This window comes from Pseudomonas sp. RA_35y_Pfl2_P32 (assembly GCF_963970735.1).
GTDB lineage: Bacteria > Pseudomonadota > Gammaproteobacteria > Pseudomonadales > Pseudomonadaceae > Aquipseudomonas.
This window is the reverse complement of the sequence record NZ_CAXAQF010000010.1, coordinates 1-57054: the sequence shown is the minus strand read 5'-3', so window position 1 is coordinate 57054 and position 57054 is coordinate 1. Positions and strand designations below refer to the sequence as shown.

50 protein-coding genes and 1 pseudogene (1 of these 51 only partly in view) are annotated in these 57054 nt (G+C 61.4%); 27 read left to right on the top strand and 24 right to left on the bottom strand.

The genetic code is table 11. The features are described from left to right. The 9 genes from AACY45_RS11895 to yaaA all read right to left on the bottom strand — a co-directional run. On the bottom strand, positions 1–535 hold the 5' portion of the coding sequence (locus AACY45_RS11895) for a mannuronate-specific alginate lyase (RefSeq protein ID WP_339545645.1). It extends 587 nt beyond the left edge of the window; 535 of the gene's 1122 nt are visible here — the first part of the coding sequence; the start codon lies at positions 533–535; its stop codon lies off the left edge, out of view. A gap of 8 nt (positions 536–543) precedes the next feature. After that, entirely contained in the window at positions 544–1992 is a 1449-nt protein-coding gene (locus tag AACY45_RS11890; RefSeq protein ID WP_339545644.1) for an alginate O-acetyltransferase, read from the bottom strand. 11 nt (positions 1993–2003) lie between these two features. Then, on the bottom strand, positions 2004–3584 hold the full coding sequence (gene algG / locus AACY45_RS11885) for a mannuronan 5-epimerase AlgG (protein ID WP_339545643.1): 1581 nt from the start codon (positions 3582–3584) through the stop codon (positions 2004–2006). A gap of 26 nt (positions 3585–3610) precedes the next feature. Further along, complete coding sequence (locus AACY45_RS11880) at positions 3611–5098, bottom strand: alginate export family protein (protein ID WP_339545642.1); 1488 nt, start codon at positions 5096–5098, stop codon at positions 3611–3613. Further along, complete coding sequence (gene algK, locus AACY45_RS11875) at positions 5095–6636, bottom strand: alginate biosynthesis TPR repeat lipoprotein AlgK (RefSeq protein ID WP_339545641.1); 1542 nt, start codon at positions 6634–6636, stop codon at positions 5095–5097. Before algK ends, AACY45_RS11880 begins: the two co-directional genes overlap by 4 nt. 9 nt (positions 6637–6645) lie before the next feature. After that, positions 6646–7815, bottom strand: coding sequence for an alginate biosynthesis protein Alg44 (locus tag AACY45_RS11870; RefSeq protein WP_339545640.1), 1170 nt, complete (start codon positions 7813–7815; stop codon positions 6646–6648). Positions 7816–7850: 35 nt separating this feature from the next. Then, complete coding sequence (alg8, locus tag AACY45_RS11865) at positions 7851–9332, bottom strand: mannuronan synthase (protein ID WP_445261180.1); 1482 nt, start codon at positions 9330–9332, stop codon at positions 7851–7853. A gap of 77 nt (positions 9333–9409) precedes the next feature. After that, positions 9410–10726, bottom strand: coding sequence for a nucleotide sugar dehydrogenase (locus tag AACY45_RS11860; RefSeq protein ID WP_339545638.1), 1317 nt, complete (start codon positions 10724–10726; stop codon positions 9410–9412). Between the two features lie 810 nt (positions 10727–11536). Next, positions 11537–12316 (bottom strand): peroxide stress protein YaaA, encoded by a 780-nt coding sequence (gene yaaA / locus AACY45_RS11855; RefSeq protein ID WP_339545637.1) that lies wholly within the window; start codon positions 12314–12316, stop codon positions 11537–11539. A 156-nt stretch (positions 12317–12472) separates the two neighbouring features. Between yaaA and AACY45_RS11850 the strand changes: the two genes are divergently transcribed. From AACY45_RS11850 to AACY45_RS11825, 6 genes are all read left to right on the top strand, one after another. Beyond that, positions 12473–13597 carry a polysaccharide deacetylase family protein gene (locus tag AACY45_RS11850; RefSeq protein WP_339545636.1) on the top strand — a complete coding sequence of 375 codons (1125 nt, stop codon included), beginning with the start codon at positions 12473–12475 and terminating at the stop codon, positions 13595–13597. A 346-nt stretch (positions 13598–13943) separates the two neighbouring features. Further along, positions 13944–15338 carry a PhoH family protein gene (locus tag AACY45_RS11845; protein WP_166588673.1) on the top strand — a complete coding sequence of 465 codons (1395 nt, stop codon included), beginning with the start codon at positions 13944–13946 and terminating at the stop codon, positions 15336–15338. Between the two features lie 138 nt (positions 15339–15476). Continuing rightward, positions 15477–15950: a cyclic pyranopterin monophosphate synthase MoaC gene (gene moaC, locus AACY45_RS11840; protein WP_339545635.1), complete on the top strand. Its 474-nt coding sequence runs from the start codon at positions 15477–15479 to the stop codon at positions 15948–15950. Continuing rightward, complete coding sequence (locus tag AACY45_RS11835; RefSeq protein ID WP_339545633.1) at positions 15947–16189, top strand: MoaD/ThiS family protein; 243 nt, start codon at positions 15947–15949, stop codon at positions 16187–16189. Before moaC ends, AACY45_RS11835 begins: the two co-directional genes overlap by 4 nt. Positions 16190–16192: 3 nt before the next feature. Next, a complete protein-coding gene (gene moaE, locus AACY45_RS11830) occupies positions 16193–16645 on the top strand; it encodes a molybdopterin synthase catalytic subunit MoaE (RefSeq protein WP_339545632.1) in 453 nt (150 codons plus the stop codon). A 221-nt stretch (positions 16646–16866) separates the two neighbouring features. Then, entirely contained in the window at positions 16867–17643 is a 777-nt protein-coding gene (locus AACY45_RS11825; RefSeq protein ID WP_339545631.1) for an ABC transporter substrate-binding protein, read from the top strand. 70 nt (positions 17644–17713) lie between these two features. Here AACY45_RS11825 and AACY45_RS11820 read toward each other — a convergent pair whose 3' ends face one another. The 5 genes from AACY45_RS11820 to AACY45_RS11800 all read right to left on the bottom strand — a co-directional run bounded on the left by AACY45_RS11820 (position 17714) and on the right by AACY45_RS11800 (position 22921). Continuing rightward, positions 17714–18340: a helix-turn-helix transcriptional regulator gene (locus AACY45_RS11820; protein WP_339545630.1), complete on the bottom strand. Its 627-nt coding sequence runs from the start codon at positions 18338–18340 to the stop codon at positions 17714–17716. Positions 18341–18427: 87 nt separating this feature from the next. Next, a complete protein-coding gene (locus AACY45_RS11815) occupies positions 18428–19555 on the bottom strand; it encodes an NAD(P)/FAD-dependent oxidoreductase (protein WP_339545629.1) in 1128 nt (375 codons plus the stop codon). A 66-nt stretch (positions 19556–19621) separates the two neighbouring features. Next, positions 19622–20572, bottom strand: coding sequence for an ornithine cyclodeaminase family protein (locus tag AACY45_RS11810; protein WP_339545628.1), 951 nt, complete (start codon positions 20570–20572; stop codon positions 19622–19624). 128 nt (positions 20573–20700) lie between these two features. Next, entirely contained in the window at positions 20701–22167 is a 1467-nt protein-coding gene (gene rhlB, locus AACY45_RS11805; RefSeq protein WP_339545627.1) for an ATP-dependent RNA helicase RhlB, read from the bottom strand. Between the two features lie 97 nt (positions 22168–22264). After that, entirely contained in the window at positions 22265–22921 is a 657-nt protein-coding gene (locus AACY45_RS11800; protein WP_339545626.1) for an alpha/beta hydrolase, read from the bottom strand. 468 nt (positions 22922–23389) lie between these two features. Between AACY45_RS11800 and AACY45_RS11795 the strand changes: the two genes are divergently transcribed. From AACY45_RS11795 to AACY45_RS11755, 9 genes are all read left to right on the top strand, one after another. Next, on the top strand, positions 23390–24421 hold the full coding sequence (locus tag AACY45_RS11795; RefSeq protein ID WP_339545625.1) for an amino acid ABC transporter substrate-binding protein: 1032 nt from the start codon (positions 23390–23392) through the stop codon (positions 24419–24421). A 65-nt stretch (positions 24422–24486) separates the two neighbouring features. After that, on the top strand, positions 24487–25668 hold the full coding sequence (locus AACY45_RS11790) for an amino acid ABC transporter permease (RefSeq protein ID WP_339545624.1): 1182 nt from the start codon (positions 24487–24489) through the stop codon (positions 25666–25668). Positions 25669–25678: 10 nt separating this feature from the next. Continuing rightward, positions 25679–26776 carry an amino acid ABC transporter permease gene (locus AACY45_RS11785; RefSeq protein ID WP_339545623.1) on the top strand — a complete coding sequence of 366 codons (1098 nt, stop codon included), beginning with the start codon at positions 25679–25681 and terminating at the stop codon, positions 26774–26776. A gap of 10 nt (positions 26777–26786) precedes the next feature. Continuing rightward, on the top strand, positions 26787–27551 hold the full coding sequence (locus tag AACY45_RS11780; RefSeq protein ID WP_339545622.1) for an amino acid ABC transporter ATP-binding protein: 765 nt from the start codon (positions 26787–26789) through the stop codon (positions 27549–27551). A 339-nt stretch (positions 27552–27890) separates the two neighbouring features. Beyond that, positions 27891–28550, top strand: coding sequence for a FadR/GntR family transcriptional regulator (locus tag AACY45_RS11775; protein ID WP_339545621.1), 660 nt, complete (start codon positions 27891–27893; stop codon positions 28548–28550). Then, positions 28540–29856, top strand: coding sequence for a CynX/NimT family MFS transporter (locus AACY45_RS11770; protein WP_339545620.1), 1317 nt, complete (start codon positions 28540–28542; stop codon positions 29854–29856). The genes AACY45_RS11775 and AACY45_RS11770 overlap by 11 nt, the downstream gene beginning before the upstream one ends. A 111-nt stretch (positions 29857–29967) precedes the next feature. Continuing rightward, positions 29968–30438, top strand: coding sequence for a nuclear transport factor 2 family protein (locus tag AACY45_RS11765; RefSeq protein WP_339545619.1), 471 nt, complete (start codon positions 29968–29970; stop codon positions 30436–30438). 76 nt (positions 30439–30514) lie between these two features. Beyond that, positions 30515–30781 (top strand): GIY-YIG nuclease family protein, encoded by a 267-nt coding sequence (locus AACY45_RS11760; RefSeq protein ID WP_339545774.1) that lies wholly within the window; start codon positions 30515–30517, stop codon positions 30779–30781. An 83-nt stretch (positions 30782–30864) separates the two neighbouring features. Next, entirely contained in the window at positions 30865–31797 is a 933-nt protein-coding gene (locus AACY45_RS11755; RefSeq protein ID WP_339545618.1) for a glutathione S-transferase family protein, read from the top strand. Positions 31798–31846: 49 nt separating this feature from the next. On the opposite strand, the gene AACY45_RS11750 is transcribed toward AACY45_RS11755, so the two are convergent. Then, the gene (locus AACY45_RS11750) at positions 31847–32197 is read right to left on the bottom strand and encodes a glutaredoxin family protein (protein WP_339545617.1); all 351 of its coding nucleotides are present in this window, start codon (positions 32195–32197) and stop codon (positions 31847–31849) included. After that, positions 32197–33201, bottom strand: a complete 1005-nt coding sequence (yejK, locus tag AACY45_RS11745) for a nucleoid-associated protein YejK (RefSeq protein WP_339545616.1) — start codon at positions 33199–33201, stop codon at positions 32197–32199. Before yejK ends, AACY45_RS11750 begins: the two co-directional genes overlap by 1 nt. A 396-nt stretch (positions 33202–33597) precedes the next feature. Here yejK and AACY45_RS11740 point away from each other — a divergent pair, with 396 nt between their 5' ends. Then, on the top strand, positions 33598–33879 hold the full coding sequence (locus AACY45_RS11740; protein ID WP_007905514.1) for an HU family DNA-binding protein: 282 nt from the start codon (positions 33598–33600) through the stop codon (positions 33877–33879). A gap of 78 nt (positions 33880–33957) precedes the next feature. On the opposite strand, the gene rlmF is transcribed toward AACY45_RS11740, so the two are convergent. Beyond that, positions 33958–34980 (bottom strand): 23S rRNA (adenine(1618)-N(6))-methyltransferase RlmF, encoded by a 1023-nt coding sequence (gene rlmF / locus AACY45_RS11735; protein ID WP_339545614.1) that lies wholly within the window; start codon positions 34978–34980, stop codon positions 33958–33960. Between the two features lie 263 nt (positions 34981–35243). After that, positions 35244–38090, bottom strand: a complete 2847-nt coding sequence (locus AACY45_RS11730; protein WP_339545613.1) for a valine--tRNA ligase — start codon at positions 38088–38090, stop codon at positions 35244–35246. Between the two features lie 356 nt (positions 38091–38446). Here AACY45_RS11730 and AACY45_RS11725 point away from each other — a divergent pair, with 356 nt between their 5' ends. Next, positions 38447–38887, top strand: coding sequence for a DUF3757 domain-containing protein (locus AACY45_RS11725; protein WP_339545612.1), 441 nt, complete (start codon positions 38447–38449; stop codon positions 38885–38887). A 136-nt stretch (positions 38888–39023) separates the two neighbouring features. Here AACY45_RS11725 and AACY45_RS11720 read toward each other — a convergent pair whose 3' ends face one another. Genes AACY45_RS11720 through AACY45_RS11710 form a run of 3 tightly spaced genes read right to left on the bottom strand, consistent with a single transcriptional unit; the run spans position 39024 to position 41450 of the window. Further along, positions 39024–39464 (bottom strand): DNA polymerase III subunit chi, encoded by a 441-nt coding sequence (locus AACY45_RS11720; RefSeq protein WP_339545611.1) that lies wholly within the window; start codon positions 39462–39464, stop codon positions 39024–39026. A gap of 7 nt (positions 39465–39471) precedes the next feature. After that, positions 39472–39900, bottom strand: coding sequence for a DNA polymerase III subunit chi (locus AACY45_RS11715; RefSeq protein WP_339545610.1), 429 nt, complete (start codon positions 39898–39900; stop codon positions 39472–39474). 59 nt (positions 39901–39959) lie between these two features. Continuing rightward, complete coding sequence (locus AACY45_RS11710; protein WP_339545609.1) at positions 39960–41450, bottom strand: leucyl aminopeptidase; 1491 nt, start codon at positions 41448–41450, stop codon at positions 39960–39962. Positions 41451–41759: 309 nt separating this feature from the next. On the opposite strand from AACY45_RS11710, the gene lptF reads away from it, so the two are divergent. From lptF to pdxJ, 8 genes are all read left to right on the top strand, one after another. After that, positions 41760–42878, top strand: coding sequence for an LPS export ABC transporter permease LptF (gene lptF, locus AACY45_RS11705; RefSeq protein ID WP_339545608.1), 1119 nt, complete (start codon positions 41760–41762; stop codon positions 42876–42878). Next, a complete protein-coding gene (gene lptG, locus AACY45_RS11700) occupies positions 42871–43932 on the top strand; it encodes an LPS export ABC transporter permease LptG (protein ID WP_339545607.1) in 1062 nt (353 codons plus the stop codon). The genes lptF and lptG overlap by 8 nt, the downstream gene beginning before the upstream one ends. Positions 43933–44102: 170 nt before the next feature. Beyond that, the gene (lepA, locus tag AACY45_RS11695; protein WP_339545606.1) at positions 44103–45902 is read left to right on the top strand and encodes a translation elongation factor 4; all 1800 of its coding nucleotides are present in this window, start codon (positions 44103–44105) and stop codon (positions 45900–45902) included. 5 nt (positions 45903–45907) lie between these two features. Then, positions 45908–46762 (top strand): signal peptidase I, encoded by an 855-nt coding sequence (lepB, locus tag AACY45_RS11690; protein WP_339545605.1) that lies wholly within the window; start codon positions 45908–45910, stop codon positions 46760–46762. A gap of 179 nt (positions 46763–46941) precedes the next feature. Then, positions 46942–47631 carry a ribonuclease III gene (rnc, locus tag AACY45_RS11685; RefSeq protein WP_095171185.1) on the top strand — a complete coding sequence of 230 codons (690 nt, stop codon included), beginning with the start codon at positions 46942–46944 and terminating at the stop codon, positions 47629–47631. Next, on the top strand, positions 47624–48526 hold the full coding sequence (era, locus tag AACY45_RS11680) for a GTPase Era (protein WP_339545604.1): 903 nt from the start codon (positions 47624–47626) through the stop codon (positions 48524–48526). Before rnc ends, era begins: the two co-directional genes overlap by 8 nt. A gap of 165 nt (positions 48527–48691) precedes the next feature. After that, positions 48692–49378, top strand: coding sequence for a DNA repair protein RecO (gene recO, locus AACY45_RS11675; protein ID WP_339545603.1), 687 nt, complete (start codon positions 48692–48694; stop codon positions 49376–49378). A 50-nt stretch (positions 49379–49428) separates the two neighbouring features. Further along, complete coding sequence (pdxJ, locus tag AACY45_RS11670; protein WP_339545602.1) at positions 49429–50175, top strand: pyridoxine 5'-phosphate synthase; 747 nt, start codon at positions 49429–49431, stop codon at positions 50173–50175. A gap of 69 nt (positions 50176–50244) precedes the next feature. Here the strand turns inward: pdxJ and mltF are convergent, their stop codons facing one another. After that, positions 50245–51705 carry a membrane-bound lytic murein transglycosylase MltF gene (mltF, locus tag AACY45_RS11665; RefSeq protein WP_339545601.1) on the bottom strand — a complete coding sequence of 487 codons (1461 nt, stop codon included), beginning with the start codon at positions 51703–51705 and terminating at the stop codon, positions 50245–50247. A 287-nt stretch (positions 51706–51992) separates the two neighbouring features. Here mltF and purL point away from each other — a divergent pair, with 287 nt between their 5' ends. Together purL and AACY45_RS11655 are read left to right on the top strand one after the other, a co-directional pair. Further along, positions 51993–55889, top strand: a complete 3897-nt coding sequence (gene purL, locus AACY45_RS11660) for a phosphoribosylformylglycinamidine synthase (RefSeq protein WP_339545600.1) — start codon at positions 51993–51995, stop codon at positions 55887–55889. 5 nt (positions 55890–55894) lie between these two features. Next, positions 55895–56206 carry a YqfO family protein gene (locus tag AACY45_RS11655; protein WP_339545599.1) on the top strand — a complete coding sequence of 104 codons (312 nt, stop codon included), beginning with the start codon at positions 55895–55897 and terminating at the stop codon, positions 56204–56206. Between the two features lie 91 nt (positions 56207–56297). Here AACY45_RS11655 and AACY45_RS11650 read toward each other — a convergent pair whose 3' ends face one another. Then, entirely contained in the window at positions 56298–56684 is a 387-nt protein-coding gene (locus tag AACY45_RS11650; RefSeq protein ID WP_339545598.1) for a hypothetical protein, read from the bottom strand. Between the two features lie 2 nt (positions 56685–56686). Beyond that, positions 56687–57054 (bottom strand): annotated as a pseudogene (locus AACY45_RS11645) (hypothetical protein); the annotation flags it as partial.

Here is a 57054-nt window from a genome sequence, read left to right as displayed (position 1 = left end):
CGATCTGCTGCGCTTGCTGTTGGTGAGTCGCCAGCGGCTGGGAGCTGGAGAACTTCAGGCGGATGTAGGCCGAGGCCATGCTGCCCAGCGCCCATTTGCGCATCGACTTGCCGGTGTGGTTGAAGTCCTTGGACATCAAGGCGTCGGCGGTGGCCCAGGCGGTCAACTGGTTGAGCGTGCATTCGAGCTGCTGCGGGCGACCGTCGCGCATGAACTGCATCACCCGTTTGCTGGTGTCCCGTTCGATGCGGGTGATGTCGGCGGTGGCGTCGCGAAAGGCTTTTTCCGATTGCGCGTTGAGGGTCGAGCGGGCCTTGTCGGAGCCTTCATATTTGCTGCGAAATTGCAGGGCGCCGGTATACGGCGTCGGCGTGGCGCCACAGTCGCTGTTGCTGTCGCCGGTCTTGAATTTCTCCACCGGGGCCAGATAGCCCTGGGGCGGACGCAGCGGCGCGGCGGCCTGTGTGACGCCGGCGAACAGCGCCAGGCTGAGCAGGGCGGGCGCCAAACGGCGGGGCAGTTTTCGATTGTGCATGGCAGACCTCATTGCCCGGCCTGGGCGGTACGTTGCCCAGCGCTCGGGAATACGTTGCGTTTGCAGATTGTTGCTTCGACTTTCTGTGGCGCAGCACCCGCTTGCGGGCCCTGGACTTCAACGGCCAGCAGGTTCTGCGTGGCCCAGTCTTCGTCGGTGCGCAGTTCAAAGGCGAAACGACCATCGGTGTCGGAGGTTTCCGGCTTGTCGATCTTGATGTCCTCGTGGCGACCGTTCATGTACCAGAGGGTGGCTTGCAGGGTTTTCACCGAGGGGTCGGCGAAGCGGATATCGATCTGATGGTTGCCGTTGCGCAGGTCCATGTTCTGGCTGTTGACCATCAACTCGTTCTTGCCCGGCTTGAGGGTCGAGTGGCTGCCGAGCAGCGCCTCTTTGCCTTCGCAGCCGTTATCGAGCAGGGCCATCATCTGGCGGTAGATGGTTTCCTGGTCCAGGCGATACAGCGGCGAGAACTCCCAGATGAGGATTTTCGGCGGGGTCTTCTGGAACTCCTCGCTGCCCAGGTACTGCAGCATCGAACCTTCCAGGCCGCCGCCGGGGAAGGCGACGTTGAGGATGTCGGCGCCGATGGCCTCTTGCAGGAAGCCGGCGAAGTTGTAGTTCTTGCCGCTGTGGCTGGTGCCGACCAGGGTGATCTGCGGGTTGCCGGCATCGCTGAACAGGTCGCCGTCCGCCGCCTCGCCCTTGGGCTCGGTGGTGAATTGGTCCATGTATTGGATGGCGTAGCTGGTGCCGCACAGTTGCCCGGCCATGTTGTGCAGGGTGCCGGTCTTGCCCATGCGCCCAGACTTTTTGGTCTCGAATTCGCGCTTGGGAATGTCGGCGAATTCGGCCAGGTGTTTGACCTTCTCGGCGACGATTTTTGCCGTGCGTTGGGCGCCATAGGGGGTCCAGTGCTGGTCGCCACGGAAGTAGAAATCATGGGCCGGCAGGGTCTCGGGCAGCGCCTCGTTGGTCAGCGGCGAGAGGTCCGGGACCACGTAGCCCATCTGGGCAAAACGCGCGAGCATGCCCTGGTAGTTTTTCAGCGCCTTGTCGTAATCGAACGCGGCTTTCTCCTGGGGGTTGAGCTTGTTGCGGTTTACCAGGCCACGGGTCGGCTGGTAGACCACCACCAGTTCAATGCCCTTGCTCTTGAAGGCTTCGCGCAGTTGCTTGAGGCGGCGAAAGCCTGCCGGCGTGGTGGTGAATTCGGTGCGCAGGTCTTCCTGGGTACGGAACAGCCAGTCGCCCTGGGCTTGCACCAGGGTGGTGAAGTTCTGCTGGTAACGGGTGGTGTAGTTCTTCGCGTCATGGGCTGCGGGGCACAGGTTGCAGCATGGCTCGGCGCTGAAGTTCGGTGCCTTGGCGGCATCGGCGCTGGCCGCGTCACTGAGGGTGAACAGGGCAGCGGCCAGGCCGGTGAGGCTGAGCAGTTTGATCAGGTGGGGTTTCATGAGTGTCATCCTCAGTCGCGCATTTCGGTCTGGCGTTCGACGGGGTCGATCAGCACGGCTTTTTGCTGGCGCACCAGCAGGTCGAGGATTTCGTCCTGGCGTTCGCCGAGGATCCCCGAGAAGCTGATGCCACTGGATTTGGTCGGGGCGAGCATCGACACCCGGTACAGCTCGACGCTCAGCGGCGAGTCGATGGACAGCGGCCCGCTGCCGTTGGCGGCCAGTTCACCGCCGACCACGATCAGCGAGACCTGGGCGTCGAACGGGTCGAGCTTGATGTCGCGGTCGGTGTCGGTGAGGTCCTTGATGTGGCCGTAGACCCCGGTCAGGCCGTTGGCCATGGCGATGTTTTCGTAGAGGCGGATGTTCACGCTGTTACGAATACGAATGCCATGGCGCCGGTTGTTGATGACCTTGTTGCCCCACAGCAGGTTGTCGCCACTCTCATAGAGGGTGATGCCGTCGGTGTGGTTGCGGTAGATCTCGTTGTAGGCCACCAGGTTGTTGACGCTGTTACGGTCGATCACCAGGCCTGACAGCGTGTTGTCGTAACTGCGGTTGTTGAAGATGAAGCTGTCGTTGACTTCCCGGGAAATGATGATGCCGTGCTTCTTCTTGGTGCCATGCACGGTGTTGTCGGCAATGATCAGCCCGTGGGAACGGTCGTGGGGGTCGATGCCATAGACGATGTTGTCTTTGTAGGTGTTGCCCTTGACCACGAAGTCGCGGGTTTCATAGCAGTAGAAGCCGTACCACATGTCCGAGAACTCGGAGTCGACGATCCAGCCAGTCGGTTCAGAGCGCTTGAGCACCTTGGCCATGTTCGGCGTGTACTGGGAAATACTGACCCCGTAGGACTTGCTGTTGGCGTAGCCGAAGCTGGCCATCTGGCTGTTGACGATGTAGGTCTGGGTGCCGCCCCAGGCCAGCAGGAACGGGCGGAATTCCTTGGGCGAGCGGAAGGTGGCCGGGCCATTGGTTTTCTCGCGCCAGCCGGTGATTTTGCTGTCGCGCACGAACAGTTGGCCGTCGTTGACCAGGAACGAGCCGGCCTCCTCGGACAGGCGCAGCTCTTGGGTCTGCTTGTCGATGTCGAGGATGCCCTTGGCCCCGACCACGATCGGCAAGCGGGCCAGGAACACCCCGGGTGAGGTTTCGCTGAAGTACTGTTTGGGCAGCTGTTTACTCAGGTCCTTGAGGTTGAGGTAGCCGTCGTCGATGAAGATCGCCTGGGGGATGCCGTGTTGGCGCACCACCCATTCGGCCATCTTGTTGTCGCCGCCGATGAAGTCCTTCAGCGCGTCTTCCTGCATCATCCGCCGCACGCTGACCTTGCCGGCCTTGCTGCGCACGATCTTGGCCTCCACCGCTTGCGCGGTGTAGCCGGACAGGTCGGGCAGCGTGGGCGCCGCCAGCTCCAGGGGCGCCGTCGGCGCACTGCTGACGGTGTAGGTCTTGGCCTGTTGCAGCTCCTTGGTCACGGTCGCCGGCGGGTTTTTGCCCGCCGGTGCACCAGGCTCGACGCTGGCGAACGCTGCGTTGCCCGCCAGCAGCAGGGCGGCGGCCAACAGGTTGATCGCGGGGTTGTTCATCCGGGGCACTCCCTTGGCGGCTCGCATCAGAAGCGCCAGATCACGTCGACGAATGCGCGGTGCATGTACGAGTCGACCTGATTGCCGTAGGCATCGCCGGGCTTGAACACGCCGCCACGAAAGCGCACCAGTGCCGCCGGTTCGTCGATCGACTTGCTCAGGCTGGCGGGCAGCAAGCCTTGCTTGAAGTACTTGGTGACCACCAGGTCGACTTCCTGGCCGAGGTCTTTGTTGCCGTCTTCCAGTGGCAGCGAGGTGCTCGAGAGCAGCGCGCCGGTGACGTCGTCGTAGTGGTTGTCCACGGCATTGATGCCGTTGCTGCCCACCGGCTTGTTGCCGTCGACACGCCAGAACTTGTGGTAGACCAGGCTGGCGTCGTAGTCGTCCTGGAGCATCCAGGAACCGAACAGGGTGGCGCTCTGCATATTGTTCATTTCGCCACGGAAGGCCTCGCCAAAACGGTGGACCCGGGCGCGGGTGCCGGTGTAGTTGGAGCGGTTGCTCTGCAGGCCGTTCTGCTCGTAGTCGGTGCTGGAACGGGCGTAGGCGGCACCGACCTGCCACTTCGGATCCAGGCGCAGGCGCACCCCCAGGTCGGTGGCCCAGCCATCGACATCACCACTGCGCTTGGCCTCGGCCGGGCGGCTGCCATCGGCGTTGAGCGGGTTGACCGTGTCGCGGTCGCCCGACATGCCGGTGACGCTGGCCCAGTAGTTGACCGGGTTGGTATTGCGCCAGTTGTAAGCGTCGCTGTTGGCCTCCAGGCCGACCCAGCTCAGGTCGCCATTCTGTTTTTTGTCGCTGGTATCGCTCGCTTCGCCCGGTGTCGCGTAATCGAGCTTGCCGTCGTCATGGCTGTGGTGGGCGCGTAGGCCGACCCATTGCCCCGGCGTCCATTGGGTCGCGACATCGCCGAACACATGCAGGCGGTCCTTGTCCTGGGGGGACAGTTCGGTGAGGTCGGTGCGGTATTCGCTGAAGCGTTCGGTGGCCCCGACGTTGGCTTTCAACAGGGTGGTGTCGAAGGTCCAGTTCAACGCTTCGATGTTGGTGTCGCGCCATTGCCCGTCGTCGTTGCGCAGGCGTTGGCGACCGAACTTGAGGACCTCGCCGGGGTAGGGGGTGAGGCCGCCGTAGCCGACCCAGAACTCGCGCATGGCCAGGTAGTTTTTCTTGCTCTTGCGACCGTCGTCGGTGCTGCCCTGGGTGCCTTGGGTGTCGGACTGCTGCAGGGTGTCGGTCTCGATGATGTCGGTGGAGGTCACGGCCTGGCCCATGGCGTAGGCGCTCCAGTTGCCGCTTTCGCCGTAGACCCACGGACGCAGGTCCAGGCCCACGCCGTTGACGTCGCCGCCAGGGGCGGTGCCCAGGTCGCGGTCGTCTTCGGATTGACCGGTGATCTTCACGTCCAGGCCCATGTGCTGGGTATCAGTCATCGCCGCCAGGGTCGGGCAGGACCACAGCAGGGCGAAGCTCAGGCCGATGCCAGCCTTTACAAAGGGATTCAACTTCATAGGGATTCCTCACCATCTTCTTGCAGGGCCTGCACGTTCAAGGGGGTCTGGCTGACGGCGCCACGGATCGCCTGTTCCTGTTGCAACAGGCGTTGCGCCTCAGCCCGTTGTGCGGGCGGCAATTGGGCTTCGAGTGTCTGTGCCAGCTCAGTGGCTTGCGGGGTGTTCTGGGCCTTGGCCAGTTGGCTGAAGACATAGGCGTTGAGCAGGTTGGGCTGGGTGCCCTTGCCTTGGGAGAACAGCTGGGCGATGGCGAAGTCGGCACTGTTCTGGCCGTTGCGCGCCGCGGTCAGCAGGTGCTCCAGGGCTTTTTGCGAATAGACCTGGCCCAGGTAGCCCCGGCGGTAGATCTGGCCGAGGTAGTAGTCGGCGGCGACCTCCCGGCCCACGGCTTTCTGGAAGTGGGATTCAGCCTGCTTGGCGTCGGCCGGTACCCACTTGCCGTCGTAGTAGAGCTTGCCCAACAGCAGTTCGGCCCGTGGCTGGTCGGCGGCGCGGCCGTTTTCCAGGTACGCCATCAGCGTGTCGACATCCCCCAGTTCCGGGAAGTCGTAGAGCAACTGGGCCAGGCTGACCCAGGCGGCGGGGTAGGCGGGGGCGATCTGCTCCAGCATGGCCTGGGCGGTTTTTTCGTCCGGGGTGCCGAGGCTGGCATCCGCCAGGACCCGCGCCACGCTGTCCATGCGTTGAGCCGACACGGTGCCGCGGCTGAAGCCGGCCTGCAGTTGCTTGAGCAGTTCGGCCTGTTGTTCGGGTTGGGCACGTTTCTGATAGACCGTGGCCAATTCGACGTAGCAGATGTCGGTGCTGGCCAGCGCGGCTTTGCAGATTTGCTCGACGTCATCCAGGTGCTGGTCGTAGGTGCCCTGGGTGCGGTACAGCAGCACCTGGGCCAAGCCGGCTTGTGGGTAACCGGCGCTGCGCCATTGGCTGATCTGCTGTTGCGCATTGACGTTGGGAAAACTGTGGGGGTATTGCAGGTACAGCATCGCCAGGGGGATCAGGGTATTGCCCTCACCGTTGGCGAAGGCTTTTTTCAGCAGGTCCTGGGCTTCGTGCCGCTCGGCTTCGCTGGCGCCCGGCTTGGCCACCAGCAGGCGCCCCAGGCGTGCCTGGGCGCGCGGCGAGGTCTGGGCGGCGGCACGGTAGGTGGCTTCGGCGGCCTTGATCTGCGCCGGGTCACGGGTTTCCACCTGCAGGTCGGCCAGGCCGACCTGGGCTTCGCTGTAACCCAGCGCGGCCAGTTGCTGGTAGTTCTGTTGCGCCAGTGCGGTGTCGCCACGTTTCAGCGCTTCATTGGCCAGGCGCTGGTCGGGCAGGCCGGCGCAGCCACTGAGGCCGATGGCCAAGGCCAGTGCGCAGAACGCATAACCCTTGTGGAAACAGGCTTTTGTGGGCGCCGGGCTTGCCCGCGATGGGCATGGTTGGGTGTGCCTGGCGGACCGAGGCGCTGCTTTCGCGGGCAAGCCCGCTCCCACAATGGCTCGCTCCCACAGAGGCTGCGGTGTTCTTTGGAATGGGGGCGTGATCACAGGCATGTCCTCCGCTTAGAGACCTTTGGCCATGGCTTTGTCGATCAGCCAGTTGAGGGACGGACCACGGTCGCTGCTGACTTCCACCGGGCGGCCGGCGAAGGTGCTGTCCAGGGGGGCGTCAGGCTTGATCTGCACGCGGATGTCGGACGACAGGTCGGCGCTGTTGAGGCTGGTGCTGCTGACGATCTTGCCGCTGCGCAGCTCGTCGTCGCCGGCCACCTGGAAGTTCACCGCGGTGCCCGGGCGCACGTCGGCGAACTGGCGATAGGTGAAGCGTGCCTCGACGTTGGCCTGGCTGTTGCGCGGTACCAACTGGAAGATCACATCGCCCTTGCTGGCGTACTGGCCGTCGGCAACCCTCTGTTGGGCCACGGTGCAGTCGCAGGGGGAGGTGAGGGTGCCAGTCATCTGCTTGCCGAACAGTTCCTCGACCTTGGCCGGCTGCAACTGGTCTTCGTCCAGATGGCCTTTGAGCACGTCGAGCATGCTGGTGCTGAAGGTCGCCAGGGGCGCGCCCTTGGTGGCCACGCCGTCGGTTTGCACCAGGCTCTGCACCGTGCCGTCGCGGGGCATGGTGACGTTCATTCCCGGCACGCTGACCAGTCCGGCCTGGGCGTGGCTGACGAAGTACATGCCGTACACCGACTTGAGGATGAAGCCGAACGCCGCCAGACCCACGACGAAGATCCCGGCGCTGAAGGTCACCGCACGCAGGCGGCCGAAGGCAGTCATGCCGCTGCCGCCGTCCTTGACCTTGCGCGCCTTGGTGAAGTTGTCCCGCTGCAGGGTCGCCAGCACGTCGCCCATGGTCACGATATCGCCGGACAGGTGCGAGGTGATCAGGTGGCGCAGGGTCGAGATGTCCTGGGGTTCCAGGTTCTGGAACTGGCAGCCGACGCGCCCGGTCTGGCGGTCGAACGAGCGGACCATCAGTTCGACGTCCATGGCCAGGCCAAGGTTGTCGATCAGGAACTGCAGCCGCCCCTTTTTCACCTCACCGACCTTGAACGGGATCTGTCCGCCATTGAAGCTCAGGCCACCGGCCGAGAGGTCGATCAGGCGCGCCTCCACGGGCGTGCGGTCCGGGCCGAAGAAGCGCAGCTTGGCCGGGATCTTGACTCGGGCGTGTTGGCGTTGGGCTTCGGATTCATGCACTACGTTGACGTTCACGGCGGTATTCATAGGGGCGATTTCCTAGTTAATTCAGGCAAGGCGGGTCAGACCATCATCAGCAGCACGGCGACGAAAATGCTGCCGGCGGAGAAGGTCATGGTCCGAGACGACCAGGTGTTGAACCAACGTTGAAAGCTGGCGAGATCACGGGTCAGGGAAGTGGGCTGGCGCGTCCAGGACTGCTGGTCGAGGCGAAAGAACACGTAGATCTTCACCAGCGCGCCGACGATCTGGTTGTAATAGAGAATCACCGGGTAGGCCGGGCCGATCCGGTGACCGGAGCAGGACAGCAGCAGGGTCAGGAGCAGCCGGGTGATGCCGATCCACAGCAGGTACACCAGGATGAAGGCGGTGCCGTACTTGAAGCTGGCGATGATCGCCACGGTCAGGCCCAGCAGTGAGGTCCACATCGACACGCGCTGGTCGAACAGCACCACCGAGGTGAACAGGCCCAGGCGTTTCATCCCCAGGCCCAGGGCCCGGGAGTTCTGCCGCAGGTTGTTGCCGTACCAGCGGAACATCAGCTTGCGACTGGCCTTGATGAAGCTCTTTTCCGGCGGGTGTTCCACGGTGTTGATGGCGGCATCGGGCACGTAGAACGTGTCGTAGCCCAGGCGCATCAGGCTGAACCAGCTGGACTTGTCGTCACCGGTGAGGAACTTGAAGCGGCCCAGGCGCCAGTGTTGCAGCGAGTCGCTTTCGACGTCGGCGATGAAGTCCGGGTTGGTGACCACGGTGGCGCGGAATACCGACATGCGCCCGGTCATGGTCAGCACGCGCTTGGACAGGGCCATGGAGCACATGTTGATGTGGCGCTGGGCGAAACGCAGCTTGTGCCATTCGCTCATGATGTAGCCGCCACGCACTTCACAGAATTCGTTGGTGGTCAGGCCGCCGACGTTTTCGAACAGTTGGAACCAGGGCACGGTCTTGCGCACGACACCTTCGGCGAGCACGGTGTCGCCATCGATCACGGCGACCACGGCGCGGTTGTCCGGCAGGTGGCGGGAGATGGCGCGAAAGCCGTAGGCCAGGCCGTCGCGCTTGCCGGTGCCGGGGATGCGCACGAAGTCGAGTTTGACGTGAGCCGGCGGGTTCATTTTTGCCCACAGGCTTTTCACCAGCAGCTCATCGGACATTTCCACGATCGAGCAGACCAGGGTGGTCGGGAAGCCGCAGTCGATGGCTTCGCGGATCACCGAGCCGTACACCTGGGCGGTGGTCAACGCGTCGATGCGAAAGCTGGTGACCATCAGGAATACATGGGACGGGTCCGCCGCGCTGCCCAGCTTGCGCACTTTGCGCCGCAGGTGCGGGTAGACCACGTAGAGAAACAGCATGCCGCGCAGAAAGTGCGTGGCCCCCATCGAATAGCGCCAGATGCCCACGGCGCCAATCAGGAAAATAAAGTCCTTGGACTCGGCGTCAAAGGTGGTCGCGGGCAACAGCAAGGCGAGGCCCATCAACACACATAAAAACAATAGCCAACCGGCGGCCTGGAGTAGGCCGTGCTTTAGCCTGTGCATAAGCTGCATCCGTCTAGATCTCGGGTTAACGCAGGCGTACAAACCTGTAGGAGCGGGTGCCCGCTCCTACAGGGTGCTTACCAGCAGATGCCTTCGGTGCGACCGCTCACGCTGGTGGCCTTGGACATGAAGCCCACCAGGTCGATGACCTGTTTGCCGTGGGGGGCGTGCTGGGCCAGGGCGCGGAACTTCTCGTCGCGGTTACCGAGGATGATCACGTCGCAGGTGTCGATCACCGAGTCGAAGTCGGAGTTGAGCAGGGACGAGACGTGGGGGATCTTCGACTCGATGTAGTCGCGGTTGGCGCCGTGAACCCGGGCGTACTCGACGTTGCTGTCGTAGATGCTCAGGTCGTAGCCCTTGCCGATGAGCATTTCTGCCAGGTCCACCAGCGGGCTTTCGCGCAGGTCGTCGGTGCCGGCCTTGAAGCTCAGGCCGAGCAGGGCGACTTTGCGTTTGTCGTGGCTTTCGACGATGTCGAAGGCGTTCTGCACCTGGGACTCGTTACTGCGCATCAGCGAGTTGAGCAGCGGTGCCTCGACGTCCAGGGAGCTGGCGCGGTAGGTCAGGGCACGCACGTCCTTGGGCAGGCAGGAACCGCCAAAGGCGAAGCCCGGGCGCATGTAGTACTGGGACAGGTTGAGGGTCTTGTCCTGGCAGACCACGTCCATCACCTCGCGGCCATCGACGCCGACGGCCTTGGCGATGTTGCCGATTTCGTTGGCGAAGGTGACCTTGGTGGCGTGCCAGACGTTGCAGGTGTACTTGATCATCTCGGCCACGGCGATGTCCTTGCGGATGATCGGCGCGTCGAGTTCTTCGTACAGCGATTGCAGAACGTCACCCGAAGCGGTGTCGAATTCGCCGATCACGGTCATCGGCGGTTGGTCGTAGTCCTTGATCGCGGTGCTTTCACGCAGGAACTCAGGGTTGACCGCGACGCCGAAGTCGACCCCGGCCTTCTTGCCCGAGCAGTCTTCGAGAATCGGGATCACCACGTTGGCCACGGTGCCCGGCAAGACGGTGCTGCGCACCACGATGGTGTGGCGGGTGGTCTTGTCACGCAGGACAAAACCAATCTCGCGGCACACCGCCTCGATGTAGTTGAGTTCCAGGTCGCCGTTCTTCTTGCTCGGCGTACCGACGCAGATCATCGACAGGTCGGTGTCGCGAATGGCCTCGGCGAAGTTGGTGGTACCCCGCAGGCGACCGGTCTGGATGCCTTGTGCGAGCAGTTCGCCCAGGCCCGGCTCAACGATCGGCGAACGACCGGCATTGATCATATCGATCTTGTCTTTGGCGACATCGACGCCGACGACGTCATGGCCCCGTGCAGACAGGCAGCCGGCACAGACTGCACCGACGTAACCCAAACCAAATATGCTGATGCGCATCGCATTTACCTCTGTGTTTATCACGCCATTAAATGGCCGAAGTTAAAAGTATTTAGCGGTCGTAATTAACGCGGCAGTGCGGCGGGCGAACACCGCACTGCCTTCTATTGGCATGCTGAATGACGAGTGTCTAAGTAAGTGCACTCAAGTTGTGCGTAACTTGGCCTGATTATGTTGGCTCGCCCTGATAAGCGGCAGGACTTCCTTGGGGAAGCCATGGTGCCTCAGTAGGGTGGTCTTGATGATCAACAAATATCATTGATCTCAACCACTTAGGTGTCTCTATGAACACGCTTCCAGGGGCGCAGCCTTGGCCTTTGGGCAATAGTGAGGTGAGGGAGTCTCCTGTCGTTCACTGTTATCCCGGTTCAGTGGTGCGGCCTGCCAAGTTTAATGTGACAACTTGGTTAATGGCTTGGCACTGGATGTAAGTTATCGCCTGCCGCTGCGGGGATAATCGTTACCGGTGGTATGAGCGGCGTATTTTCAGATAGTTCATGGCCGTTCATCCCGAACTCTGAAATTTCTTGAAATATTGGCAAAGATGGCACTGCTCGCATATTGATAGCACTTGCCGTTTGGCCCTTTATTAATGGGGCGTTAATTGGCCTGGATAGTTTTATGCCACTACCGGGTTAATAAACCGGTGCCACTAGTGAAAAAAATCACCCCTGTCGAGTGAAATTAACGTTAGCGCAAATGGCGGAGGGTTTTTCGGCGCCACAAGGAGGGCGTGATGGCGCGCAGCGGGGGAGAGGGGGGGACGGCGGCGCACGTACCGTTGGTCAGGCCGTGCGCCAGGAGGGGGCGTTATTCCTCGGCGTGGTCGCGCAGGAACACCAGGTTGTCCGGTTTCGATTGTTCGGCGCTATAGCGGTAACCCTGCAGGTCAAATTGCTTGAGCTTGGCGGGGTCGTTGATACGCTCCTGGATCACAAAGCGGCTCATCATGCCGCGGGCCTTTTTCGCGTAGAAGCTGATGATCTTATACTGGCCGTTCTTCAGGTCCTTGAACTCGGTGTTGATGATCCGGGCGTTGAGGGCGTTGCGCTTGACCGCCGAGAAGTACTCGTTGGAGGCCAGGTTGAGCAGCACGTCGTCGCCTTGCTCGGCCAGGGCTTCGTTCAGCCACTCACTGATCTGCGTGCCCCAGAAGGCGTACAGGTCCTTGCCCCGGGCGTTGGCCAGCTTGGTACCCATCTCCAGGCGGTACGGCTGCATCAGGTCCAGCGGGCGCAGCAGGCCGTACAGGCCCGAGAGCATGCGCAGGTGCTGCTGGGCATAGTCGAAATCGGCTTCGCTGAAGGTCTGGGCGTTCATCCCGGTGTAGACGTCGCCTTTGAAGGCCAGCAGCGCCTGCTTGGCGTTCTGCGGGGTGAACGCCGGGGTCCAGCTGCCAAAGCGCGCGGCATTGAGGCCGCCGATCTTGTCGGAAACGTGCATCAGTTCGCTGATCTGCGCCGGGCTCAGCTCGCGCAACTGCTGGATCAACTCTTGGGAATGATCGAGGTACTGCGGCTGGGTGAAGCGCTGGGTGGCCGGCGGTGTTTCGTAATCGAGGGTCTTGGCGGGGGAAATCACCATCAGCATGAAGTCGTCTCCTTTAATCGTGCGGGGATTCTAGGGGGTTGGGCGGTTTGACTCCAGCTATCGGAGCGATAGGCGCCAGGCGGTGTGCGTGAGATCGGGGGAGGCAACGTGCAGATGGGCTATAGTCCGCGCGGGTTTTGTAACGGAGACATCCCTTTGCGTATCGCTTTACTGTTTGGTGCCTGGCTGTTCAGTGCGGGCGTGATTGCCGCGCCCACTGCACCGGCCACCCTGGATCGCAGCACCTGGCCTGAGCAACTGACCAGCCCGACCCTGTTCGATGTCGCCTCGCGGGCGGAGGTCCTCGCGTTCTCTCGGGCCTTGCTCGACAGTGAAGGGCTCGACGAGGCGGCCCTGAAGCAGCGCCTGGGCTTGCGCATGATCAATCTCGAGGCGATCAATACCCTGCGCGAACGGATGTGGTCACGCCTGCTGGTCAACTACGGCTTCGCCGAGCAAAGCTGCGACCAGGATGCCTCCTTCTGTTTCCTGGTCGAGGACCGCGAGACGTTGCGCCAGCAGGCCGCCAAGTTCGAACTCGGGCCGGAGTCCTATTACACCCGCTGGGCCGAGCCGAGCCGGGCGTTTCACCAGCGCTACCTGGACGAACAGTTGCGCAAGGCCGCGCTGTTGCCCCAGACGAGCAGCGAAGTCGAGCTGTTTGGCGATTACGAGCGCAATGGCGAGTCCCTGCATGACCGGCTGTTTGTCCTGAGTTTCGACAGCGGCGCCAATCGGGTGCCGGATCATACGGCGTGGGTGACCGAGTACCTGCGCAAGGCCAATCTGTCCGGGGTGTTCTTTGTCTTGGGCAGCGATATCCAGAGCCGCCTGGCGCAACAGTCGGTGACCCAGTTGCAACAGCTTTACGCGCGCCAGTGCGTCGGGGTCCAGGGGTGGCAGTTCCGTTCCCACAGCCATTGGCAGGACTGGCAGTACTCGGTGACGCGCAGCGTCGAGTTGGTGAAGAACCGGCTGCCGGACAACTACGTGCCGCTGTTTCGCCCACCCAACGGACAACGGCGGGCCGATGCCGCGGGATTTTTCGAGGCTCAGGGGTTGCAGGTGGCGCTGTGGGACATCGATCCGGCCGACAGCACCCGGCAACTGACGGGGGAGCAGAGTGCGCAGCGGGTCTTGACCCTGATGCTGCTGTGGCGCCACGGGGTGATCAATTTCAACACTCGGCAGGATGGGGTGAAAACGGCGCTGCCCTGGCTGTTGGCGCAAACGGTGCAAAGCGGGATCGGTTGGGAGGCGTGTCGGCAGGCTTTTCGCTGAAAAGGCAAAAGCCCGGAATCATTGGTTTCTGGCCGATTTTGAGGGGCATTTCGATGCAGGCGGACTTCCGACTTTAACGGTGCCGGGGCGATGCGCCAAGCGGTATTTATCGGGTAAAAAAATAAACTTCAAAAAAGCATCAAAGTGCTTTTTTCTGTCACGGGTTTTGGAGTATTACGAAGACAGACCGCCGAAACCTGCAACACAGGTGGCGTCTTCCAAGACCCCTTGTGTGCAATTCACTTGAGTCGTGCCGTAGGCGCACGGTCAGTGAATTCGGTGGCCACTTCGAGGCGCAGCACTGTCACGGTATTGCGTCGAATGGCTCCCACAAAGGTGACCGAGTATGGATGATCACGGACGTAGTTCTTCCTCCAACCAGCCAATCCTTTATGTACTCGATACCAACGTATTGATTCACGATCCCAACGCGCTGCTCAACTTTGAAGAGCACCACGTGGCCATCCCGATGACCGTCCTTGAAGAGCTGGACAAGCTCAAGAGTGGCCATCACAGCGTCGCCGCCGAATGCCGCCAGGCCATCCGCCTGATCGACAAGACCCTGGGCGATGCCTCTCCCGAAGACGTTGAACTGGGTGTGCCGATCCAGCGCGGAAAAAGCGGGCCCAAGGGGCTGCTGTCGATTCTGATGAGCAAGCGCGCCGAACCGAACATCGTTCTGCCCGAGCACCTGAACGACAACATCATCATCAACCAGTTGATCGACCTGCACGCGCGTGAACCGGAACTGCCCGTGGTGCTGGTCACCAAAGACATCAACATGCGCCTCAAGGCCCGGGCCTGCGGGATCGCTGCAGAGGACTACAGCACCGACCAACTGGTTGATGACGTGTCCTTGCTGCCCAACGGCTATCACACCATGACCGGCTCCTTCTGGGACCGGGTGAGCAAGGTCGAGACCCGTCAGGACCATGGCCGCACCTGGCACCAGGTGCAATTGATCGACAACCTGCCGGCGGTGCACATCAACGAATTCATCATCGACGAGCAGGGGTTTGTCGGCTGGATCAAGGAAATCCAGGTCGACAAGCTGCTAATCCTCGACCTGCATCAGGAGCCCCTGTTGCACCAGGAAGCCTGGGGCCTGAAACCGCGCGACATCTACCAGAGCCTGGCGCTGTACGCCCTGCTGGACCCGGACATTCACCTGGTCAACCTGTCGGGCGCTGCAGGCTCCGGTAAAACCATCCTGGCCTTGGCCGCGGCCATCGAGCAGACCATGGTCAGCAAGCGTTACCGGCGCATTATCGCCACCCGCAGCGTGCAGGGGCTGGACCAGGAAATCGGCTTCCTGCCGGGTACCGAAGCGGAAAAAATGGAGCCTTGGCTCGGCGCCATCACCGACAACCTCGAAGCCTTGCACATGGATGACGAAAGCACCCATGGCAGCGTCGACTACATCCTCAGCAAAGTGCCTTTGCAGTTCAAATCCCTCAACTACATTCGGGGTCGCAGCTTCCAGCAGAGCCTGATCCTGATCGATGAATGCCAGAACCTCACGCCGCACCAGATGAAAACCATCATCACCCGTGCCGGCGCCGGTTCCAAAGTGGTGTGCCTGGGTAACCTGGCGCAGATCGATACCCCTTACCTGTCCGCGACCAGCTCCGGGCTGACGTACCTGACCGAACGCTTCAAGGACTTCCCCAACGGTGTGCACATCACCCTGCAAGGGGTGCCACGTTCGATTCTGGCCGAATACGCCGAATCCCATCTGTAACTTACTCGGCAAACACGGGCGGCCTGTACCGCCCGTGTTTGTTTGTGGCCAATACCTTGGTGGGCTGATCCAATAATCCTGCGTGCGAAAAATTGACCCGCGGGTTTACAATCGGTGCTCCTGATCAGGAGTAACCCCGTGCTGACTCATCTCGATTCCCAAGGTCGCGCCAATATGGTCGACGTCACCGAAAAAGCCGTGACGTCCCGTGAGGCCACGGCCGAAGCGCTGGTGCGCATGCTTCCCGAAACCCTGCAAATGATTGTCAGCGGTGGCCATCCCAAGGGGGATGTGTTCGCCGTGGCCCGCATTGCCGGGATCCAGGCAGCGAAAAAAACCTCCGACCTGATCCCCTTGTGCCACCCGCTGATGCTGACCGGGGTCAAGGTCGAACTCAGTGCCGAGGGTGCCGATGCCGTACGCATTACCGCGCGGTGCAAGCTGGCCGGGCAGACCGGGGTGGAAATGGAGGCCCTGACCGCCGCCAGCATCGCCGCCCTGACCCTCTATGACATGTGCAAGGCCGTGGACCGGGGCATGGTCATTGAAAGTGTGCGCCTGCTGGAGAAGCTGGGCGGCAAGAGCGGGCACTATCAGGTGGCCGGGCAATGAACCTCACGGTGAAGTTTTTTGCCCGTTACCGCGAAGCACTGGGGGTGGATTCGGTAAAGGTCGAGGGCGACTTCGCCACGGTCGACGATGTCCGGGCCCTGCTGGTGCAACGTGACGGCGCCGAGGTCCTGGGCGAGCAGAACCTGATGTGCGCGCGTAACGAAGAGCTGTGCCAACTGGATGAACCGGTCGGCGACGGCGATGAAGTGGCTTTTTTCCCCACTGTGACCGGAGGCTGAGCCATGGCGATTCGCGTGCAGGCGTCGCCCTTCGATCCGGGTGCTGAAGTCAATGCGATGCAGGCCGCCAATGTCGGCGTGGGCGCGGTGGTGAGTTTTGTCGGCTACGTGCGCGACTTCAACGACGGCCTGGAGGTGGCCGGGATGTTCCTGGAACACTACCCGGGCATGACGCAGAAGGCCCTGGCCAAGATTGCCGTGGAAGCCGAGCAGCGCTGGCCGTTGCTGAAACTGGAAGTACTGCACCGCATCGGTGCGTTGCAGCCGGGTGAGCCGATCGTGTTTGTCGGCGCCGCCAGCGCCCACCGCCAGGCGGCGTTCGACGCCTGTGCCTTTGTCATGGACTACCTCAAGACTCGCGCGCCGTTCTGGAAAAAAGAACTGACCCGCGACGGTCCGCGCTGGGTGGATGGACGTGACAGCGATCATGCGGCGGCGGATCGCTGGAAGCCGTAGCGCCTGATGCCCGCGATGGGGCCCTCCAATGCCCCTTCCACTCCTGAGATCAGACACTCGACCAATGGCCGAATTACCTCCGTGCGCCTGATTGACGGCAAATACATAAAAGTCCAGTATGGAATTATAAGTATAAAAAACCGCTTGAAGCTTCCAGCCTCGAGCCTGCAATTGCTTCTCTTCCTCTTGCCAAACCAACAACAACTCGCGAGAAAATCACCATGAAGAAGCTTCCCCTCATCAGTGGTCTGGCCTTCAGCCTGTTGGCATGCAGCCCGTTGTTCGCCGCTGAGAAAACCCTGCGCCTGGGCATTGAAGCGGCGTACCCGCCGTTCGCCTCGAAAACCTCCGAAGGCACCATCACCGGTTTTGACTACGAGATTGGCAATGCGCTGTGCGCGCAGATGAAGGTCAAGTGCGAGTGGGTCGAGGGTGAATTCGATGGGCTGATTCCTTCGCTCAAGGTGAAGAAAATCGATGCGGCCCTGTCGTCCATGACCATCAACGAAGACCGCAAGAAGTCGGTGGATTTCAGCCACAAGTACTACTTCACCTCGTCACGGTTTGTGATGAAGGAAGGCGCCGTGGTGGATGACCAGTACGCCAGCCTCAAGGGCAAGACCCTGGGGGTACAGCGCGCTACCACCACGGATCGTTTTGCCACTGAAGTGCTGGAACCCAAGGGGGTGCTGGTCAAGCGCTACAGCAACAACGAAGAAATCTACATGGACCTGGCCGCCGGGCGCCTGGACGGTATTTTCGCCGACACCATTCCGTTGAGCGACTTCCTGTCGATGCCCCGCGGCAAGGGGTATGCGTTCGTCGGGCCAGAACTCAAGGATCCCAAGTACGTCGGTGAGGGTGCCGGGATTGCGGTGCGCAAGGGCAACACCGAGTTGGTCGCCGAGTTGAACAAGGCCATCGATGGCATTCGCGCCAATGGCGAGTACCAGCAGATTTCCCAGAAGTACTTCAAGTCGGACATCTACGGCGACTGATCAACCGTGACCGCGGGCAAGCCTTGCTCCTACAGCGGTAGGGGCGAAGCTGCCCGCGAATAATCCAGGCTCAGCCCTTCAATTCCTTCAGGTGCTTGTACACCGTCGCCCGTCCCATGTTCAGCACATTGGCCACATAGTTGGAGGCGCTTTTGCCCTTGAAGGCGCCTTCGGCATGCAGGGCCAGCACCAGTTCGCGCTTGTGCTCGCGCGTCAGCACGCTCAAGCCCAGTTGCCGTTCCCGCAGCCAGTTGTGCAGGAAGGTGTTGATGCGCTCCTGCCAGTCATCGCGAAACAGCGCGTCGGGTTGCGGGATCAGCTTGCTCGGTGACAGGAACAGGTCCAGCGCCGCCTTGGCGTTCTCGAACAGCGAAATGTTCAGGTTGATGCACAGCACGGCCATGGGATGGCCGTTGCTGTCGCGCAGGACGCTGCTCAGGCTGCGGATTTTCTGGCCATCCCAATTGAGCTTCTCGTAGGGGCCGATGTTGCGCTCGCTGATGTCGTCGCTGAGCATGTCTTCGAGCGCCGCATCGCCGCCGATTTCGCGCTTGGACAGGTTGTTGGCGATGTAATCGATTTTCTGCGTGCGCAGGTCGTGCAGCACCACCTCGGCGTGGGGGAAAAACAGCGTGGCAATGGCGTCGGCGATCGCCCGGAAGTTATCCAGTGCAGGGTTTGGTAGAGGTGGGGTCATCGGTGTTGCTCCAGGCAATCGGCGCCCCGTGAGCCGGGGCGCTGGAAGTTTGCCGCAATCGGGATCGAACGTCACCCCGGCGCCAGCTCAGCCCAGGCGTGAAGGGGAGAGCATGCTGGCGCTGAGGCCAAAGTGTTGCAGCGCCGGCGGCAGGTCTTCACCGCGCACCAGCGCGGCGCTGGCCTGGCCCATGGCGGGCGACGTCTGGATGCCATAGCCGCCCTGGGCGGCGACCCAGAACAGCCCGGGCACCCGCGGGTCGAAGCCGCTGACCAGGTCGCCATCGCTGACAAAGCTGCGCAGGCCGGCCCAGGTGCGGGTCGGACGGCGGATGGTCAGGGTGGTGGCCTCTTCGATCTGATAGATGCCCATGGCGATATCCAGTTCTTCCGGCTGCACGTCGTGAGGCTCTACCGGATCGGCGTTGGCCGGCGAGCCGAGGAACATCCCGGCATCGGGTTTCATGTAGAAGGATTCGTCGAGGCTGACCAGCATTGGCCAGGCGTGGCAATCCAGGCCCTTGGGACCTTCGAAGATAAACGCCGCGCGCCGCTTGGGAATTAGCCCCAGCGGTCGGGCACCGGCCATTGCACCGAGGTGGTCGGCCCAGGCCCCGGCGGCATTGATGATGATCGGTGCGCTGAATGTCTGGCCGGCGGTCTGCACGTGCCACTGTCCCTGGGGATCATGGCTCAGCCCCAGCACTTCGCAGTCGATGTGTACCTGCCCCTGGTTGCGGCGGATGCCCCGCAGGTAACCCTGGTGCAGGGCATCGGTGTCGATGTCGGTGGCGGTCGGGTCGTAGATCGCGCCAAAGACCTTCTCCCGGCGCAGGATCGGCAGGCGCGCCAGGGCCTCGTCGGCGCTGAGCAATTGCATCTGCGGCACGGTGGCCTTGGCGCTCAGGTATTGATTGCGCAACTCGTCCGGGTCGCCGGTGAAGTCCACGGTCATCTCGCCCCGGGGGGTGAGCAGCGGGTGCTCGCAGAAGCCTGCTGGCGGGGCATCGAAGAACGCCCGGCTGGCCTGGGTCAACGCGCGCACTTGCGGGGTGCCATACGCGGCGGTGTACAGCGCGGCCGAGCGCCCGGTGGAATGGTAGGCCGGGTGGGATTCGCGTTCGAGCACGATGACCCGGCCGTGGGGCGACAGCCAGAAACCGGTGGAAGCCCCGGCGATACCGCCGCCGATGATGATGAAGTCTGCCTGGGTCATGAACGTATCCTGAAAAGGCGCAAACACCCCCGGTCCTACTGGAATTGGGGAAGGGGACGGTGTGGGTCAGTTGAGCCGTTGGTAGATGGCATTGGCCAGCGCGATGTCTTCCAGGCCCAGGCCGATGGAGCGGAAGAACACGTGGCGCTCGTACGTCGGGCGGGGTGTCTGCCCACTGAGCAGTTGCGCCAGGTCACCGACGATCGCCGCCGGGTTCCAGTCGTGTTGCTCTTGGGCGATCAGCATTTCCCCGGCAGCGTCGGGGGTGGTCCGGCGGTAGTCGCAATACACCTGCATCTGGCCGAGGCTGTGCGGCGGGACTTCGTGGGCGCGCACCGCGTTGGTGCTGATGGAGGTGATCAAGGCGGGCTTGCGCAAGCGGAGGGGATCGATCACCGGGCCGGCAGAGGAGGTGCAGAGCATGATCACGTCGGCCTCCTCGAGCGCCGCTTCCAGGCTGCCCTTGATCTGCAGGCGCGAGTCCATGGCCATCCACTGCGCCAGTGCCTCGGGGTCGCGCTTGGCCAGGCTTGGCGAGTAGAGGCTGATGCTGTGCCACTCGCGCAGTTGCCGGGCGTAGTGCAGGTGCGCTTGCGCCACCGGGCCGCTGCCGATGATCACCAGGCGCCTGGCATCCGGCCGGGCCAGGGCGTCCACCGCCACGGCTGTGGTGGCGGCCGTGCGCGCAGTGGTCAGTTCGCCGGCATCGCACAACAGCAGTGGCTGGCCGGTGTGCATCGACATCAGCAGTGTCCAGGCGGTCACCAACGGGCCACCTTGCGGGCGCACGATGTAGGGCGAGGTTTTCACCCCGTAGACGCCGTCTTCGGCCAGCACCCCGAGGTAGTTGATGAAGTCCCCGGCGCCTTGGGGGAATTCCACCCGTTGCTGGGCCGGCTGCACGGCCTGGCCGGCCGCCAGGTCGCGGAACAGTTTGCGCAGGATCTGCGGCACGTCGACTTGCGCCAGCAGTTCGCGAGCCTGGGCTTGGGCGATCACAACAGGGGAAGGGGGCATGCGCAGGCTCCGAGGAATGGAAATTGAACTAATTTGTCCATTGTGGACTTATTGTTCCGATTGGCAATATCCCGGCGTAAAAAAAGCGCAGTCCGTGGCCGGCTGCGCTTGGGGGGAGCGACCCGAGCTTACGGGCGCTTGCGCTCTACCGGGCGCAGCAGATGGGTCGGCGGGGTTTCGCAACTGATCTTGCGACCCAGCAGCGCCTCGATGGACGGTAGCTGGTAGGAGTCGTCTTCACCGGCAAAGCTGATGGAGACGCCTTCTGCGCCTGCACGACCGGTACGACCGATGCGGTGCACGTAATCGTCCGGTACTTCCGGCAGGGTGAAGTTGATCACGTGGCTGATGCCGTCGATGTGAATCCCACGGCCGGCGACATCGGTGGCCACCAGGACGCGGATCTTGCCCTCGCGGAAACCTTCCAGGGTCTTGATGCGCTTGTGTTGCGGCACATCGCCCGACAGTTGGGCGGCGTTGACGCCATCGCGGACCAGGCGTTCTTCGATGCGCCGCACTTCGTCCTTGCGGTTGGCGAAGACCATCACCCGCTCCCAGCCGTTGTCGGTCACCAGGTTGTAGAGCAGCTTGTACTTATCGGCACCGGCAACGGCGTAGATGTGCTGTTCGACGTTTTCGCTGGCGACGTTCAAGGCCTCGATCTCGACGATGGACGGGTCGGTGGTCCATTGCTTGGCCAGGTTCATCACGTCTTCGGTGAAGGTGGCGGAGAACAGCAGGGTCTGGCGTTCGCTTTTCGGTGGGGTCTGGCGAATGATCTGACGCACTTGTGGGATGAAACCCATGTCGAGCATCCGGTCAGCTTCGTCCAGCACCATCACTTCGACCATGTCCAGGTGCACGTCGCCGCGCTGGTTGAAGTCCAGCAGGCGGCCCGGGGTGGCGACCAGGATGTCGCAGTGACGGGCCTCGAGGTGCTTGAGCTGCTTGTCGAAGTCCATGCCGCCGACAAAGGTCATGACGTTGAGGCCGGTGTACTTGGTCAGGTCGGCCGCGTCCTTGGCGATCTGCACCACCAGTTCACGGGTCGGCGCGATGATCAGTGCCCGTGGCTCACCCATGTAGCGCTCTTTCGGCGGTGGGGTTTGCAGCAACTGGGTGATGATCGAGACCAGGAACGCGGCGGTCTTGCCGGTGCCGGTCTGGGCGCGGCCGATGGCGTCTTTGCCGGCCAGGGTGAAGCCCAATACCTGTGCCTGGATCGGCGTGCAGTACGGGAAGCCCAGGTCCTGGATGGCGTGCATCAGCTCCGGGGCCAGCTTGAAGTCGTGGAAGCGGGTCTTGCCTTCCTGGGGTTCGACGACGAAGTCTTCGAGTTTCCAGGCCACGACCGGCGGTTTTGGCGCGCGTTCGCGACGCGGCTTCGGGGTCTCGCTGCGCGCTTTTGGCGGGGCAACGTCGGTGGCCGGTGTGTTCACCGGCTCGTTTTGCGGTGCCACGACAGCTGCGGTCCGACCAGGCTGATGACCGTCGGTGCGGTGGCTGGTGGTTGGGGAGGGTGCGCTGGAACTGGGCGCGAGCTGCTCAGCCTCGCTTTTACCGAACATTTTCTTGAGTGCTTTGAGCACGGTCATCTCATCAATTGGTTAAGGAATGTACGCCGGCCAGTGTAATGCAAGAATCGGGCGCGGCGTAGTGCGTTGGTCACACTGCTACACAGATGTTGGCGGATTAGCGCAAACGCTCGGCGAGCCAGACGCCAATATCACGAATTTCTTTGGGTAACACTTCGTGACCCATTGGGTATTCCTGCCATGTCACGGTGACACCGCGGGTCTTCAGGTACTCGTAGGCGGTGCGGCCCATGGCGTTTGGCACCACCTCATCGTACTGGCCATGCAGGCATAGCACCGGAATCCGTTGCTGGCTGGCGGACAGCTCGAGTTCTTCACTGAAGGTCGGGGCATAGGTGGAGAGGGCAAGTACGCCACCCAGCGGCCCCTGCCACTTGAGGAAGGTGCTGTGCAGGACCACCGCGCCCCCCTGGGAAAACCCCGCGAGAAAAATCCGCGAAGGGTCTATTCCGCCCGCGCGCTGCTCTTCGATCAAATCGATGATGCGTTGCGCCGACGCTTCCAGTTGCTCGCGGTCGATCGACCGGGCCGGGTTCATGGCCAGAATGTCGTACCAACTGGGCATCTCGTAACCACCGTTGATGGTCACCGCGCGGGTCGGCGCCTGGGGCAGGACGAAGCGCGTGGTCTGCAGGGTTTCCTGCAGGGCTTCGGCTACCGGCAGGAAGTCGTAGCGGTCGGCGCCCAGGCCGTGGAGCCAGATGACACAGGCGTCTTCCGGTTTGGCGGGGTGAAGAATCAAGGGCTCGGTCATGGCTGCTCCAATATTGTGCGTTCGCCCGCTTTGAGTGCGAGCTCAAAGTGCACGACGGGTCGATCAGTTAAGAAGTTGTCGCAAGGTTGAAAGTTTTGCTCTTGACCTGCGGCTGAATCGCTTTAGCGCCCGGTGTGGTACGGGCCTTGCTATGGGAAAACCTGTGCACGCGATCCTGCGCCTGGCGGTAACACTATCAGGCAACCGCCTGCCGCGGGAGAGCAAAAAATCCGGTGATGGACGTTCGCCAATGGCCGCTACGGGCTTGGCAGACAAGAAAGGGCTACAGCCCGTTCGGCCGATTGGTGAGCAGTGAGTTTTCCATGATGTGGATTTTCTCCTACTAGACTCATAGCTAAGGTCTTACGCCGCTTGACCCTAAAACAAGCCAACACGGGTCAACAGCGCCTCATAAGGGTGCGGCAGGACTCAAGCTCCGACACAACAAGAGCAAAACTGGAGGTTTGAATGAAGATGTTGAAATCCACCCTGGCAGTGGTGACTGCAGCCGCAGTACTCGGTGTCAGCGGGTTCGCTCAGGCGGGCGCAACCCTGGATGCAGTGCAGAAGAAAGGTTTCGTACAGTGCGGCGTCAGTGACGGTCTGCCGGGTTTCTCGGTACCGGATTCCACCGGCAAGATCCTTGGCATTGATGCCGACTTCTGTCGCGCTGTGGCCGCCGCAGTATTCGGCGACGCAACCAAAGTGAAATTCAGTCAGTTGAACGCCAAGGAGCGTTTCACCGCGCTGCAGTCCGGCGAAATTGACATCCTGTCGCGCAACACCACCATGACCAGCTCCCGTGATGCGGGCATGGGCCTGAAGTTTCCTGGCTTCATCACTTACTACGACGGCATCGGCTTCCTGGTAAACAACAAGCTGGGTGTCAAGAGTGCCAAGGAACTGGATGGCGCCACTATCTGCATTCAAGCCGGTACCACGACCGAGCTGAACGTTTCCGACTACTTCCGCGGCAACGGCCTGAAATACACCCCGATCACCTTCGACACCTCCGACGAAAGCGCCAAGTCGCTGGAGTCCGGGCGTTGCGATGTTCTGACTTCCGACAAATCCCAACTGTTTGCCCAGCGCAGCAAGCTGGCTGCGCCGAAGGACTACGTGGTTCTGCCGGAAACCATCTCCAAGGAGCCACTGGGCCCTGTCGTGCGTAATGGTGACGACGAATGGCTGGCCGTGATCCGCTGGACTGGCTACGCCATGCTCAACGCTGAAGAAGCCGGTATCACTTCGAAAAACGTCGAAGCCGAAGCCAAGTCCACCAAGAACCCGGATGTCGCTCGTATGCTCGGGGCTGACGGTGAATACGGCAAGGATCTGAAGCTGCCGAAAGACTGGGTCGTCCAGATCGTCAAGCAGGTCGGCAACTACGGCGAAGTGTTCGAGAAAAACCTCGGCAAGGGCACTCCGCTGGAAATCGACCGCGGGCTGAACGCCCTGTGGAACAACGGCGGCATTCAATACGCACCACCCGTGCGCTGATGGTTCTATCACCCGGTGGGCCAACCACCGGGTGATGTTCTGTACCATTATTTCTGGGGCACTCCATGCAAAATTCTATCGGCGCACCAAAGCAGAGGCTCAGCCTCAGCGATCCCAAAGTGCGTGCGTGGCTATTTCAGATCATCACCATTGTGGCGGTGGTCTCGATGGGTTGGTACCTGTTCGACAATACACAGACCAACCTGCAACACCGGGGTATTACTTCCGGCTTCGACTTTCTTGAGCGCAGTGCCGGCTTCGGTATCGCTCAAACCCTGATCGACTACACCGAATCGGACAGCTATGCCCGGGTGTTTGTCATCGGCCTGCTCAACACCTTGCTGGTGACCTTCATTGGCGTGATCCTGGCAACGATCCTGGGGTTCATCGTTGGCGTTTCGCGGCTGTCGAAGAACTGGATCATCGCCAAGCTGGCGACCGTGTACGTGGAAGTCTTTCGCAACATTCCGCCGCTGCTGCAGATCCTGTTCTGGTATTTCGCGGTGTTCCTGACCCTGCCTGGGCCGCGTAACAGCCATAGCTTCGGCGACACCTTCTTCGTCAGCAGCCGTGGCCTGAATATGCCGGCCGCGTTGACGGCGGACGGCTTCTGGCCGTTTGTGGCCAGCATCGGCGTGGCCATTGTCGCCATCGTGCTGATGAGCCGCTGGGCCACCAGGCGCTTCGAAGCGACCGGTGTGCCGTTTCATAAATTCTGGGTGGGGCTGGCGCTGTTTCTGGCGATCCCGGCGCTCTGTGCGTTGATCTTCGGCACGCCGCTGCACTGGGAGCAGCCCAAACTGCAAGGCTTCAACTTCGTCGGTGGCTGGGTGCTGATCCCGGAACTGCTGGCGCTGACCCTGGCCTTGACCGTCTATACCGCGGCGTTCATCGCCGAGATCGTGCGTTCGGGCATCAAGTCGGTCAGCCATGGCCAGACCGAAGCGGCGCACTCCCTCGGTTTGCGCAACGGCCCGACCCTGCGCAAGGTGATCATTCCCCAGGCGCTGCGGGTGATCATTCCGCCGTTGACCAGCCAATACCTCAACCTGGCGAAGAACTCCTCGCTGGCGGCCGGTATCGGTTACCCGGAAATGGTCTCGCTGTTTGCCGGCACGGTGCTGAACCAGACCGGGCAGGCAATCGAGGTGATTGCCATCACCATGAGCGTGTACCTGGCGATCAGCATCAGCATTTCCTTGCTGATGAACTGGTACAACAAGCGCATTGCGCTGATCGAGCGGTAAGGAAAAGCGCATGAGCACTCATACCTTCAAACCGGATATGCCACCGCCGAGCAGCAGCATCGGCGTGGTGGCGTGGATGCGCGCCAACATGTTCTCCAGTTGGCTCAACACCCTGCTGACGCTGTTCGCGTTCTACCTGATCTACCTGGTGGTGCCGCCGATCCTGCAGTGGGCGATCATCGACGCCAACTGGGTCGGCACCACCCAGGCCGACTGCACCAAGGAAGGCGCCTGCTGGGTGTTCATCCAGCAGCGCTTCGGCCAGTTCATGTATGGCTACTACCCGGCGGAACTGCGCTGGCGCGTGGACCTGACCGTGTGGCTGGCGGTGATCGGTGTTGCACCGCTGTTCATCTCGCGCTTCCCGCGTAAAGCGGTGTATGGGCTGAGCTTCCTGGTGCTGTACCCGATCATTGCCTGGTGCCTGTTGCATGGCGGCGTTTTCGGCTTGACCCAGGTGGCGACCAGCCAATGGGGCGGCTTGATGCTGACCCTGGTGATCGCCACCGTCGGGATCGCCGGCGCGCTGCCGCTGGGCATCATCCTGGCCCTGGGGCGGCGCTCGAACATGCCGGCGATTCGGGTGGTCTGCGTGACCTTCATCGAGTTCTGGCGCGGCGTGCCATTGATCACAGTGCTGTTCATGTCCTCGGTGATGCTGCCGTTGTTCCTGCCTGAAGGCATGAACTTCGACAAGCTGCTGCGGGCGCTGATCGGGGTGATCCTGTTCCAGTCGGCCTACGTCGCCGAAGTGGTGCGTGGCGGCCTGCAAGCCATTCCCAAGGGGCAGTACGAAGCGGCTGCCGCGATGGGCCTGGGGTACTGGCGCAGCATGGGGCTGGTGATCCTGCCGCAAGCCTTGAAGCTGGTGATCCCCGGCATCGTCAACACCTTCATTGCCCTGTTCAAGGACACGAGCCTGGTGATCATCATTGGCCTGTTCGACTTGCTCAACAGCGTCAAGCAAGCCGCCGCCGACCCGAAATGGTTGGGCATGGCCACCGAGGGCTACGTGTTCGCGGCCCTGGTCTTCTGGATTTTCTGTTTTGGTATGTCGCGCTATTCCATGCACCTGGAACGCAAGCTCGACACTGGCCACAAGCGTTAGGAGTTCTGTAATGAGCGAAGCAAGCAAACAGCCGATGAGCCCTGAAGGCATTATTCAGATGCAGGGCGTGAACAAGTGGTACGGCCAGTTCCATGTGTTGAAAGACATCAACCTCAACGTCAAGCAGGGCGAGCGGATTGTCTTGTGCGGGCCTTCGGGGTCCGGCAAGTCGACCACCATTCGTTGCCTCAACCGCCTGGAAGAGCACCAGCAGGGGCGGATCGTGGTCGATGGTGTGGAGCTGACCAATGACCTCAAGCAGATCGAAACGGTGCGCCGTGAAGTCGGCATGGTGTTCCAGCACTTCAATCTGTTCCCGCACCTGACCATTTTGCAGAACTGCACCCTGGCACCGATGTGGGTGCGCAAGATGCCCAAGCGCAAGGCCGAGGAAATTGCCATGCATTACCTGGAGCGCGTGCGCATTCCGGAGCAGGCGCACAAGTTTCCGGGGCAACTGTCCGGTGGTCAGCAGCAGCGGGTGGCGATTGCCCGGGCGCTGTGCATGAAGCCGAAGATCATGCTGTTCGATGAGCCGACCTCGGCGCTCGATCCGGAGATGGTCAAGGAGGTGCTCGATACCATGATAGGCCTGGCCGAAGATGGTATGACCATGCTCTGTGTGACCCATGAGATGGGCTTTGCGCGGACGGTGGCGAATCGGGTGATCTTCATGGACAAGGGGGAGATTGTTGAGCAGGCGGCGCCGAATGACTTCTTCGACAATCCGCAGAATGAGCGGACCAAGTTGTTCTTGAGTCAGATTCTGCATTGATGGGAGTTGAGTGATGAGATAAACCCGGACGTGTTCCGGGTTTTTTTGGTCTGGTTTTTTGTGGGGCATATCCGTTGCTGTGGTAATGGCGGGTGAGGCGGCCTACGGGCCGGCCTGCTTTTTCTGGCTGGATTGTTTCAGTGGGATGTCATTGTGGGCGCGAGCCTGCTCGCGATGGCGATATCCGCCACACCATAGGTCTGGGGTAAACCCCCCGCAGCTGCCGAGCCCGCAGTCCTCGCCTCGCCATCAACCCTAACTTCCTCATTGCTCTACCGAGTCAAGCTGACTAACATGTCAAAAAAATTCATCCTATGATTGGATGAAAGGGCGAATTTGATGACAGACACTTCTCCACTGATTAAGCGTTCCCTGGTCGATCAGGCCCTGGAGCAATTGCGCCTACGCATCAACAACGGCAGTTGGACGGTTGGCCAGCGCCTGCCCACCGAGCCTGAGTTGGCGGCTGAGTTGGGGATCAGTCGCAATACCGTGCGTGAGGCCATGCGGGTGCTGGCGTTTTCCGGGTTGATTGAGATTCGCCAGGGTGACGGCAGTTATTTGCGGGCGGTGATCGATCCGTTGGATACGATGAAAGCCTTGTCCCGTTGCTCCCATGAGCAGGCCCGGGAGACCCGGCATATTCTCGAGGTGGAGGCCATTGGCCTGGCGGCGTTGCGTCGGACCGACGAGGACCTGGTGGCCCTGCGTGAAGCGCTGACAATCAGTGGTACCCACTATCACGGCGACCTTGATAGCCACATCGCCTGCGACATGGTGTTTCACCGCCGCCTGGTGGATGCCGCGCATAACCCCACCCTCAGTGAGCTGTACCGCTACTTCTCCAGCATCGTCAGCGCGCAGTTGCGTGAAACGTTGAACATCCTCCCCAGGCGTCAAGCCGTGTTCGATTTGCATGTCGATTTACTCGACGCCGTCGAGCAGCGCGATCCGGAGCGGGCCAAGGCCCTTTCCCGGCAGTTGATCAATGAGCCTTGAAACCGAGAATTCCATGTCCAGCCAACCGGCCAATACCCGCGATACCGTCTCCCCCAAGCGCTCGGCAGAGCTTGAAGAATTGCTGATCGATGCCGAGGCCGATGACGAGCAAGTCCAGCAGAGCCAACCGCTGTTGCGCCGACCCTGGTTGTTGCTGCTGGGGCTGATTCTGGTGGCGCTGAACCTGCGTCCAGCGCTGTCGAGCATGGCGCCGCTGCTCAGCGAGGTGTCGAAGAGTCTTGGCTTGTCGGCGGCCCAGGCCGGGTTGCTGACCACTTTGCCGGTGTTGTGCCTGGGCCTGTTTGCGCCCTTGGCGCCGATCCTGGCACGGCGTTTTGGTGCGGAGCGCGTGGTGTTGGGGATTCTCCTGACCCTGGCGGGCGGGATCATCCTGCGCAGTTCGTTTGGTGAGGTCGGCCTGTTTGCCGGGAGCATCCTGGCCGGCGCCAGCATTGGGGTGATCGGCGTGTTGCTGCCGGGCATCGTCAAGCGCGATTTTGCCAAGCACGCCGGCACCATGACCGGCGTCTACACCATGGCCCTGTGCCTGGGCGCCGCCATGGCCGCCGGAGCCTCGGTGCCCTTGAGCGAGCACTTTGACCAGGATTGGGCCGTGGGCCTGGGGTTCTGGGGGATTCCGGCACTGCTGGCGGCGCTGTTCTGGCTGCCGCAGGTGGGGCCAAGACACGGCGCCCACAACGTCGCGTATCGGGTGCGCGGGCTGCTGCGTGACCCGCTGGCCTGGCAAGTGACCCTGTACATGGGCCTGCAGTCGTCGCTGGCCTACATCGTCTTTGGCTGGTTGCCGTCGATTCTGATCGGCCGTGGCCTGACGCCGACCCAGGCCGGGCTGGTGCTGTCGGGTTCGGTGATTGTGCAGTTGGCCAGTTCCCTGGCCGCTCCCTGGCTGGCCACGCGGGGCAAGGACCAGCGCCTGGCGATCGTGGTGGTGATGCTGATGACCCTGGGCGGGCTGTTCGGTTGCCTGTATGCGCCGATCGAAGGCTTGTGGGGCTGGGCGATCCTGCTGGGCCTGGGGCAGGGCGCAACCTTCGCCCTGGCGCTGACCCTGATTGTGCTGCGCTCGCGCGATGCCCATGTGGCGGCCAATCTGTCGAGCATGGCCCAGGGGTTCGGCTACACCCTGGCGTCCATGGGGCCGTTTGCGGTCGGTCTGGTGCACGACTGGACCGGAGGGTGGACCGCGCTGGGCTGGATTTTCGGGGTGATTGGCCTGGGTGCGATCATCGCCGGGCTGGGGGCTGGGCGTGCACGGTACGTGCAGGTCGAAAGCGAACGGGTGTGACGGCGTCGCACTGGCGGTATTTGCCCGGCGAATGCCAGTAGTGTTCCCAAGGTTTGCGGACTATCGTGCAGGTACCTTTCGAAGCCATTTTCCAATGCAGGGAGCCTGCCCATGAGTGACGTCAATCGCGCCGTGATCACCGAGTTCTATCAAGCCTTCCAGCGCCTGGATGCCGAGGCCATGAGCGCCTGCTACAGCGAGGATGTGCTGTTCAGTGACCCGGCCTTTGGCGAGCTGCGCGGGCGTGATGCCGGTGACATGTGGCGAATGCTCACCACCCGGGCCAAGGACTTTTCCCTGACCTTCGACAGCGTGCAGGCCGACGAGCGCAGTGGCAGCGCGCACTGGGTTGCTCGCTACCTGTTCAGCCAGACCGGCAACACCGTGGTCAACGACATCCAGGCGCGCTTCGTCCTGCGTGACGGCAAGATCTGCGAGCACCACGACTCCTTTGATCTGTGGCGCTGGTCGCGCCAGGCATTGGGTGTCAAAGGTCTGCTCCTGGGCTGGACGCCGCTGGTGGGCAATGCGGTGCGCAAGCAGGCACTCAAAGGCTTGAGGGCATTCCAGGCCAGTCGCTGATAAGATCGGCAGCTGTTTTCCTTCAAGTCCTGAACGTCCCGTGAACAGCCCCGACCAATCCCCTGTCGACCCCGCGATGCCCGTGAGCAAACCCTGGTTCGTCTACCTCGTGCGCGCGGCCAATGGCGCGTTGTATTGCGGCATCAGCGACGATCCGCTCAAGCGCTTCGCCAAACACCAGAGCGGCAAGGGCGCACGGTTTTTTCTCTCAAGCCCGGCGATGGCGTTGGTCTATACCGAGGCCTGCCGCGACAAGCGTGAAGCGTTGCGCCAGGAACGCCTGATCAAGAAGCTGCGCAAGAGCGCCAAGGAATGCCTGGTGGCGGCTTATCACCCTGACTGATGAGTTCCCATCAGGCAGATGGGTAGGCTGCTATTCGATTGCGAGTTAAGCTGCTGGCTTCTCACATCAGCGGCGGATTGTGTATGTCAGAGTTGATTCTTCACCATTACCCAACTTCTCCTTTTGCAGAAAAGGCGCGGCTGTTGCTGGGCTTCAAGGGGTTGTCCTGGCGCTCGGTGAACATCTCGCCGGTGATGCCCAAGCCTGACCTCACGGCCTTGACCGGTGGCTACCGCCGCACGCCGGTGCTGCAGATCGGTGCCGATATCTATTGCGATACTGCGCTGATCGCCCGCCGACTGGAGCAGCAGAAGGCCCTGCCGGCGTTCTTCCCAGAAGGTCAGGAAATGGTCAGCGCCACGGTCGCTGCCTGGGCCGACTCGGTGGTGTTCCAGCATGCGGTCAGCCTGGTGTTCCAGCCGGAATCGATCGCGGTACGCTTCGGCAAGTTGTCACCGGAGGCGGTGAAGGCCTTTGTCGCCGACCGTGCCGGGCTGTTCAGCGGTGGTAGCGCCACCCGGCTGTCGGCGGACCAGGCCCGTCATCAATGGCCGACGATCATGGCGCGCCTGGAGCAGCAACTGCAGCGTGATGGCGACTACCTGTTCGGCGAACCCTCGATTGCCGACTTCGCCCTGGCCCATCCGCTGTGGTTCTTGAAGGCCACGCCCGTGACTTCGCCCTTGGTCGATGCCTACCCGACAGTCTCGGCCTGGCTGACCCGGGTCCTGGGTTTCGGTCATGGTGCGTTCAGTGATATGAGTGCAGAAGAAGCCCTGCAGGTGGCGCGGGATTCAACCCCGGCGGCCCTGCCGGATGAACCGTTCAACGAACCGAATGGTTTTACCGCAGGCCAGCAGGTGGTGATCGCGGCAACCGACTATGGGGTTGATCCGGTGGCCGGCGAGTTGTTGTTTGCCGGCAGCGAAGAGTTGATCCTGCGTCGCGAAGACCCGCGTGGTGGGGTGGTGCATGTGCACTTCCCGCGGTTGGGTTTCCGCATCGAGGCTTGCTAACGGCAACGGTTCGCCGCCTGCGGTGCAGGTGGCGATTTTCTGAGCGGGTTTATTTCAACGCCGCCAGAATTGCTTCGGGCTCATACCCGCGAATCAGCGTGCCGTTCACGTCCAGTACCGGAATGCCGCGCCCGCCCAGGGCCTCATAGGCCTTGCGCGCCTCGGCATCTTTCTCGATGTCGTATTCCTTGAACGGTACGCCCTTCTGGTCAAGGAAGCGCCGGGTCAGCTTGCAGTAGCCGCACCAGTCGGTGGCGTAGAGCACCACCCGGGCGTTGGCCCGGACCTGTTCGGCGACTACCTGCGAGGGGTTGAACCACCGCTCGATCTTGCCCCAGTTCTGATAGACCACCAGCACCAGCACAATCAGCAGGACCTTCTTCAGTGCGCCTGCGAGCATCAGTTGCGACGCTTGAGCTGGTCGGTGAGGGAGGTCGGCAGGCCCTTGATGACCAGGGTGCCGGCTTCTTCGTCGTACTCGATCTTGGAGCCCAGCAGGTGCGCTTCGAAGCTGATGGACAGGCCTTCGGCGCGGCCGGTGAAACGGCGGAACTGGTTGAGGGTGCGTTTGTCCGCCGGGATCTCCGGTGACAGGCCGTAGTCCTTGTTGCGGATGTGATCGTAGAAGGCTTTTGGACGTTCTTCGTCGATCAGTTCGGACAGCTCCTCCAGGCCCATGGGCTCACCCAGCTTGGCCTGGCTGCTGGCGTAGTCGACCAAGGTCTTGGTCTTCTCGCGGGCGGAGTCTTCCGGCAGGTCTTCACTTTCGACGAAGTCGCTGAAGGCCTTGAGCAGGGTGCGGGTTTCGCCTGGCCCGTCGACGCCTTCCTGGCAGCCGATGAAGTCGCGGAAGTACTCCGAAACCTTTTTCCCGTTCTTGCCTTTGATGAACGAAATGTACTGCTTGGACTGCTTGTTGTTCTGCCACTCGGAGAGGTTGATCCGTGCGGCCAGGTGCAACTGGCCCAGGTCCAGGTGCCGGGACGGGGTCACGTCGAGCTGGTCGGTCACGGCCACGCCTTCACTGTGGTGCAGCAGGGCGATGGCCAGGTAGTCGGTCATGCCTTGCTGGTAGTGGGCGAACAGGACGTGGCCGCCGGTCGACAGGTTGGACTCCTCCATCAGCTTTTGCAGGTGCTCCACGGCAATGCGGCTGAAGGCGGTGAAATCCTGGCCACCGTCGAGGTACTCCTTCAGCCAGCCGCTGAACGGATGTGCGCCGGACTCGGCGTGGAACAAACCCCAAGCCTTGCCTTGCTTGGCGTTGTAGCTCTCGTTGAGGTCGGCAAGCATATTCTCGATGGCGGCGGATTCGGCCAGTTCCGAGTCGCGGGCGTGTAGCACTGCGGGTGTGCCGTCGGGTTTTTTGTCGATCAGGTGGACGATGCAATGACGGATCGGCATGGGCTTCTCGGCTGTATGAATGGAGGAGGGCGTGCTCCCCCGAAAAAGTGCCCAGTGTACCGCACCTGCTGGTTTTGGCGGTGCTCGAAGGGGCTGGGAGACAGGACATCCCGGGCTTATGCGCTTTTTTGCGGATTTAGAGCAATAAAGCTGACCAAATGGGTAGGTAGAGGCGGATATTTCCCCGTCTCTGTGCTAGTTTTGCCCGGTCTTACGCGAAGTCACTGCGTTAAGCGTGCATTCAGCATTTGTCAGGTCGAACCAAACCCTGATTTCGGTATCTATAACCCCGACCCGTCGGTGTTGTAGCCGAGGGTGCCAGATCCAGAAGATCGGGCTCGATGGCTGACACTGCACTCTGCAATCCATATGAATTTGATAGGGAAGGAACACTACATGGCTCTTACTAAAGACCAACTGATCGCCGATATCGCTGAAGCTATCGACGCGCCTAAAACCACCGCGCGTAACGCTCTGGACCAACTGGGCCAAATCGTTGCTGATCAACTGGAAAACGGCGGTGAAATCACCCTGCCAGGTATCGGTAAGCTGAAAGTGACCGAGCGTCCTGCCCGTACCGGCCGCAACCCTTCGACTGGCGCTGCCATCGAAATCGCTGCCAAAAAAGTTATCAAGCTGGTTGTGGCTAAAGGCCTGACCGACGCTGTTAACAAGTAAGACGCATAAAAAAGAGCCGCGCCTCGGAGCGATCCGGGCGCGGCTTTTTTGTGCCTGCAGCAATGTGGCCGGCAAGGCTCAGCTTTTGCGAACCCAGCGCTCGCGCCAGACGTGCTGCTCGGATTTGGTCTGGAAGGTCCAGGCGACAAAGCGGCTTTGCTTTTGCCCCTGGGACATTTCCACGACCTGGCTCTCCAGCACGCCGGCCTTTTTCAGTGCGGTCTGGATGGCGGGCAGGTTTGACGCTTTCGAGACCAGGGTACTGAACCACAGCACCTTGTGTTGAAAGTGTGCGCTTTCGGCGATCAGTTGCGTCACGAACCGCGCTTCACCGCCTTCACACCACAACTCGGCGGACTGCCCGCCAAAGTTCAGCACCGGCAGTTTGCGTTTCGGATCGGCACGGCCCAGGGCACGCCATTTACGCTCGCTGCCCTTGGTCGCCTCGTCCATCGAGGCATGGAACGGCGGGTTGCACATGGTCAGGTCAAACCGTTCGCCCGGTTCCAGCAAGCCCAGCAGGATGTGCTTGGGATTGGTTTGCTGGCGCAGTTGGATGGCTTTGTTGAGGCCGTTGGATTGCACAATGGCTTTGGCGGCAGCCACGGCGGTCGGGTCGATTTCCGAACCGAGGAAATGCCAGCGGTAATCACTGTAGCCAATCAAGGGATAGACGCAGTTGGCGCCCATGCCGATGTCGAGCACCTTGACCGGTGCGCCGCGAGGGATCTCACCGTCGTTGACGCTGGCCAGCAGGTCGGCGAGAAAGTGCACGTAGTCGGCACGCCCCGGAACCGGTGGGCACAGGTAGTCGGCAGGGATGTCCCAATGGGCGATGCCGTAGAACGCCTTGAGCAACGCCCGGTTGAACACCCGCACCGCATCCGGGCTTGCGAAGTCGATGCTCTCTTTGCCATAGGGGTTGATGATCACGAACTTCGCCAGTTCCGGCGTGGTCTTGATCAGTGCCGGGAAGTCGTAACGGCCCTGGTGGCGGTTGCGCGGGTGCAGGCTGGCCTTCTCGCGGGGCTCCACGGCTTTGGCCGGGGTCGCGGCAGCAGGCTTTTTGCGCGCAGGTCTTGGTGTGCGGGGGGTGGTCATGGGCGTTGTCGATTCGGGTGTGGCTGAAAGAGGCGGGCATTGTCCCACATCCAGGCGCTGTGAATGCAATTGTGAAGATCAGCACGAATCCCTGTGGGAGCGGGCTTGCCCGCGATGGCGATCTGTCAGTCACATCAATGTTGAATATGAGGGCCTCATCGCGGGCAAGCCCGCTCCCACAGGGTGTTGTGGTGTTTGTGGGCAAGTGGCGGGCATAAAAAAGGGAGACCACACGGGCCTCCCTGTTTTATTGCGGTTTGCCGTTACAGGCTGGCAATCCGCGCGTGTTGCTCGGCCAGCTTGCCCAGAGCCTGTTCGGCTTCGGCCAGTTTGGCGCGTTCTTTCTCGATGACTTCGGCCGGGGCCTTGTCAACGAAGCCAGCGTTGGACAGCTTGCCGCCGACACGTTGCACTTCACCTTGCAGGCGCTGGATTTCCTTGTCCAGACGGGCGAGTTCCGCACCCTTGTCGATCAGGCCGGCCATCGGCACCAGCACTTCCATCTCGCCGACCAGCGCGGTGGCCGACAGTGGCGCTTCTTCGCCGGCCGCCAATACGGTGATGGACTCCAGCTTGGCCAGCTTTTTCAGCAGGACTTCGTTTTCGCTCAGGCGACGCTGGTCTTCGGCGCTGACGTTCTTCAGGAAGATCGGCAGGGGTTTGCCCGGGCCGATGTTCATCTCGCCGCGAATGTTGCGTGTGCCCAGCATCAGGCCCTTGAGCCATTCGATGTCGTCTTCGGCCGCCTGGTCGATGCGTGCTTCGTTGGCCACTGGCCAAGGTTGCAGCATGATGGTCTTGCCGTCGATGCCGGCCAGTGGCGCGATGCGCTGCCAGATTTCTTCGGTGATGAACGGCATGAACGGGTGCGCCAGGCGCAGCGCCACTTCCAGCACGCGCACCAGGGTGCGACGGGTGCCGCGCTGGCGTTCGATCGGGCCGTTTTCGTCCCACAGCACGGGCTTGGACAGTTCCAGGTACCAGTCGCAATACTGGTTCCAGATGAACTCGTACAGGGCCTGTGCGGCCAGGTCGAAGCGGAACTGGTCGAGTTGGCGGGTCACTTCGGCTTCGGTGCGCTGCAACTGGGAGATGATCCAGCGATCGGCCAGCGACAGCTCGTAGGCTTCGCCGTTCTGGCCGCAGTCTTCGCCCTTGTCCAGGACGTAGCGCGCAGCGTTCCAGATTTTGTTGCAGAAGTTGCGATAGCCTTCGACGCGGCCCATGTCGAACTTGATGTCGCGACCGGTGGACGCCAGGGAGCAGAAGGTGAAGCGCAGGGCGTCGGTGCCGTAGCTGGCGATGCCGTCGGCAAACTCGTCGCGGGTCTGCTTCTCGATCTTTTTCGCCAGCTTCGGCTGCATCAGGCCGCTGGTGCGTTTTTGCACCAGGGTTTCCAGGTCGATGCCGTCGATGATATCCAGCGGGTCAAGGACGTTGCCCTTGGACTTGGACATCTTCTGGCCCTGGCCGTCGCGCACCAGGCCGTGTACGTACACGGTCTTGAACGGTACCTGTGGCGTGCCGTCTTCGTTCTTCACCAAGTGCATGGTGAGCATGATCATCCGGGCAACCCAGAAGAAAATGATGTCGAAGCCGGTCACCAGTACGTCGGTGGAGTGGAACTTCTTGAGGAACTCGGTCTGTTGCGGCCAGCCGAGGGTGGAGAAGGTCCACAGGCCCGAGCTGAACCAGGTGTCGAGGACGTCGTTGTCCTGCTGCAGGGCAACGTCGGGACCGAGGTTGTGCTTGGCGCGCACTTCGGCTTCGTCGCGACCGACGTAGACCTTGCCCGACTCGTCGTACCAGGCCGGAATCCGGTGGCCCCACCACAGCTGACGGCTGATGCACCAGTCCTGGATGTCGCGCATCCACGAGAAGTACATGTTTTCGTACTGTTTGGGGACGAACTGGATGCGACCGTCTTCCACGGCGGCAATCGCAGGCTCGGCCAGTGGTTTGGTGGACACGTACCACTGGTCGGTCAGCCACGGTTCGATGATGGTGCCGGAGCGGTCGCCTTTCGGCACTTTCAGGCCGTGATCATCAACGCTGACCAGCAGGCCGGCGGCGTCGAATGCAGCGACGATCTGCTTGCGCGCTTCGAAACGGTCGAGGCCGGCGTATTCGGCCGGGATCTTGCCGTCGATGCTTTCGTTGAGCGTACCGTCGAGGTTGAACACCTGGCAGGCAGGCAGCACTGCGGCGTTCTTGTCGAAGATGTTGAGCAGCGGCAGGTTGTGGCGCTTGCCGACTTCGTAGTCGTTGAAATCGTGGGCCGGGGTGATTTTCACACAGCCGGTGCCGAACTCAGGATCACAGTAATCGTCAGCGATGATCGGGATACGGCGGCCAACCAGCGGCAGCTCGACGAATTGGCCGATCAGGGCCTTGTAGCGTTCATCGTTCGGGTTAACGGCCACGGCGGAGTCGCCGAGCATGGTTTCCGGGCGAGTGGTCGCGACGATCAGGAAATCGTTGCCTTCAGCGGTCTTGGCGCCGTCGGCCAGCGGGTACTTGAGGTTCCACAGGAAGCCTTTCTCGTCGTGGTTTTCCACTTCGAGGTCGGAAATCGCCGTGTGCAGCTTGGTGTCCCAGTTGACCAGGCGCTTGCCGCGGTAGATCAGGCCGTCTTCGTGCAGGCGCACGAACGCTTCCTTGACCGCTTCCGAGAGGCCGTCGTCCATGGTGAAGCGCTCGCGGCTCCAGTCCACCGACGAGCCGAGCCGACGGATCTGACGGCTGATGTTGCCACCGGACTCATCTTTCCATTCCCAGACCTTTTCCAGGAATTTCTCACGGCCCAGGTCGTGGCGGCTTTGGCCTTTGGCTTCGAGCTGACGCTCCACCAGCATCTGGGTGGCGATACCGGCGTGGTCGGTGCCCGGCTGCCACAGGGTGTTGCGACCCTGCATGCGGCGGAAACGGATCAGGGCGTCCATGATCGCGTTGTTGAAGCCATGGCCCATGTGCAGGCTGCCGGTGACGTTCGGCGGCGGAATCATGATGGTGTAGGAATCGCCCGCGCCTTGCGGGGCGAAGTAGTTCTCGGACTCCCAGGTGTTGTACCAGGAAGTTTCAATGGCGTGCGGCTGGTAGGTCTTATCCATGCGCGGCGGGACCCTATTGGCATTTATTCAGGAAAAGCCGGCAAGTATAGCGGGGATGTCGCCTGGGGCGTAGAGCGAGCTGATGGCAGGGGGGAGAAATCTCGAGCTTTTTTCCAGGAGGGACGGTCGAGGTGCTCCAGGCTCGTGGGGGAATTGCCTTGGGCTGATGGGGAAGGGGGCAGTGGGTGGAGAGTCAGTGCGATAGTTTCCTTGGTATATAAGGAATTTGCCTACAAGTTTGCCTGTTTGAGTAAGTGCTGTGTGTACGTAGTATTCGCGCAGGTTTGTGCAAGTTGAATATGTTGCACGGTACCTACTGAGAAATATAGTGTTTTAAATAATGGCATGGAGCATTTATGAATATTAAACAAGTTGCGTTGTTGATTCCTCTGCTGATGTCGGCCAATACCTGGGCAAGCACCGTGGAGTATTGCCCGAAAGTTGCAGATATCAAGGAGGTCGGTAACACGGCCAGCTATATCGCCGCGACTGTCAGTGGCCAGGACGAATGGAACGGCACCTCTCAGACTGGGCGTGGCCCGGTGGCGGGGTTCGAGGAGGCAATCTTCAAGGCCCACGGGGGCGCAGTCGATGGTGTCGTGGTCGGTGAACTCCTGCGTTGCGGCTACAACTTGCGCGACGGCGGGAAGCTGGATATGCGCTTCAAGCGCGAAGGCACCGTTGTCAGTATTCAGGAGGGGGGAGCCTGGGAGCAATGGCATGGCCAGTACTACTGCGAGGATAAGACCGCGGGTGCCTGCTCGTTCAAGGAGCTGTCTCGTCCAAGTAAAGGTTAGTTGAAATCGTGTGACCGTCCCGATAAAGAGTAGTTGCTCAACGTACTGCTCTTTATAGGGGGTGTTTGAAGTGTGCGGTCGCCACCTTCACTGGCGACCAATCTCTCGTTCAAGGGGAGAACTCAAAAGCACCGGATCAGTTGTCGTACTGACTCAATAACCGTTCCATTCGCGCATCGAGGCGACGCTTGATTTCAGTCTCGATGTGCGGGGCAAAATCATCGATCACGTCTTGCATGATCAATTGCGCAGCGGCGCGCAACTCACCGTCCAGGTGCAACATGACGTCGGCAGCTTGCTGGGCGGTCGTCGTGGCGACAGGGGCGGGCGCTGCTTGCACAATCGGTGCGGGTGAGGGGGTGGGTGCGGGTGCTGGAGCAGGTTGCTCGACGGCTGCGGCCAGCGGTTTGCCACTGACCTGGTCGAACAGCAAGGGAATCTGGCCTTCATCACTTGCGGTCTCGACGGTGTCGGTCAGCAGCGGTGGTTGCAGGTTGTCATCGCCGAGCAACTGGCGGATCGACTCGAGGTCGTCCAGCAGGTGTGCGGCCTTTTGCAGTGGTTTTGGCGTGTCCATCTTGTACTCAGAGTCGCTGTAGACGGTGATCTTGCAAAGGATAGCCCTGTTCGCGGTAGAAGCGGAAACTCTCCCGCGCGGCCTGACGAATAGCGGGATCTTCGACCACCACTTCCGCCACCCGGGCAAACCGTTGGACAAACGGCGGGACCTTGAGGTCGAGGTTGACCAGCAGGTCCTGGTGCTCGCCCGGATCATCGCCCAGGCCCAGCACAATCAAGCCATCCGGTTCGCTCTCGGCAAGGCCGTGGGGCACGAAACTTTCGCCTTTGAACGCCCACAGTCGAGCATCGAGGTCGTCGCGTTGGGCGGCATCGCTGCAATGCAGGTAGATGCGGTGCCCCATGCGCCAGGCCTTTTCGCTGAGCTTGCAGGCGAAATCCAGGCGCGCCTGAGGATCGGCGCTGGGCAGGATGTAGAAATCGACTTTGGTCATTGCGGTTCCTGAGCCTGGAGCGGCGCCACGTTGGGTGACGCCGCTTCAGGTCATCGGTTTCAGGCCTTGGCGCGATCCAGCAGGTATTGGGTCAGCAACGGTACCGGGCGGCCAGTGGCGCCCTTGTCCTTGCCGCCGCTGGTCCAGGCGGTGCCTGCGATGTCCAGGTGCGCCCAGTTGAGGTTTTTGGTGAAACGCGACAGGAAGCACGCCGCCGTGATGGTGCCGGCTTTCGGTCCGCCGATGTTGGCGATGTCGGCGAACGGGCTGTCCAGTTGTTCCTGGTACTCATCGAACAGCGGCAGTTGCCAGGCGCGGTCGTCGGCAGCCTTGCCAGCGCTCAGCAATTGCTCGATCAGTTCGTCGTTGTTGCCCAGCAGGCCGGAGGTGTGGGAGCCCAGGGCGACGATGCAGGCGCCGGTCAGGGTGGCGATGTCGATCACTGCCTGTGGCTTGAAGCGTTCGGCGTAGGTCAGGGCGTCACACAGCACCAGGCGGCCTTCGGCGTCGGTGTTGAGGATCTCCACGGTCTGGCCGCTCATGGTGGTGACGATGTCGCCCGGGCGCGCAGCGTTGCCGCTTGGCATGTTTTCGGCGCAGGCCAGGATGCACACCAGGTTGATCGGCAGCTTCAGTTCGAGCACCGCGCGCAGCGTGCCGAACACACTGGCCGCACCGCCCATGTCGTACTTCATTTCATCCATGCCGGCGCCCGGCTTGAGGCTGATACCGCCGGTGTCGAAGGTGATGCCCTTGCCCACCAGGGCGTACGGCTTCTCGGATTTCTTGCCGCCGTTGTACTGCATGACGATCAGGCGCGGCGGCTGGGCGCTGCCCTGGCCGACGGCGTAGAACGAGCCCATGCCCAGTTCCTTGATCTTCTTCTCATCCAGGACTTCGACCTTCAGGCTCTTGAAGGTTTTGCCCAGGTTTTTGGCTTGCTCACCGAGGAAGGTCGGGTGGCAGATGTTCGGCGGCAGGTTGCCCAGGTCGCGGGTGAAGGCCATGCCAGTGGCAATTGCGCTGGCGTGGGTCACGGCGCGTTGTACTTCGGCCTGGGCGGCCTTGATGGTCAACAGGGTGATTTTCTTCAGGGCACGCGGTTCGGCCTTCTGGCTCTTGAACTGGTCGAAGCTGTATTCGCCGTCCACCAGGGTCTCGGCCAACAGGCGGGTCTTGCCGTAGCTGTCACGACCCTTGACCACCACTTCGTCCAGCGCCAGTGCGGCATCGCTGCCACCCAGGCCCTTGAGGGTGCTGAGGATGCCGGCGACGATTTTGCGGAACGGACGGTCGCCCAGTTCTGCGTCCTTGCCCACGCCCACCAGCAGCACGCGTTCGGCCTTGAGGTTCGGCAGGCTGTGCAGCAACAGGCTCTGGCCAACCTTGCCGGCCAGGTCGCCACGCTTGAGGATGGCGCTGATGGCACCGCCGCTGAGCTCATCGACCTGCTTGGCGACGTTGCCGAGTGTCCGACCTTCGCCGACTGCGATGACCAGCGTGGCGGTTTTCAAGGTTTCTGGGCTAACGCTTTTTACAACCAGTTCCATGTCCGGGTCCCTGAATAAATGGTCAAAGTGCAGCGTGCCGCAGCCTGTGCGCACACGTTTGCCTTCTATATAGAAAGGTGCGGGTAAGGCCCGCGACAAAGGCCGCAGTTTGAACCTCGCTGACTGCGCCTGACAACCCTTGCGCAAGTGATCTTTAATGCATTGCATGCCGGCGTGAGCGTGCGCAGTGACAGGCGCGGTCAATCACAGGATAATGCCGCATCTTTTGCGGTGGCTCATGGTTTCACGGGCCGCCCGACCTGTTTGCTTGTTTGGCCGCCTTAGCCTGACAACCCTGGAGTGTCTGGTTTGATTGTCTTCCGTTATCTGTCCCGTGAAGTCCTGGTGACCCTGAGCGCCGTCAGTGCCGTGCTGCTGGTCATCATCATGAGTGGGCGCTTCATCAAGTACCTCGCCCAAGCCGCTGCCGGCCTGCTGGATCCGGGGTCCCTGTTCCTGATCATGGGTTTCCGTCTGCCGGGCTTCTTGCAGTTGATCCTGCCGCTGGGGTTGTTCCTGGGGATTCTGCTGGCTTATGGCCGGCTGTATCTCGAGAGCGAAATGACCGTACTGTCGGCCACCGGCATGAGCCAGCGTCGCCTGTTCGCCTATACCTTGTTCCCGGCCACGCTGGTGGCGTTGCTGGTGGCCTGGTTGAGCCTGGGCCTGGCTCCGCAAGGCGCCAACCAGTTCCAGTTGCTGCTGAACAAGCAGGACGCCCTGACCGAGTTCGATACCCTGGAGCCAGGGCGTTTCCAGTCGCTGCGCGACGGTACGCGGGTGACCTATACCGAGAAACTGTCGGACGACCGCATCAACCTGGCCGGTGTGTTCATCTCGCAGAAGAACGAAGCCTCGGCAAGCAAGGATCGCGGTATTTCGGTGCTGGTGGCTGAGAAGGGCCGCCAGGAGATCAAGCCGGACGGCAACCGCTACCTGATTCTGGACAATGGCTATCGTTATGACGGCAATCCCGGGCAGGCCAATTACCGCATCATCAAGTACGACACCTATGGCGTACTGCTGCCCAAGCCGGACGTCAGCGACGAAGTGACCGACCGCGATGCCATCAGTACCGCCAAGCTGTTGGGCAGTGATGACGTGCGCTCCCGTGCCGAGTTGCAATGGCGGTTGTCCCTGCCGTTGCTGGTGTTCATCGTGACCCTGATGGCGGTGCCCCTGTCGCGGGTCAATCCGCGTCAGGGGCGGTTCCTCAAGTTATTGCCGGCGATCCTGCTGTACATGGCCTATCTGACCATCCTGATCGCTGCCCGCGGTGCTCTGGAGAAGGGCAAGCTGCCGCCAGCGCTGGGGTTGTGGTGGGTCCACGGGATTTTCCTGGTCATTGGCTTGGGGTTGCTCTACTGGGAGCCGTTGCGCTTGAAGATGGCGAGTCGCCGTTATGCGTTGGAGGTGACCCGTGGTTAAGCTCGATCGCTACATTGGTAGCAGTGTATTCATGGCTATCCTGGCCGTGCTGGGGATCATCCTCGGCCTGGCGACCCTGTTCGCCTTCATCGATGAAATGGGCGATGCCAGCGATACCTACACGGTGATGGATGTCTTGGGCTACGTACTCCTGACCGCGCCGCGCCGGCTGTACGACATGTTGCCCATGGCCGCCCTGATCGGTTGCCTGATCGGCCTCGGCAGCCTGGCCAGCAACAGTGAATTGACCATCATGCGCGCGGCTGGCGTGTCGATCGGGCGGATCGTCTGGGCGGTCATGAAACCGATGCTGTTCCTGATGGTGGCCGGGGTGCTGATTGGCGAGTATGTAGCGCCCGCCACGGAAAACATCGCCCAGGCCAACCGTTCGCTGGCCCAGGGCAGTGGCGACTCGCAAAGCGCCAAGCACGGCCTGTGGCACCGCCAGGGGGACGAATTCATTCACGTCAACTCGGTGCAGCCCAATGGCCGCCTGTATGGTGTGACCCGTTATCGCTTCGACAATGACCACCACCTGCTGTCCGCAAGTTTCGCCAAGCGCGCCGAGTTCGACACCGATCACTGGCAGTTGAGCGAGGTCACCACCACTCTGTTCCACGGCAAGAGCACCGAAGTGGTGAGCGCTCCCGTCGAGCGTTGGGATGTGGCCTTGAGCCCGCAACTGCTGAGCACCGTGGTGATGGCTCCGGAATCGCTGTCGATCAGCGGCCTGTGGGGTTATATCCATTACCTGGCGGACCAGGGCCTGAACAACGGCCGCTACTGGCTGGCATTTTGGGTCAAGGTGTTGCAGCCGCTGGTCACCGCTGCCCTGGTGCTGATGGCGATCTCCTTTATCTTTGGTCCGCTGCGTTCGGTAACCCTCGGTCAGCGGGTCTTTACCGGCGTGCTGGTGGGTTTCACCTTCCGCATCGTTCAGGATTTGCTTGGGCCATCGAGCCTGGTGTTCGGTTTCTCGCCGCTGTTTGCAGTGCTGATTCCGGCTGCGGTCTGCGCGTTGGCAGGCCTCTGGCTGATGCGCCGAGCCGGCTGATCAGCGGTCTTTGACCCAGCGTTTAGCCCGAAAACGCCCCGTTCGCCAGAGCGGGGCGTTTTTGCAGGTGGTGGCTTAACCTGCAAACGTGACGCTTGCCTGGTGTTTCAGGTACAATTCCCGGCTATTTTTCGGCGGGCTATGCCTGCAGCCTTTTTGAGTGTTGATCCGTGAGTGATTTGAGTCATATCCGCAATTTCTCCATCATCGCCCACATTGACCATGGCAAGTCGACGCTGGCCGATCGCTTCATCCAGATGTGCGGCGGCCTGGCCGAGCGTGAAATGGAAGCCCAGGTGCTGGACTCCATGGACCTTGAGCGCGAACGCGGGATCACCATCAAGGCCCACAGCGTTACGCTGTATTACACCGCCAAAGACGGCATCAAGTACCAACTGAACTTCATCGACACCCCCGGTCACGTTGACTTCACCTACGAAGTCAGCCGCTCGTTGGCGGCCTGTGAAGGTGCGTTGCTGGTGGTCGATGCCGGCCAGGGCGTGGAAGCGCAGTCGGTTGCCAACTGCTACACGGCAATCGAGCAGGGCCTGGAAGTCATGCCGGTATTGAACAAGATCGACCTGCCACAGGCCGATCCGGACCGCGTGAAAGAAGAAATCGAAAAAATCATCGGCATCGATGCGACCGACGCAGTCGAGTGCAGTGCCAAGACCGGCCTGGGCGTCGATGAGGTGCTCGAGCGCCTGGTCAAGACCATTCCCGCGCCGACCGGTAACATCGAAGATCCGCTGCAAGCGTTGATCATCGACTCCTGGTTCGACAACTACCTGGGCGTTGTCTCCCTGGTTCGCGTGCGCCATGGCCGCGTGAAGAAGGGCGACAAGATCCTGGTCAAATCCACCGGCAAGATCCACCTGGTGGACAGCGTCGGTGTGTTCAACCCCAAGCACACCCCTACCGCTGACCTGAAGGCCGGTGAAGTGGGTTTCATCATTGCCAGCATCAAGGACATTCACGGCGCGCCAGTGGGCGACACCCTGACCTTGAGCTCGACCCCTGACGTCGACGTGCTGCCAGGCTTCAAGCGCATCCAGCCGCAGGTGTATGCCGGTCTGTTCCCGGTCAGCTCCGACGACTTCGAAGATTTCCGTGAAGCCCTGCAAAAGCTCACCCTCAACGACTCGTCCCTGCAGTACACCCCGGAAAGCTCCGACGCCCTGGGCTTCGGCTTCCGTTGCGGGTTCCTCGGCATGCTGCACATGGAAATCATCCAGGAGCGCCTGGAGCGCGAGTACGACCTGGACCTGATCACCACGGCGCCAACGGTAATCTTCGAGCTGTTGCTGAAAACCGGTGAAACGATTTACGTCGACAACCCGTCGAAGCTGCCAGACCTGTCGTCGATCGAAGACATGCGTGAGCCGATCGTGCGGGCCAACATTCTTGTGCCGCAGGAGCACCTGGGCAACGTCATTACCCTGTGTATCGAAAAGCGTGGCGTGCAGCACGACATGTTGTTCCTCGGTTCCCAGGTCCAGGTGACCTACGATTTGCCGATGAACGAAGTGGTCCTGGACTTCTTCGACCGCCTGAAGTCCACCAGTCGCGGCTATGCTTCGCTGGATTACCACTTCGATCGCTACCAGTCAGCTAATCTGGTCAAGCTGGACGTGCTGATCAACGGCGACAAGGTCGACGCCCTGGCGCTGATCGTGCACAAGGACAACGCGCACTACAAAGGTCGCCAGTTGACCGAGAAGATGAAAGAACTGATTCCGCGCCAGATGTTCGACGTCGCGATCCAGGCCGCCATTGGCGGGCAGATCATCGCGCGGACCTCCGTCAAGGCACTCAGAAAGAACGTATTGGCCAAATGCTACGGCGGTGACGTTAGCCGTAAGCGCAAGCTGTTGGAAAAGCAGAAGGCCGGTAAAAAACGCATGAAGCAGGTCGGCAACGTGGAAATTCCACAAGAAGCCTTCCTTGCTGTGCTCAGGTTGGATAGTTAGGTCCTATGTCACTAAATTTCCCGCTGTTGCTGGTCATCGCTGTCTTCGTCTGCGGTTTGCTGGCGTTGCTCGATCTGGTGTTTCTGGCGCCGCGTCGGCGTGCCGCCATTGCCTCGTATCAGGGCAGTGTCAGCCAACCCGACATGGTCGTCGTGGAGAAACTGAACAAAGAACCGATGCTGGTGGAATACGGCAAATCGTTCTTTCCGGTGCTGTTCATCGTACTGGTACTGCGTTCGTTTCTGGTGGAGCCGTTCCAGATTCCGTCTGGCTCGATGAAGCCGACCCTGGACGTGGGCGACTTCATTCTGGTGAACAAGTTTTCCTACGGGATCCGCTTGCCAGTACTCGACAAGAAAGTCATCGAGGTGGGTGATCCGCAGCGCGGCGATGTGATGGTGTTCCGCTACCCAAGCGACCCGAACGTCAACTACATCAAGCGTGTGGTCGGCCTGCCGGGCGACCAGATCCGCTACACCGCCGACAAGCGCCTGTTCGTCAACGGTGAGTCGGTTGCCGAGCAACTGGTGGGCAGCGAGCCGGGTACCTTGGGCAGCGCTGAGCTGTACAAGGAAAAACTCGGTGTTGCCGAGCACATGATCCGCAAGGAAATGAGCCGCTACCGGGCCACGCCGGACCGTCAATGGACCGTGCCCGCGGGGCACTACTTCATGATGGGCGACAACCGCGACAACTCCAACGACAGTCGCTACTGGGATGACCCAAGCATTCCCAAGAACCTGCTGGGCATGGTTCCCGACCAGAACATCGTCGGCAAGGCCTTTGCGGTCTGGATGAGCTGGCCTGAACCGAAACTCAGCCACCTGCCGAATTTCTCGCGGGTTGGCCTGATCAAGTAATCCCACACGGCGCTGTTGAACACAGCGCCGAATGCATTTCTGGAACCTGCAGAAGGTTGCCGCACTGCATTGAAGCCAACGATATTCAGGAAGTAATTTTTGAACACAGCGTTATTTGTCCCAGGCCTTCGCAGCGTTGCTGCGGGGGAAGTCGACCACGAACTCAGCGTGGGTAAACCGTGAGCGTCTCCTTAAGCCGTCTAGAGCGTCAGCTCGGCTACACCTTCAAGGATCAGGAACTGATGGTCCTGGCCCTGACTCACCGCAGCTTTGCCGGGCGCAACAACGAGCGCCTGGAATTCCTCGGTGACGCCATTCTCAACTTCGTGGCCGGTGAAGCGTTGTTCGACCGCTTTCCGCTGGCCCGCGAAGGCCAGTTGTCGCGTTTGCGCGCGCGTCTGGTCAAAGGCGAGACACTGGCCGTGCTGGCCCGTGGTTTTGACCTGGGCGACTACCTGCGCCTGGGGTCCGGTGAGTTGAAAAGCGGCGGTTTCCGGCGCGAGTCGATTCTGGCCGACGCCCTGGAAGCGCTGATCGGGGCGATCTACCTGGATGCCGGCATGGACATGGCGCGCGAGCGCGTGCTGGCCTGGCTGGCTTCCGAGTTCGAGAGCCTGACGCTGGTTGATACCAACAAAGATCCAAAGACCCGCCTGCAGGAGTTCCTGCAGTCGCGTGCCTGTGAGCTGCCGCGTTACGAAGTGGTGGATATCCAGGGTGAGCCCCATTGCCGGACGTTCTTCGTCGAATGTGAAATCACCTTATTGAACGAAAAAAGCCGAGGTCAGGGTGTGAGCCGTCGTATTGCCGAACAGGTAGCGGCCGCCGCAGCACTGATAGCCCTGGGCGTGGAGAATGGCCATGACTGATTCAACTGCAACGCGCTGTGGCTATGTCGCCATCGTCGGCCGCCCGAACGTGGGCAAATCCACCTTGCTGAACCACATCCTGGGTCAGAAGCTGGCAATCACCTCGCGCAAGCCGCAGACCACCCGCCACAACATGCTCGGGATCAAGACCGAAGGCGCGGTTCAAGCGATCTACGTCGATACCCCCGGCATGCACAAAGGCGGTGAGAAGGCCCTGAACCGCTACATGAACAAGACCGCCTCGGCGGCGTTGAAAGACGTCGACGTGGTGATCTTCGTGGTCGATCGCACCAAGTGGACCGACGAAGACCAGATGGTCCTCGAGCGTGTGCAATACGTGACCGGTCCGTTGATCGTGGCGTTGAACAAGACCGACCGCATCGAAGACAAAGCCGAGCTGATGCCGCACCTGAGCTGGTTGCAGGAACAGCTGCCGAACGCGCAGATCATGCCGATCTCGGCCCAGCACGGGCACAACCTCGACGCGCTGGAGCGGGTGATCGCTGAGCACTTGCCGGAAAACGATCACTTCTTCCCGGAAGACCAGATCACCGACCGCAGCAGCCGTTTCCTCGCTGCCGAGCTGGTGCGCGAGAAGATCATGCGCCAGATGGGGGCGGAGCTGCCGTACCAGATCACCGTGGAAATCGAAGAGTTCAAGCAGCAGGGCAAGACCCTGCACATCCACGCACTGATCCTCGTCGAGCGTGACGGTCAGAAGAAGATCATCATTGGCGACAAGGGCGAGCGGATCAAGCGCATCGGCACCGAGGCGCGCAAGGACATGGAGCTGCTGTTCGACTCCAAGATCATGCTCAACCTGTGGGTGAAGGTCAAAGGTGGCTGGTCCGACGACGAGCGTGCCCTGCGTTCGCTGGGTTACGGCGACCTGTAAACTCGGTTTGCGCTACACCGTTGAACCCTGTGGGAGCGGGCTTGCCCGCGATGAGGATGGAACATTCAGCAGCGATGTTGAATGTCAGTCCGCCATCGCGGGCAAGCCCGCTCCCACATTTGGTTTGTGTTGATTTCAAAACAGCACTCCTTCAGTGAGACACCCATGTCCTCTCCGCCACCCAGCCAACCCGCCTACGTCCTGCATTCGCGCGCCTACCGCGAGAACAGTGCATTGGTCGACTTCATCACGCCGCAAGGGCGGTTGCGGGCGGTGTTGCGCAGTGCGCGGGGCAAGGCCGGGACGCTGGCGCGGCCATTCGTACCCCTGGACGTGGAGTTTCGCGGGCGCGGCGAGCTAAAGAACGTCGGGCGCATGGAAAGTGCGGGCGTCTCGACCTGGCTCAGCGGCGAAGCATTGTTCAGCGGCCTGTACCTCAACGAGCTGCTGATCCGCCTGTTGCCCGCCGAAGATCCCCATCCCGCCGTATTCGAGCACTATGCCGCGACCTTGCTGGCCCTGGCTGAAGGGCGCGCGCTGGAACCCTTGCTGCGCTCGTTCGAATGGCGCTTGCTGGACGATTTGGGTTACGGCTTTGCGCTGACCCAGGATGTCCACGCCGAACCGATTGCCGCGGACGGCTTGTACCGCCTGCAGGTGGATGCGGGGCTGGAGCGGGTCTACCTGTTGCAGCCGGGGCTGTTCAATGGCGCCGAACTGTTGGCCATGGCCGAGGCGGACTGGAGCGCCCCCGGTGCGTTGTCCGCTGCCAAGCGCCTGATGCGCCAGGCATTGGCCGTTCACCTGGGCGGTCGTCCCCTGGTCAGTCGCGAGCTGTTTCGCAAGCCCTGATCACCCCGTATGCTGTGCACCGAACTTTCTCTTCTTCTGGAGCGCTTTCCGTGACCACCAGCACCCGCATTCTTCTTGGCGTGAACATCGACCACGTTGCCACCCTGCGTCAGGCCCGGGGCACCCGTTATCCTGACCCCGTCAAGGCCGCGCTGGACGCTGAAGAGGCGGGCGCCGATGGCATCACCGTACATTTGCGCGAAGACCGCCGGCACATCCAGGAGCGCGACGTGCTGTTGCTCAAGGACGTACTGCAGACCCGCATGAACTTCGAGATGGGCGTGACCGAGGAAATGATGGCGTTCGCCGAGCGCATTCGCCCGGCGCACATCTGCCTGGTTCCGGAAACCCGTCAGGAGCTGACCACCGAAGGCGGTCTGGACGTCGCGGGGCAGGAGGCGCGGATCAAGGCTGCAGTGGAGCGTCTGGCTCGGATCGGCTGTGAAGTGTCGTTGTTCATCGACGCCGATGAGCGGCAGATCGAGGCCTCCAAGCGCGTGGGCGCCCCGGCGATCGAATTGCACACGGGCCGTTATGCCGATGCCCAGACTCCCACCGAAGTCGCCGAAGAACTGCAGCGCGTGGCCGACGGCGTGGCCTGCGGCCTGGCTCAGGGCCTGATCGTCAACGCCGGTCACGGCCTGCACTACCACAACGTCGAAGCCGTGGCGGCGATCAAGGGCATCAACGAACTGAATATCGGCCACGCGCTGGTGGCGCACGCCCTGTTCGTCGGCTTCAAGTCGGCGGTTTCGGAGATGAAGGCACTGATTCTGGCGGCTGCGGCAAAGGCTTGATAACACACGCCTGACCGATCGTTCCAACGCTCTGCGTGGGAATGATCGGTGTCAGGGGAGGGCAGGGATTTAAAGCGGTGGGTTGTCTTCCGGCGGCTTGGTCTTGTCGATGCCCGGCACGTGCAGGTTGCCCTCGGCCACCTGGTCGCCTTCCAGTTGCGGTTGCGTGACCCAGGTCAGGATGTCGTAGTAACGACGGATATTCGCCACGAAGTGCACCGGTTCGCCACCGCGGGCGTAGCCGTAGCGGGTCTTGCTGTACCACTGTTTCTGCGACAGGCGGGGCAGGATCTTCTTCACATCCAGCCACTTGTCCGGATTCAGCCCTTCCTTGGCTGCCAGCTTGCGTGCGTCATCCAGATGGCCGCTGCCGACGTTGTAGGCGGCCAGGGCGAACCAGGTGCGATCCGGCTCCTGGATCGAGCGGTCCAGTTGTTCCTTCATGTAGGCCAGGTACTTGGCGCCGCCCATGATGCTCTGGCGGGCATCCAGGCGGTTGGAAACACCCATGGCCTGGGCGGTGTTCTGGGTCAGCATCATCAGCCCGCGCACGCCGGTCTTGGAGGTGACTGTCGGCTGCCACAGGGACTCCTGGTAGCCGATCGCCGCCAGCAGGCGCCAATCGACTTTTTCTTTCTTGGCGTAGGTCTTGAAGTGCTGTTCGTACTTGGGCAGGCGTTGCTGCAGATGCTGGGCAAAGGTGTAGGCGCCGACATAGCCGAGGACGTCGACGTGCCCGTAGTAACGGTCCTTGAGGCGTTGCAGGGTGCCGTTTTTCTCGACCTTGTCGAGGAAGTCATTGATTTCGTTGAGCAGGCTGTTGTCTTCACCGGCGGCCACCGCCCAGCTCTGGTTGCTGGCGTCACCGAGGTCGAAGGCTACCCGGACTTTGGGGAAGTACACCTGGTTCATGGCCACTTCATTGGAGTCGACCAGGGTCAGATCGATCTGCCCTTCGTCCACCATGCGCAGCAAGTCGACCACTTCTACCGCGTCAGACTCTTCGTACTCGATGCGCGGGTTTTTCTGTTTCAGGGCAGCCAATTGCTCGGCATGGGTGCTGCCCTTGAGCACCATGATCTTCTTGCCCACCAGGCCCGCCGCGTTGGTGGGGCGGGACTGGCCATTGCGGTAGATGATTTGCGGGGTGACTTCCAGATAGGAGTGGGAAAACCTGACCTGCGCCTTGCGTTTCTCGCTGCTGACCAGACCGGCAGCAGCCAGCACGGGGCCGTTGGGCTTGCCCACCTGATCAAAGAGGTCGTCGAGGTTGTCCGCGGTTTCGATCTTCAGTTCCACCCCCAGATCGTCGGCGAAGCGCTTCACCAGCTCGTATTCGAAGCCGGTTTCACCGTTACGATCCTGGAAGTAGGTGGCGGGGCTGTTACGCGTGACCACGCGCAGCACGCCATCCTCCTTTACGCGCTCCAGGGTGTTGGGTTTATCAACACAGCCGCTGAGCACCAGGAAGAGTCCGGTGGCGAGAAGCCATTTGGCCAATCGCGGACGCAAAACCATTGGGGAAAACATCTGCGCAGTATACGCAAAGGACCACGGCCGCCATATCTCGACAGCGCAGGGCGAGTCTGCTAGAAGCTGGAAAACCGGCCAGAAGCCCTCAGGAATGGGCGCTTTGGGCCGTTTAACCGGCGTGAAATAACCGCCGGTACTTACCTTAATGAGCATTGGTTATAGGCCTGCCGGCCCTGGCCGACGTTCGGGTGATACTGGGCGTAGCGTTTCGGGTGCTGTCGCGGGCGGTTTAGGCTAGAATGCACGGCCTCAAAGCACACCCCCTTCCCGAGGCTGTCCCGAAGATGTTGATCCTGCGCGGCGCTCCTGCCCTTTCTGCCTTTCGCCACAGCAAACTCCTTGAGCAACTGAGCCAGAAGGTTCCAGCTGTTACTGGCCTGTATGCTGAATTCGCTCACTTCGCCGAAGTCACCGGCGTCCTGACCGGCGACGAACAGCAGGTGCTTGCGCGCCTTCTGAAGTACGGTCCTAGCGTTCCGGTACAAGAGCCGACCGGTCGTCTGTTCCTGGTGTTGCCGCGGTTTGGCACCATCTCGCCCTGGTCGAGCAAGGCCAGCGACATTGCCCGCAACTGCGGTCTGGCGAAAATCCAGCGCCTGGAGCGCGGTATCGCGTTCTATGTCGCCGGTGAGTTCACCGACGCCCAGGCCCAGCTGATTGCTGACGGCCTGCATGACCGCATGACCCAGATTGTCCTGGAGAACCTCGAGCAGGCTGCGGGTCTGTTCAGTCACTCCGAGCCCAAGCCGCTGACGGCGATCGACGTGCTGGGTGGTGGTCGCGCCGCACTGGAAACGGCCAACGTCGAACTCGGCCTGGCCTTGGCCGAAGACGAGATCGATTACCTGGTCAACGCTTTCGTCGGCCTCAAGCGCAACCCCCATGACATCGAGCTGATGATGTTCGCCCAGGCGAACTCCGAGCACTGCCGCCACAAGATCTTCAACGCCAGTTGGGACATTGACGGTGAAAGCCAGGAAAAAAGCCTGTTCGGCATGATCAAGAACACCTACGTGATGCACAGCGAAGGCGTTCTGTCGGCTTATAAGGACAACGCCTCGGTGATCGTCGGCTCTGTTGCCGGTCGATTCTTCCCGGACCCTGAAACCCGCCAGTACGGCGCGGTGCAGGAGCCGGTGCACATCCTGATGAAAGTCGAGACGCACAACCACCCGACCGCGATTGCCCCGTTCCCGGGCGCGTCCACCGGCTCCGGTGGCGAGATCCGCGACGAGGGCGCCACCGGTCGCGGCGCCAAGCCGAAGGCTGGCCTGACGGGCTTCACCGTATCCAACCTGCAGATCCCGGGCTTCGAACAACCGTGGGAAGTGCCGTACGGCAAGCCTGAGCGCATTGTCACCGCCCTCGACATCATGATCGAAGGCCCATTGGGCGGCGCTGCGTTCAACAACGAATTCGGCCGCCCGGCCCTGACCGGTTACTTCCGTACCTTCGAACAATCCATCACCACGCCCCACGGTGATGAAGTGCGCGGATACCACAAGCCGATCATGTTGGCTGGTGGCATGGGCAACATTCGTGAAGAGCACGTGCAAAAAGGCGAGATCCTCGTCGGCTCCAAGCTGATCGTGCTGGGTGGCCCAGCGATGCTGATCGGCCTGGGTGGCGGTGCAGCTTCCTCGATGGCCACCGGCACCAGCTCGGCTGACCTGGACTTCGCTTCGGTCCAGCGTGAAAACCCGGAAATGGAACGCCGTTGCCAGGAAGTCATCGACCGTTGCTGGCAGTTGGGTGAACACAACCCGATCAGCTTCATCCACGACGTGGGTGCGGGCGGCCTGTCCAACGCCTTCCCGGAACTGGTCAACGACGGCGACCGCGGTGGCCGGTTCGAATTGCGCAACATTCCAAACGACGAGCCGGGCATGGCCCCGCACGAAATCTGGAGCAACGAATCCCAGGAGCGTTACGTGCTGGCAGTCGGCCCGGCCGACTTCGAGCGCTTCAAGGCGATCTGCGAACGTGAGCGCTGCCCGTTTGCCGTGGTCGGCGAAGCCACTGCCGAACCACAACTGACCGTGACCGACAGCCACTTCGGCAACAGCCCGGTGGACATGCCGCTGGAAGTGCTGCTGGGCAAGGCTCCGCGCATGCACCGTTCAGTGGTTCGGGAAAACGAGCTGGGTGACGACTTCGACCCATCGACCCTGAACATCGCCGACTGCGTCGAGCGCGTTCTGCATCACCCAGCCGTGGCCAGCAAGAGCTTCCTGATCACCATCGGCGACCGCACTATCACCGGCCTCGTGGCCCGTGACCAAATGGTTGGCCCATGGCAGGTGCCCGTGGCTGACGTGGCCGTGACCGCCACCAGTTTCGACGTGTACACCGGTGAAGCCATGGCGATGGGCGAGCGCACTCCGCTGGCCCTGCTGAACGCTCCAGCGTCGGGCCGCATGGCCATCGGCGAAACCCTGACCAACATCGCCGCTTCGCGCATCGCCAAGCTCTCCGACATCAAACTGTCGGCGAACTGGATGTCGGCTGCCGGTCACCCGGGCGAAGACGCGCGTCTGTACGACACCGTGAAAGCGGTCGGTATGGAACTGTGCCCGGAGCTGGGCATCACCATCCCGGTGGGCAAGGACTCGATGTCCATGGCCACCCGCTGGAGCGACGAGGGCGTCGACAAGACCGTGACCTCGCCGATGTCGCTGATCGTCACCGGCTTTGCCCCCGTGACCGACATCCGCCAGACCCTGACCCCGCAACTGCGCATGGACAAGGGCACCACCGACCTGATCCTGATCGACCTGGGTCGTGGCCAGAACCGCATGGGCGCCTCGATCCTCGCCCAGGTGCACGGCAAGCTCGGCAGCCAGGCTCCGGACGTCGATGACGCCGAAGACCTGAAAGCCTTCTTCGCCGTGATCCAGGGCCTCAACGCCGACGGTCACCTGCTGGCTTACCACGACCGTTCCGACGGTGGTCTGTTGACCAGCGCCGTGGAAATGGCCTTTGCCGGCCACTGCGGCCTGAGCCTGAACCTCGACGGCCTGGCGGAGACCTCGGCCGACATCGCCGCGATCCTGTTCAACGAAGAGTTGGGCGCGGTGATCCAGGTACGCCAGGACGCCACCCCGGACATCCTCGCGCAGTTCAGCGCCGCAGGCCTGGGCGAATGCGTATCGGTGATCGGCCAGCCGATGAACAACGGCGAGATCAACATCACCTTCAACGGTGACACCGTGTTCGAAGGCCAGCGTCGTCTGCTGCAGCGCCAGTGGGCTGAGACCAGCTACCAGATCCAGCGCCTGCGTGACAACGCCGACTGCGCCGAGCAAGAGTTCGACGTGCTGCTGGAAGAAGACAACCCGGGCCTGAGCGTCAAGCTCAGCTTCGACGTCAACCAGGACATCGCCGCGCCTTACATCAAGAAAGGCATTCGGCCACAGGTTGCCGTGCTGCGTGAGCAGGGCGTCAACGGCCAGGTGGAAATGGCGGCAGCGTTCGACCGTGCCGGTTTCAGCGCGATCGACGTGCACATGAGCGACATTCTGGCCGGCCGCGTCGACCTGAACGAGTTCAAGGGCCTGGTGGCCTGCGGTGGTTTCTCCTACGGCGACGTCCTGGGTGCCGGTGAAGGCTGGGCCAAGTCGGCCCTGTTCAACAGCCGTGCCCGCGATGCGTTCCAGGGCTTCTTCGAGCGTAGCGACAGCTTTACCCTCGGTGTGTGCAACGGTTGCCAGATGATGTCCAACCTGCACGAGCTGATCCCGGGCAGCGAGTTCTGGCCGCACTTCGTGCGTAACCGTTCCGAGCAGTTCGAAGCCCGTGTGGCCATGGTCCAGGTGCAGGAATCGAACTCGATCTTCCTGCAAGGCATGGCCGGTTCGCGCATGCCGATCGCCATCGCCCACGGTGAAGGCCATGCCGAGTTCGAAAGCGAAGAGGCGTTGCTGGAAGCTGATCTGTCGGGTTGCGTGGCGATGCGTTTCGTCGACAACCACGGCAAGGTGACCGAGCGCTACCCGGCCAACCCGAACGGTTCGCCGCGCGGGATCACCGGTTTGACCAGCCGTGACGGTCGCGTGACCATCATGATGCCGCACCCGGAGCGGGTATTCCGCGCCGTGCAGAACTCGTGGCGCTCAGAAGAGTGGAACGAAGATGCACCGTGGATGCGCATGTTCCGTAATGCTCGCGTGTGGGTGAACTAACAGCCGTGTACAAGCTCAGCTTTTTTGTTCCGGCCAGTCACGTCGAGGTGGTCAAGCGTGCTGTGTTCGCTGCCGGTGGCGGGCGGATCGGTGCTTACGACCAGTGTGCGTGGCAGGTGCTTGGCCTGGGTCAGTTTCGCCCGTTGGACGGCAGCCAGCCGTTCCTCGGGCAAACCGGGCAGGTGGAGCAGGTCGAGGAATGGAAGGTTGAGCTGGTGGTGGCTGATGAGTTGATTCGTGCAGTGGTGATGGCCCTGAAACAGAGCCATCCCTACGAAACGCCAGCTTATGAGGTGTGGCGGTTGGAGGATTTCTGATCCTGCGGCCGTGTTGAGGTTGATAAGAAACCCGCTGAGTGTTTGGCGGGTTTTTTTATGGGCGGCTGTTGGTGGGTATGCAGGAACGGTTCTATTTCAGCCACCCCATGTACTTCCCAATCGCCCAAAGAACAAACAACAGCGCCCCACCAAAAAGCGCAGACATGTACGAGAGTTTTATCATTTGATGTAGCGAGCGGGGGAAGTGCTTGTAGTCTTCAGCATCCAGGTCGCCACCTTTTATCGAGCGCTGATGGAAGGTCAACATTGCACCGACGCTAATCAGCATGAAGAAGCGAGTCAATGGGTCTCTCCCCATGATAGAGCGCCGAAGTTCGACACCTCGTGAGTTGCTTAAATTTCGGAGTATTTCATTCATTCGGAAGTAGCCGAAATACAATTGTGTGCCAATAAATAAAAAGCCTAGCGCGAAATTCGCAATCACAAAGATGAAAAAAATGTCTTCCGCATCAAGCATCTCTACTCACTCCATTCATATATTTTTTCCCCTGCTCGTTCTCCGAGACTCTCGCCAACAGCACCACCTGCAACAGACCCCAAACCTACCATGATCACGCCACAAAGAAGACTGCCGACGCCAGTGGCACTGAGGCCAATGCAGACCGCGCCTGTCATCGGAGCACCAATGACTCCACCTGCAAGCCCACCGGAAAACTTGCCGTCCTCGGTAAACCGAACCTTGCGACAATCTTCCTCGCGTCCCACCCGGCATGTTTCCTGGACCTTCAGCGCCGAAGCCGACGCGCCGAGACCAACTCCAATCCAGCCCCCTACCTTGATGTATTTACTGGCCTTGGCGACGCCTTCGATGTGAGTCGCATAACCCG

What these genes read in the sequence shown, in the direction of transcription:
- AACY45_RS11785 (WP_339545623.1), top strand. Translation starts at nt 25,679, where the DNA reads ATGAGCACTCATACCTTCAAACCGGATATGCCACCGCCGAGCAGCAGC.
- AACY45_RS11750 (WP_339545617.1), bottom strand. Translation starts at nt 32,197, where the DNA reads ATGCTCGCAGGCGCACTGAAGAAGGTCCTGCTGATTGTGCTGGTGCTG.
- AACY45_RS11880 (WP_339545642.1), bottom strand. Translation starts at nt 5,098, where the DNA reads ATGAAGTTGAATCCCTTTGTAAAGGCTGGCATCGGCCTGAGCTTCGCC.
- AACY45_RS11725 (WP_339545612.1), top strand. Translation starts at nt 38,447, where the DNA reads ATGAATATTAAACAAGTTGCGTTGTTGATTCCTCTGCTGATGTCGGCC.
- AACY45_RS11810 (WP_339545628.1), bottom strand. Translation starts at nt 20,572, where the DNA reads ATGCCCCCTTCCCCTGTTGTGATCGCCCAAGCCCAGGCTCGCGAACTG.
- AACY45_RS11715 (WP_339545610.1), bottom strand. Translation starts at nt 39,900, where the DNA reads ATGACCAAAGTCGATTTCTACATCCTGCCCAGCGCCGATCCTCAGGCG.
- algK (WP_339545641.1), bottom strand. Translation starts at nt 6,636, where the DNA reads ATGCCTGTGATCACGCCCCCATTCCAAAGAACACCGCAGCCTCTGTGG.
- AACY45_RS11820 (WP_339545630.1), bottom strand. Translation starts at nt 18,340, where the DNA reads ATGACCCCACCTCTACCAAACCCTGCACTGGATAACTTCCGGGCGATC.
- AACY45_RS11815 (WP_339545629.1), bottom strand. Translation starts at nt 19,555, where the DNA reads ATGACCCAGGCAGACTTCATCATCATCGGCGGCGGTATCGCCGGGGCT.
- AACY45_RS11860 (WP_339545638.1), bottom strand. Translation starts at nt 10,726, where the DNA reads ATGCGCATCAGCATATTTGGTTTGGGTTACGTCGGTGCAGTCTGTGCC.
- alg8 (WP_445261180.1), bottom strand. Translation starts at nt 9,332, where the DNA reads ATGCACAGGCTAAAGCACGGCCTACTCCAGGCCGCCGGTTGGCTATTG.
- AACY45_RS11825 (WP_339545631.1), top strand. Translation starts at nt 16,867, where the DNA reads ATGAAGAAGCTTCCCCTCATCAGTGGTCTGGCCTTCAGCCTGTTGGCA.
- yaaA (WP_339545637.1), bottom strand. Translation starts at nt 12,316, where the DNA reads ATGCTGATGGTGATTTCCCCCGCCAAGACCCTCGATTACGAAACACCG.
- AACY45_RS11780 (WP_339545622.1), top strand. Translation starts at nt 26,787, where the DNA reads ATGAGCGAAGCAAGCAAACAGCCGATGAGCCCTGAAGGCATTATTCAG.
- AACY45_RS11650 (WP_339545598.1), bottom strand. Translation starts at nt 56,684, where the DNA reads ATGCTTGATGCGGAAGACATTTTTTTCATCTTTGTGATTGCGAATTTC.
- moaE (WP_339545632.1), top strand. Translation starts at nt 16,193, where the DNA reads ATGGCGATTCGCGTGCAGGCGTCGCCCTTCGATCCGGGTGCTGAAGTC.
- yejK (WP_339545616.1), bottom strand. Translation starts at nt 33,201, where the DNA reads ATGCCGATCCGTCATTGCATCGTCCACCTGATCGACAAAAAACCCGAC.
- purL (WP_339545600.1), top strand. Translation starts at nt 51,993, where the DNA reads ATGTTGATCCTGCGCGGCGCTCCTGCCCTTTCTGCCTTTCGCCACAGC.
- AACY45_RS11765 (WP_339545619.1), top strand. Translation starts at nt 29,968, where the DNA reads ATGAGTGACGTCAATCGCGCCGTGATCACCGAGTTCTATCAAGCCTTC.
- rlmF (WP_339545614.1), bottom strand. Translation starts at nt 34,980, where the DNA reads ATGACCACCCCCCGCACACCAAGACCTGCGCGCAAAAAGCCTGCTGCC.
- AACY45_RS11845 (WP_166588673.1), top strand. Translation starts at nt 13,944, where the DNA reads ATGGATGATCACGGACGTAGTTCTTCCTCCAACCAGCCAATCCTTTAT.
- AACY45_RS11800 (WP_339545626.1), bottom strand. Translation starts at nt 22,921, where the DNA reads ATGACCGAGCCCTTGATTCTTCACCCCGCCAAACCGGAAGACGCCTGT.
- AACY45_RS11740 (WP_007905514.1), top strand. Translation starts at nt 33,598, where the DNA reads ATGGCTCTTACTAAAGACCAACTGATCGCCGATATCGCTGAAGCTATC.
- AACY45_RS11760 (WP_339545774.1), top strand. Translation starts at nt 30,515, where the DNA reads ATGCCCGTGAGCAAACCCTGGTTCGTCTACCTCGTGCGCGCGGCCAAT.
- AACY45_RS11790 (WP_339545624.1), top strand. Translation starts at nt 24,487, where the DNA reads ATGCAAAATTCTATCGGCGCACCAAAGCAGAGGCTCAGCCTCAGCGAT.
- AACY45_RS11730 (WP_339545613.1), bottom strand. Translation starts at nt 38,090, where the DNA reads ATGGATAAGACCTACCAGCCGCACGCCATTGAAACTTCCTGGTACAAC.
- AACY45_RS11835 (WP_339545633.1), top strand. Translation starts at nt 15,947, where the DNA reads ATGAACCTCACGGTGAAGTTTTTTGCCCGTTACCGCGAAGCACTGGGG.
- AACY45_RS11710 (WP_339545609.1), bottom strand. Translation starts at nt 41,450, where the DNA reads ATGGAACTGGTTGTAAAAAGCGTTAGCCCAGAAACCTTGAAAACCGCC.
- era (WP_339545604.1), top strand. Translation starts at nt 47,624, where the DNA reads ATGACTGATTCAACTGCAACGCGCTGTGGCTATGTCGCCATCGTCGGC.
- AACY45_RS11720 (WP_339545611.1), bottom strand. Translation starts at nt 39,464, where the DNA reads ATGGACACGCCAAAACCACTGCAAAAGGCCGCACACCTGCTGGACGAC.
- AACY45_RS11795 (WP_339545625.1), top strand. Translation starts at nt 23,390, where the DNA reads ATGAAGATGTTGAAATCCACCCTGGCAGTGGTGACTGCAGCCGCAGTA.
- lepB (WP_339545605.1), top strand. Translation starts at nt 45,908, where the DNA reads ATGTCACTAAATTTCCCGCTGTTGCTGGTCATCGCTGTCTTCGTCTGC.
- rhlB (WP_339545627.1), bottom strand. Translation starts at nt 22,167, where the DNA reads ATGACCGTGCTCAAAGCACTCAAGAAAATGTTCGGTAAAAGCGAGGCT.
- AACY45_RS11870 (WP_339545640.1), bottom strand. Translation starts at nt 7,815, where the DNA reads ATGAATACCGCCGTGAACGTCAACGTAGTGCATGAATCCGAAGCCCAA.
- AACY45_RS11775 (WP_339545621.1), top strand. Translation starts at nt 27,891, where the DNA reads ATGACAGACACTTCTCCACTGATTAAGCGTTCCCTGGTCGATCAGGCC.
- AACY45_RS11890 (WP_339545644.1), bottom strand. Translation starts at nt 1,992, where the DNA reads ATGAAACCCCACCTGATCAAACTGCTCAGCCTCACCGGCCTGGCCGCT.
- mltF (WP_339545601.1), bottom strand. Translation starts at nt 51,705, where the DNA reads ATGTTTTCCCCAATGGTTTTGCGTCCGCGATTGGCCAAATGGCTTCTC.
- AACY45_RS11770 (WP_339545620.1), top strand. Translation starts at nt 28,540, where the DNA reads ATGAGCCTTGAAACCGAGAATTCCATGTCCAGCCAACCGGCCAATACC.
- recO (WP_339545603.1), top strand. Translation starts at nt 48,692, where the DNA reads ATGTCCTCTCCGCCACCCAGCCAACCCGCCTACGTCCTGCATTCGCGC.
- AACY45_RS11755 (WP_339545618.1), top strand. Translation starts at nt 30,865, where the DNA reads ATGTCAGAGTTGATTCTTCACCATTACCCAACTTCTCCTTTTGCAGAA.
- algG (WP_339545643.1), bottom strand. Translation starts at nt 3,584, where the DNA reads ATGAACAACCCCGCGATCAACCTGTTGGCCGCCGCCCTGCTGCTGGCG.